This window comes from Sulfitobacter sp. TMED3, from assembly GCF_002167505.1.
In the GTDB taxonomy this organism is placed as follows: Bacteria; Pseudomonadota; Alphaproteobacteria; order Rhodobacterales; family Rhodobacteraceae; genus Sulfitobacter; species Sulfitobacter pontiacus.
In genome coordinates this window covers 1-49,029 of sequence record NZ_NHBI01000032.1, presented here as the reverse complement: position 1 = coordinate 49,029, position 49,029 = coordinate 1, and the positions used below count along the sequence as shown (strand labels likewise).

At 60.2% G+C, this 49,029-nt stretch carries 43 protein-coding genes and 1 pseudogene; 20 read left to right on the top strand and 24 right to left on the bottom strand.

Annotated elements, in window-relative coordinates; genetic code table 11:
• From CBB63_RS09025 to CBB63_RS09010, 4 genes are all read right to left on the bottom strand, one after another.
• A partial coding sequence (locus CBB63_RS09025; RefSeq protein ID WP_286698900.1) for a pyruvate dehydrogenase complex E1 component subunit beta occupies positions 1-966 on the bottom strand: 966 nt, incomplete at its 3' end.
• A 3-nt stretch (positions 967-969) separates the two neighbouring features.
• A complete protein-coding gene (gene pdhA, locus CBB63_RS09020) occupies positions 970-1,980 on the bottom strand; it encodes a pyruvate dehydrogenase (acetyl-transferring) E1 component subunit alpha (protein ID WP_286698899.1) in 1,011 nt (336 codons plus the stop codon).
• Positions 1,981-2,157: 177 nt separating this feature from the next.
• Positions 2,158-2,457 carry an FtsB family cell division protein gene (locus CBB63_RS09015; RefSeq protein ID WP_286698898.1) on the bottom strand — a complete coding sequence of 100 codons (300 nt, stop codon included), beginning with the start codon at positions 2,455-2,457 and terminating at the stop codon, positions 2,158-2,160.
• A gap of 181 nt (positions 2,458-2,638) precedes the next feature.
• Positions 2,639-3,832 carry a phosphoglycerate kinase gene (locus tag CBB63_RS09010; RefSeq protein WP_286698897.1) on the bottom strand — a complete coding sequence of 398 codons (1,194 nt, stop codon included), beginning with the start codon at positions 3,830-3,832 and terminating at the stop codon, positions 2,639-2,641.
• Positions 3,833-3,963: 131 nt separating this feature from the next.
• On the opposite strand from CBB63_RS09010, the gene CBB63_RS09005 reads away from it, so the two are divergent.
• Together CBB63_RS09005 and CBB63_RS09000 are read left to right on the top strand one after the other, a co-directional pair.
• Complete coding sequence (locus CBB63_RS09005) at positions 3,964-4,470, top strand: peptidylprolyl isomerase (protein WP_286698896.1); 507 nt, start codon at positions 3,964-3,966, stop codon at positions 4,468-4,470.
• Complete coding sequence (locus CBB63_RS09000; RefSeq protein WP_286698895.1) at positions 4,463-5,017, top strand: peptidylprolyl isomerase; 555 nt, start codon at positions 4,463-4,465, stop codon at positions 5,015-5,017. Before CBB63_RS09005 ends, CBB63_RS09000 begins: the two co-directional genes overlap by 8 nt.
• A gap of 139 nt (positions 5,018-5,156) precedes the next feature.
• Here CBB63_RS09000 and CBB63_RS08995 read toward each other — a convergent pair whose 3' ends face one another.
• From CBB63_RS08995 to CBB63_RS08980, 4 genes are all read right to left on the bottom strand, one after another.
• On the bottom strand, positions 5,157-5,657 hold the full coding sequence (locus CBB63_RS08995) for a bactofilin family protein (protein WP_286698894.1): 501 nt from the start codon (positions 5,655-5,657) through the stop codon (positions 5,157-5,159).
• On the bottom strand, positions 5,647-6,975 hold the full coding sequence (locus tag CBB63_RS08990; RefSeq protein ID WP_286698893.1) for a M23 family metallopeptidase: 1,329 nt from the start codon (positions 6,973-6,975) through the stop codon (positions 5,647-5,649). The genes CBB63_RS08995 and CBB63_RS08990 overlap by 11 nt, the downstream gene beginning before the upstream one ends.
• 189 nt (positions 6,976-7,164) lie before the next feature.
• Positions 7,165-7,974: a ferritin-like domain-containing protein gene (locus CBB63_RS08985; RefSeq protein ID WP_286698892.1), complete on the bottom strand. Its 810-nt coding sequence runs from the start codon at positions 7,972-7,974 to the stop codon at positions 7,165-7,167.
• Positions 7,971-8,432, bottom strand: a complete 462-nt coding sequence (locus CBB63_RS08980) for a peroxiredoxin (RefSeq protein WP_286698891.1) — start codon at positions 8,430-8,432, stop codon at positions 7,971-7,973. The genes CBB63_RS08985 and CBB63_RS08980 overlap by 4 nt, the downstream gene beginning before the upstream one ends.
• Positions 8,433-11,885: 3,453 nt before the next feature.
• Here CBB63_RS08980 and queA point away from each other — a divergent pair.
• From queA to uvrA, 5 genes are all read left to right on the top strand, one after another.
• Positions 11,886-12,950 carry a tRNA preQ1(34) S-adenosylmethionine ribosyltransferase-isomerase QueA gene (gene queA, locus CBB63_RS08970; protein WP_286698889.1) on the top strand — a complete coding sequence of 355 codons (1,065 nt, stop codon included), beginning with the start codon at positions 11,886-11,888 and terminating at the stop codon, positions 12,948-12,950.
• Positions 12,951-13,024: 74 nt separating this feature from the next.
• Positions 13,025-14,287, top strand: a complete 1,263-nt coding sequence (locus CBB63_RS08965; protein ID WP_005852959.1) for an MFS transporter — start codon at positions 13,025-13,027, stop codon at positions 14,285-14,287.
• A gap of 81 nt (positions 14,288-14,368) precedes the next feature.
• Positions 14,369-14,935 (top strand): DUF924 family protein, encoded by a 567-nt coding sequence (locus CBB63_RS08960; protein ID WP_286698888.1) that lies wholly within the window; start codon positions 14,369-14,371, stop codon positions 14,933-14,935.
• Between the two features lie 107 nt (positions 14,936-15,042).
• Complete coding sequence (gene lpdA / locus CBB63_RS08955; RefSeq protein ID WP_009826768.1) at positions 15,043-16,437, top strand: dihydrolipoyl dehydrogenase; 1,395 nt, start codon at positions 15,043-15,045, stop codon at positions 16,435-16,437.
• A gap of 189 nt (positions 16,438-16,626) precedes the next feature.
• Positions 16,627-19,509 carry an excinuclease ABC subunit UvrA gene (uvrA, locus tag CBB63_RS08950; protein WP_286698887.1) on the top strand — a complete coding sequence of 961 codons (2,883 nt, stop codon included), beginning with the start codon at positions 16,627-16,629 and terminating at the stop codon, positions 19,507-19,509.
• An 88-nt stretch (positions 19,510-19,597) separates the two neighbouring features.
• Here uvrA and CBB63_RS08945 read toward each other — a convergent pair whose 3' ends face one another.
• From CBB63_RS08945 to CBB63_RS08925, 5 genes are all read right to left on the bottom strand, one after another.
• On the bottom strand, positions 19,598-20,038 hold the full coding sequence (locus tag CBB63_RS08945) for a hypothetical protein (protein WP_286698886.1): 441 nt from the start codon (positions 20,036-20,038) through the stop codon (positions 19,598-19,600).
• Positions 20,039-20,135: 97 nt separating this feature from the next.
• Positions 20,136-21,011 (bottom strand): 3-hydroxyisobutyrate dehydrogenase, encoded by an 876-nt coding sequence (mmsB, locus tag CBB63_RS08940; protein WP_286698901.1) that lies wholly within the window; start codon positions 21,009-21,011, stop codon positions 20,136-20,138.
• 2 nt (positions 21,012-21,013) lie between these two features.
• Entirely contained in the window at positions 21,014-22,057 is a 1,044-nt protein-coding gene (locus CBB63_RS08935) for an enoyl-CoA hydratase/isomerase family protein (RefSeq protein ID WP_286698885.1), read from the bottom strand.
• Positions 22,054-23,196, bottom strand: coding sequence for an acyl-CoA dehydrogenase family protein (locus CBB63_RS08930; protein ID WP_286698884.1), 1,143 nt, complete (start codon positions 23,194-23,196; stop codon positions 22,054-22,056). Before CBB63_RS08930 ends, CBB63_RS08935 begins: the two co-directional genes overlap by 4 nt.
• Positions 23,197-23,313: 117 nt before the next feature.
• The gene (locus CBB63_RS08925) at positions 23,314-24,813 is read right to left on the bottom strand and encodes a CoA-acylating methylmalonate-semialdehyde dehydrogenase (RefSeq protein WP_132996742.1); all 1,500 of its coding nucleotides are present in this window, start codon (positions 24,811-24,813) and stop codon (positions 23,314-23,316) included.
• A gap of 212 nt (positions 24,814-25,025) precedes the next feature.
• Here CBB63_RS08925 and CBB63_RS08920 point away from each other — a divergent pair, with 212 nt between their 5' ends.
• From CBB63_RS08920 to coaD, 3 genes are all read left to right on the top strand, one after another.
• Positions 25,026-25,922 (top strand): LysR family transcriptional regulator, encoded by an 897-nt coding sequence (locus tag CBB63_RS08920; protein ID WP_009826775.1) that lies wholly within the window; start codon positions 25,026-25,028, stop codon positions 25,920-25,922.
• Between the two features lie 60 nt (positions 25,923-25,982).
• Complete coding sequence (locus CBB63_RS08915; protein ID WP_009826776.1) at positions 25,983-26,417, top strand: CBS domain-containing protein; 435 nt, start codon at positions 25,983-25,985, stop codon at positions 26,415-26,417.
• Between the two features lie 83 nt (positions 26,418-26,500).
• Complete coding sequence (gene coaD, locus CBB63_RS08910) at positions 26,501-26,995, top strand: pantetheine-phosphate adenylyltransferase (protein WP_009826777.1); 495 nt, start codon at positions 26,501-26,503, stop codon at positions 26,993-26,995.
• Between the two features lie 3 nt (positions 26,996-26,998).
• Here the strand turns inward: coaD and gap (CBB63_RS08905) are convergent, their stop codons facing one another.
• On the bottom strand, positions 26,999-28,000 hold the full coding sequence (gene gap, locus CBB63_RS08905) for a type I glyceraldehyde-3-phosphate dehydrogenase (protein ID WP_286698883.1): 1,002 nt from the start codon (positions 27,998-28,000) through the stop codon (positions 26,999-27,001).
• Between the two features lie 321 nt (positions 28,001-28,321).
• Positions 28,322-29,323 carry a type I glyceraldehyde-3-phosphate dehydrogenase gene (gap, locus tag CBB63_RS08895; protein ID WP_286698881.1) on the bottom strand — a complete coding sequence of 334 codons (1,002 nt, stop codon included), beginning with the start codon at positions 29,321-29,323 and terminating at the stop codon, positions 28,322-28,324.
• A gap of 192 nt (positions 29,324-29,515) precedes the next feature.
• Between gap (CBB63_RS08895) and CBB63_RS08890 the strand changes: the two genes are divergently transcribed.
• Positions 29,516-30,511 carry a DUF808 domain-containing protein gene (locus CBB63_RS08890; protein ID WP_286698880.1) on the top strand — a complete coding sequence of 332 codons (996 nt, stop codon included), beginning with the start codon at positions 29,516-29,518 and terminating at the stop codon, positions 30,509-30,511.
• A gap of 1,482 nt (positions 30,512-31,993) precedes the next feature.
• On the opposite strand, the gene tkt is transcribed toward CBB63_RS08890, so the two are convergent.
• Entirely contained in the window at positions 31,994-34,009 is a 2,016-nt protein-coding gene (gene tkt, locus CBB63_RS08880; RefSeq protein WP_286698878.1) for a transketolase, read from the bottom strand.
• A 247-nt stretch (positions 34,010-34,256) separates the two neighbouring features.
• Here tkt and CBB63_RS08875 point away from each other — a divergent pair, with 247 nt between their 5' ends.
• From CBB63_RS08875 to CBB63_RS08865, 3 genes are read left to right on the top strand one after another with little or no spacing between them, the layout of a single operon-like run.
• Positions 34,257-34,757: a hypothetical protein gene (locus CBB63_RS08875; RefSeq protein WP_009826783.1), complete on the top strand. Its 501-nt coding sequence runs from the start codon at positions 34,257-34,259 to the stop codon at positions 34,755-34,757.
• The gene (locus CBB63_RS08870; RefSeq protein ID WP_286698877.1) at positions 34,757-35,170 is read left to right on the top strand and encodes a cell division protein ZapA; all 414 of its coding nucleotides are present in this window, start codon (positions 34,757-34,759) and stop codon (positions 35,168-35,170) included. The genes CBB63_RS08875 and CBB63_RS08870 overlap by 1 nt, the downstream gene beginning before the upstream one ends.
• Positions 35,167-35,523, top strand: coding sequence for an MliC family protein (locus tag CBB63_RS08865; RefSeq protein WP_286698876.1), 357 nt, complete (start codon positions 35,167-35,169; stop codon positions 35,521-35,523). Before CBB63_RS08870 ends, CBB63_RS08865 begins: the two co-directional genes overlap by 4 nt.
• Before the next feature lie 89 nt (positions 35,524-35,612).
• Here CBB63_RS08865 and grxD read toward each other — a convergent pair whose 3' ends face one another.
• Genes grxD through CBB63_RS08850 form a run of 3 tightly spaced genes read right to left on the bottom strand, consistent with a single transcriptional unit; the run spans position 35,613 to position 36,458 of the window.
• Entirely contained in the window at positions 35,613-35,975 is a 363-nt protein-coding gene (gene grxD / locus CBB63_RS08860; RefSeq protein ID WP_009826786.1) for a Grx4 family monothiol glutaredoxin, read from the bottom strand.
• Positions 35,972-36,217, bottom strand: coding sequence for a hypothetical protein (locus tag CBB63_RS08855; protein WP_009826787.1), 246 nt, complete (start codon positions 36,215-36,217; stop codon positions 35,972-35,974). The genes grxD and CBB63_RS08855 overlap by 4 nt, the downstream gene beginning before the upstream one ends.
• Before the next feature lie 4 nt (positions 36,218-36,221).
• Entirely contained in the window at positions 36,222-36,458 is a 237-nt protein-coding gene (locus CBB63_RS08850; RefSeq protein ID WP_005853000.1) for a BolA/IbaG family iron-sulfur metabolism protein, read from the bottom strand.
• A 154-nt stretch (positions 36,459-36,612) separates the two neighbouring features.
• Between CBB63_RS08850 and CBB63_RS08845 the strand changes: the two genes are divergently transcribed.
• The 6 genes from CBB63_RS08845 to CBB63_RS08820 all read left to right on the top strand — a co-directional run bounded on the left by CBB63_RS08845 (position 36,613) and on the right by CBB63_RS08820 (position 44,843).
• Positions 36,613-37,581, top strand: a complete 969-nt coding sequence (locus CBB63_RS08845) for an XdhC family protein (RefSeq protein ID WP_286698875.1) — start codon at positions 36,613-36,615, stop codon at positions 37,579-37,581.
• Positions 37,578-38,561 (top strand): molybdopterin-binding protein, encoded by a 984-nt coding sequence (locus CBB63_RS08840; RefSeq protein ID WP_286698874.1) that lies wholly within the window; start codon positions 37,578-37,580, stop codon positions 38,559-38,561. The genes CBB63_RS08845 and CBB63_RS08840 overlap by 4 nt, the downstream gene beginning before the upstream one ends.
• A gap of 131 nt (positions 38,562-38,692) precedes the next feature.
• Complete coding sequence (locus CBB63_RS08835; protein WP_286698873.1) at positions 38,693-39,178, top strand: (2Fe-2S)-binding protein; 486 nt, start codon at positions 38,693-38,695, stop codon at positions 39,176-39,178.
• A 193-nt stretch (positions 39,179-39,371) separates the two neighbouring features.
• Complete coding sequence (locus tag CBB63_RS08830; RefSeq protein WP_286698872.1) at positions 39,372-41,735, top strand: xanthine dehydrogenase family protein molybdopterin-binding subunit; 2,364 nt, start codon at positions 39,372-39,374, stop codon at positions 41,733-41,735.
• Between the two features lie 156 nt (positions 41,736-41,891).
• Positions 41,892-42,683: an FAD binding domain-containing protein gene (locus tag CBB63_RS08825; RefSeq protein ID WP_286698871.1), complete on the top strand. Its 792-nt coding sequence runs from the start codon at positions 41,892-41,894 to the stop codon at positions 42,681-42,683.
• A gap of 162 nt (positions 42,684-42,845) precedes the next feature.
• Entirely contained in the window at positions 42,846-44,843 is a 1,998-nt protein-coding gene (locus CBB63_RS08820; protein ID WP_286698870.1) for an OmpA family protein, read from the top strand.
• Between the two features lie 79 nt (positions 44,844-44,922).
• Here the strand turns inward: CBB63_RS08820 and infC are convergent, their stop codons facing one another.
• The 5 genes and pseudogenes from infC to CBB63_RS08790 all read right to left on the bottom strand — a co-directional run.
• Positions 44,923-45,528: a translation initiation factor IF-3 gene (gene infC / locus CBB63_RS08815; RefSeq protein WP_005853012.1), complete on the bottom strand. Its 606-nt coding sequence runs from the start codon at positions 45,526-45,528 to the stop codon at positions 44,923-44,925.
• 1,054 nt (positions 45,529-46,582) lie between these two features.
• The gene (locus tag CBB63_RS08805; RefSeq protein ID WP_005853016.1) at positions 46,583-47,419 is read right to left on the bottom strand and encodes a ferredoxin--NADP reductase; all 837 of its coding nucleotides are present in this window, start codon (positions 47,417-47,419) and stop codon (positions 46,583-46,585) included.
• A gap of 88 nt (positions 47,420-47,507) precedes the next feature.
• Positions 47,508-47,921 (bottom strand): DUF934 domain-containing protein, encoded by a 414-nt coding sequence (locus CBB63_RS08800; protein WP_286698868.1) that lies wholly within the window; start codon positions 47,919-47,921, stop codon positions 47,508-47,510.
• Positions 47,918-48,706 carry a phosphoadenylyl-sulfate reductase gene (locus CBB63_RS08795; protein WP_286698867.1) on the bottom strand — a complete coding sequence of 263 codons (789 nt, stop codon included), beginning with the start codon at positions 48,704-48,706 and terminating at the stop codon, positions 47,918-47,920. The genes CBB63_RS08800 and CBB63_RS08795 overlap by 4 nt, the downstream gene beginning before the upstream one ends.
• Positions 48,696-49,029 (bottom strand): annotated as a pseudogene (locus CBB63_RS08790) (nitrite/sulfite reductase); the annotation flags it as partial. The gene CBB63_RS08795 and the pseudogene CBB63_RS08790, both read right to left, overlap by 11 nt.

Genomic DNA, 49,029 nt, shown 5'->3' with positions numbered 1-49,029 from the left:
CACATCGAAGGATTTGCCGTACATGATTTCATTTTCAAGGAAAACGACGGGGTTGGGGTCGCGGATCGCGGTTTTCATCAAACCTTTGGCATCGGAGGCAGAATAGGGCATCGCCACCTTGAGGCCGGGGATCTGCATGTACCACGCGGCGTAATCCTGGCTGTGCTGCGCGCCGACGCGGGCAGCGGCACCGTTCGGTCCGCGGAAGACCATCGGTGCGCCCATCTGACCGCCAGACATATACAGCGTTTTCGCGGCGGAGTTCAGGATGTGGTCGATCGCCTGCATGGCAAAGTTCCAGGTCATGAATTCGACGATGGGGCGCAGCCCGCCAAAGGCAGCACCCACACCGATACCGGCAAACCCGTGTTCGGTAATCGGCGTGTCGATGATCCGCTTGGCCCCGAATTCGTCCAGCAAGCCTTGGGAAATTTTATAGGCACCTTCGTATTCGGCGACTTCCTCGCCCATCAGGAACACNTCNTCGTCNCGGCGCATTTCTTCGGCCATGGCNTCGCGCAGGGCCTCGCGNACNGTCTGCTGTTTCAGCTTGGTNCCTTCGGGCCAGTCGGGGGTGGTGTCNGTTTCCGGTGCNTTCGGGGCCTCGGCGTCGGGCTTGGCGGCGGCGGGTGCCTTGTCGGATTTGGCGTCGTCGCTNTCGTCGGCNTTGGNCTGTNNNGCCGGTGCGGCGCTGGANGCGCTGTCGATGTCAGAGGCGTCTTCGCCTTCTTCCAGCAGCACGGCAATAGGGGTGTTGACCTTGACGCCTTCGGTGCCGGCGTCGATCAGGATCTTGCCGATGGTGCCTTCGTCGACGGCTTCGAATTCCATCGTGGCCTTGTCGGTTTCGATCTCGGCCATGATGTCACCCGAGGATACGGTGTCGCCCTCTTTGACCAGCCATTTGGCAAGCGTGCCTTCTTCCATTGTGGGGCTCAGTGCGGGCATGAGAATTTCGATTGCCATGGTTCAAGCCTCCTGTGGGACTTCGGTTGCGTAGATATCTGTCCAAAGCTCTTCCGCCGCGGGTTCGGGGCTTTCTTTGGCAAACTCCGCGCTTGCGTTAACGATTTCCTTGATCTCTTTGTCGATCGCTTTCAGATCGTCCTCGCTGGCGTGTTTATGTTCCAGCAGAATGTTGCGCACTTGTTCGATGGGGTCGCGTTCGTCGCGCATTTTCTGCACTTCTTCGCGGGTCCGGTATTTGGCCGGNTCCGACATGGANTGCCCGCGGTAGCGGTATGTCTTGATTTCCAGAATATAGGGGCCGTCGCCNGAGCGGCAGTGTTTCACCGCGCGTTCGCCCGCGTCCTTGACNGCNAGCACATCCATNCCATCCACCGCTTCGCCGGGGATGCCGAAAGCCTTGCCGCGTTCCCAGATTTCAGCGCTGGAGGTAGAGCGCTGCTGCGAGGTGCCCATGGCNTATTGGTTGTTNTCGATGATGAAAATCACCGGCAGTTTCCACAGGGCGGCCATGTTGAACGTCTCGTAGACCTGACCCTGGTTCGCGGCACCGTCCCCGAAATAGGTAAAGGTAACGTTGTCGTTGCCCTTATACTTGTCCGCAAAGGCGATGCCCGCGCCAAGGGGNACGTTCGCGCCCACGATNCCGTGGCCGCCNTAGAATTTCTTTTCCTTAGAGAACATATGCATGGACCCGCCCTTGCCGCGGGAATAGCCGCCTTCGCGGCCGGTGAGTTCGGCCATCACCCCGTCGGGGTTCATGCCGCAGGCCAGCATATGCCCGTGGTCGCGGTAGGTGGTGATGCGGCTGTCGCCGTCCTTGGNCGTGGCTTCAAGCCCGACAACCACCGCTTCTTGTCCGATATACAGGTGGCAAAAACCACCGATCANNCCCATGCCGTAAAGCTGGCCCGCTTTTTCCTCGAACCGCCGGATCAGCAGCATATCGCGGTAATAGGCCTTGAGCTCTTCNGCGCTGGCGTTTGTCTTTTTCGTCGGTTTCTGGGCAGCCATGGGGCAATTCCTCCGTAGTTTGTCCCGCGCACGCGCAAAATAGTTTAGCGTTAAACTATCTCTTATCGGATTCGAGCAATNATGGCGAGAGGCATTTACAAGTCACGCAATACCCTGCTGGCGGGGCGTGAATTTTTTATGACGCTGCGGGGGATTATGCCGGATGATGCGCGGGTATCAGCGGATCACGATTTCGTCGGCGCGGATCATCCCCAGCACCTTGCGGGTCTGTTCGTCCAGCAGGTCGAGATCAAGATATTCGTCAGACAGACGATGGGTCAGGTTCTCCATCCGCGCCACATCGATCTGCACCTGTGCAAGCTGTACCCGCAGATCCTGCGCTTCGGCCACNATCTCGGCGCGGCGGAACAGGCCGTAGTTNCCCTGAATCGCCGCGAAGGCGAAATAGAGGCTCAGCGCGAAGGCGATCGCGAAAAACAAGAGAGTGCCAAAAGCGGGTTTGCTGCTGCGGTTCATGTATCTGCCTTTAATCGTCTCTTAGTGGACGTTCCCCCAGTATGACACAGGTGATTCGCGAAGGGAATCCCCCGTCTTNCGATTGGCAAGAAAATGTTCATCTTTTTAGGGGGTTGGGCAAGGATGTCGCATATNTTTCCCGCCAGTCGCATCGCTGTGCCACGACTGGCGGGGGATAAGGTCAGGCATCCAGGGCGGCGACGCCGGGGAGGGTCTTGCCTTCCATCCATTCAAGGAAGGCACCGCCCGCGGTGGAGATATAGGTGAAATCCTCCGCNGCACCNGCCTGGTTCAACGCGGCCACGGTGTCGCCNCCGCCCGCCACCGAGATCAGCGCGCCGTTGCGTGTCAGCGCAGCCGCTGCCTTGGCCGCGGCGACGGTTGCGGTGTCGAAGGGGGTGATCTCGAACGCGCCCATGGGGCCGTTCCAGATCAGGGTTTTCAGGCCGTCAAACGCGTCTTTGACCAGTTCAACNGTCTTNGGGCCTGCGTCCAGTACCATCTGGTCNGCNGCCAGCACGGTATCGGCCCCAAGGGCTGCGACCTCATGCGCGGCATGGGCGGCGAATTCCCGCGCGACAAGCCCATCTACGGGCAGCANNACGCGGCAGCCGGCCTTTTCNGCCTGTGCCAGAATATCCTTGGCGGTGTCGTAAAAATCGGGNTCAGACAGGGACTTGCCCAGATCTGCGCCNTGNGCGCCCAGAAACGTATTGGCCATGCCGCCCCCGATCACCAACAGATCCAGCCGGTTCACGAGGTTTTCCAACAGCTCGATCTTGGTCGATACTTTGGCACCGCCCACCACCGCGCCCACGGGGCGTTTCGGAGTGGCCAGCGCGGCCTCAAGCGCCGAAAGTTCGGCCTGCATCAAACGACCCGCACAAGAGGGCAAGAGCCGCGCGACCCCTTCGGTCGACGCATGGGCGCGGTGCGCGGCAGAGAAGGCATCGTTGCAATAGATATCGCCCAAACCGGCCAGACGTTTGGCAAAATCGGGGTCGTTCTCGGTCTCGCCNGGATAGAAACGGATGTTNTCAAGCAGCAATACATCGGCGGCGTTGATCTCTTCGGTGCCCGCCTCGGCGGCCTCGAGCGTTTCGGCCAGCACGACTTTGCGGCCCAAGGCATCCTCCAGCGCGGGGAGGACGACACGCAGGCTCAGATCCTGCACGCGTTTGCCCTTGGGGCGGCCAAAATGCGCCAGCAACACAGGGGTGCCACCTTGTTCCAGAATGTCGCGCAGGGTGGGGATGATCCGCTGGATGCGGGTGTCGTCCGTTACCTTGCCGTTTTCAACCGGCACGTTGATATCCACGCGCACCAGAACCCGCTTGCCGCGCAGGTCCATGTCATCCAATGCTTTCCAGCCCATCTTGTCCCTCGTGTAAAACCACAATTCCCGTCGTGTTTTGCCGTTATTGCCGTCAGGGTCAATGGACCCGCTTGGCAATTGCGCTTGCACGTCCTAGGTAATTGCCAACGAAATTCTTAAAGGAGACCGGCATGGCCGAGATCAAAGACCCCGAAAACACGATCCTGATGGAACTGAAGGGCGGCACTGTCACCATCCAGCTGTTGCCTGATGTGGCCCCCAAACANGTAGAGCGTATGAANGAACTGGCCCGCGCCGGTAAATACGACAACGTGGCCTTTCACCGCGTGATCGAAGGGTTCATGGCGCAGACAGGCGACGTGGCCAACGGCAACATGGAAGACAATTTCAACCTGCGCGCCGCGGGGACCGGTGGGTCGGACATGCCGAACCTGCCAGCCGAATTCTCCAAAGTGCCACACGCCCGTGGCAGCATCGGTGCCGCGCGTTCCGCCAACCCCGATAGCGCGAACAGCCAGTTCTTCATCAACTTCAAAGACAANGACTTCNTGAACGGTCANTACACCGTTTACGGTCAGGTCATCTCGGGGATGGAGCATGTCGACGCGATCACCCGTGGCGAGCCGCCAGCGAACCCTGATCGCATGATCAGCGTCAAGGTTGCCGCTGATGCGTAATCTGATTGCAGCAGGCGTTGCTTCTGCCGNGATGGCAGGGGCGGCTTTCGCGGATGGTCTGGCGATCACCGTGGATGGNGAAGCGCAAGGCACCATCAAGATCGATCTGGCCGAAGACGTGGCCCCCGCGCATGTGGCNCGGCTGAAAGAGCTGGCCGAAGCAGGGGCATACGATGGCGTGGTGTTTCACCGCGTGATCGACGGTTTCATGGCGCAAACCGGTGACGTCGAATTTGGCAAGGCCGGTGGGGACACAGGCCGCGCGGGCATGGGCGGTTCCGACCTGCCTGACCTGCCTGCCGAATTCTCGGACATCCCCTTTGACCGCGGTGTCGTCGGCATGGCCCGCAGCCAGAGCCCGGATTCCGCGAACTCGCAGTTCTTTATCATGTTTGACCANGGGCACTTCCTGAACGGGCAATANACCGTTGTGGGCAAAGTGACCGAAGGGCTGGACGTGCTGGACGCGATCAAGCGCGGGACCGGCGGCAACGGCGCTGTCACCGGCACACCCGACCGTATGGTCGAGGTCAAGGTGACCNAATAATCATCGCGTANGGCAGGGGCGCTTGCGCCTTTGCCCCGCTTTGGTCGCGCAGCACTTCGCAGCCGACGATTTTGATATCTCAACGAAAAAGGGCGTCGCAACAGTGCGACGCCCTTTCACATTCATCACCCTTGTCCGATCAGGACGCGGGGTTCGGCTTTTGCGCAGGGGCGGATTTCGCGCCGGGGTTCAGCGGGTCGTCCTGACGCTGAACGGAGCCTTCGAAATGCGCACCGGATTCGATGGCGATGGTCTTGTGGATGATGTCGCCTTCGACGCGGGCGGTCGATGTCAGGCGGACTTTCAGACCGCGCACGCGGCCCACAATACGACCGTTGATCACAACGTCATCGGCGATCACTTCGCCTTTGATGGTCGCGGTTTCGCCGATGGTCANCAGGTGGGCGCGAATGTCGCCTTCCACGGTGCCTTCAACCTGGATGTCGCCGGTTGTTTTCAGGTTGCCGGTGATGTGCAGATCGGAGGACAGCACGGAGGCAGGTGGTTTTGCCTTGGGCGCGCTGGCCTTGAATTCGCTTTGCTTGGGCGCGGCCGGTGCAGAGGATGACGGTGCAGCGGTGCTGGACGTGTCTGCGTCGGACTTAGGAGCGGGATCATTGATTTTGCTTTTAGAAAACATCGTTTGCAGCCTTGATAAAGATCATTGGATTTACAGCCTTGCCACCGACACGGACTTCGTAATGCAGGTGGACACCAGTAGACCGTCCTGATGTTCCCATATCACCTATCCGCTGTCCGCGCGATACCCTTTGGCCGACTTTTACGCGCAATTTAGACATGTGTGCGTAACGTGTCTCGACCCCGAATTCATGTTGGATTTTAACCAGTCGCCCGTAGCCAGAGCTCCAGCCCGCGTGGGTCACAACCCCTTCGGCGGTGGAGTGGATGGGCGTGCCCATACCGGCGGCGAAATCTGTCCCGCTGTGCATCCGGCGGCCCCCCGTCTTGGGATCGCGGCGGTAGCCGAACGGGCTGCTGAAGCGGAAGGAGGATTTCANNGGGTTCGCAAAGGGCGCTTTTTGCGCGGCAATGCGGTACATGTTCAGCTTGTCCATCTGGCCAAGCAGACGGTTGGCNCGCAGGGTGTCNGGGGAAGGAGCCTCCCCCCGTGTGGAAAAGCTTAACGGCATCAGCGGGCCACCCTGACCGGAATAACCGCGGCGCACTGTGGCCAGCATCCGGTCGGTCGGCATGCCCGCGCTGCGGAACATTTTNTCAAGCGGNGCAACAGANACGGTCATCGCCTCTTCAAGCTGGCGGAAAATCGCGTCGTTCTGTTCGCGCATCAAGGCCAGCTTCTGGTTCAGTTCATCCGCCTGGATNAGCGCGTCTTGCGCATCAATCACCACCTGATCGCGTTCGGCGGCGGTACGCTCAAGCGCCTCTGCCAGCAGGGAAATCGGGGCGGAGGATCCGTTGGCGGCGCGTGTCGCTTTACCTTCNCCGGCGGCNGCNCCTTCCAGTTCGGCGACCTGGGTGCGCGCAGCTTCGCGGTCTTTCATCGTGTCGCGCAGGGTNCTTTGAATGACNTCGATGCCGGTCTCAAGCTCGCGGCGGCGCGTCTCGGATTGCAGCAGCTCGGACTGCATGACCGAAATCTGCTTCAGCGCGGCGTTAAACCGTTCCTGCGCGGCAACGGCCTCTTCCGCGCGCCCATTGCGCTGCGCTGAAAGATCGCTCAACCGGGCCTGATAGGTACGTTGGTCGCGTTTGGCTTGTTCGCGAAAATTGCCCGACCCGATGCTGTCCATCAGGATCACGGCGGTGGCGACGATCGACCAGGCCACAAACANNGANGCCCCGGTGAANACNAAAAGCTGGGTAACGGGGCGCAGGCGGATAAAGCGTGTGTCGGTATCGGATTTCAGAAAAACGCGGCGTTCGGGAAAAAACCGTTCAAGCGCCGAATGAATTTTGATTGCAAACCTTGTCCGCACGCGTGGTATCCTTGTTCCGTCCCTGTCACAGCACGCAAGGCCCCCACCGCGCGCTGATTGTCACCCGCCGTGCTTAGCCAGTGGGGGTCCGTCGGGCAACCCTTCAGACTTTCCCACCGGCGGTTAATGAAAGTTTAACGACAAATTTGGCAATAAATNGCCGATTCAACGGTTTGGAGGGCGAATATTTTAAACACTCTCGGTCAANGGCCAGTANAAATCCGGTGGAATCCCGGCCTCTGCCCGCTTCTCTTCGTTGAACGGGGGCTTGAGAACACCGTGGAAATAGGTGCGCACCAGATCGTGGAACGCCTCTTTCGGGTCAAGCTCGTGACGCCCGCACAAGAAGTGAAACCACTTNGACCCATAGGCCACATGCGAGACCTCTTCGGCGTAAATCACCTCAAGCGCGTCGACGGCCTGCGTGGCTTTGGCNCTTTTGAACACCTGAATCATATTGGGCGTCACATCNAGCCCGCGCGCCTCAAGCACCATAGGCACAACGGCGAGACGCCCCATGAAATCATCCACCGTATCCTCGGCTGCGCGCCACATACCGGCATGGGCGGGCAAGGCCCCGTAGTGGCTGCCCAAAGCTTCAAGGCAATCGCACATCAGATTGAAATGTTTGGATTCATCGTCNGCGGCGCTGACCCAATCATCGTAAAATCCCATGGGCATTTTGATATCGGTAAAGCGCGCGATAATGTCCCAGTGCAGATCAACCGCGTTCAATTCGATATGNGCCACGGCGTGCAGNAAGGCGATGCGCCCTTCGGGCGATCCGGGCTTGCGGTGGGGNACATCGCGGGGCGACAAGAGTTCTGGCTNGTCGGGGCGGGCGGGGCGCAACGGCGGGTTTGACGTGCCGATTTCCGGTGCCTCGCCTGCGGCGCGGGCAGCCCGCCACTCGGCCGCGTACTTGTGAGAAAGCGCGGTTTTCTCACGGCCATCCGAAGTGCGCAGCACGTTTTCCGCCATTTGGGCCAGCGCGATCATAGGGCGCGCACCGCGTCCAGTACCTCTTCCACGTGACCGGCGACTTTCACCTTGCGCCAGATGCGGGCGATATTGCCGCTCGCATCAATCAGATAGGTGGCGCGTTCGATCCCCATGGANTTNTTGCCGTACATATTCTTTTCGACCCAGACGCCATAGGCTTCGGTCACGGCCCCATCGATATCNGCCAGCAGGGGAACCGTCAGGGNATGTTTGGCCGCAAAACGGTCGTGTTTTGCCATCGTGTCACGGGATACGCCAAAAACCACGGCACCGGCGTCGGCAAATGCTTCAAGATGTTCGGAGAAGCCTACGGCCTCCTTGGTGCAGCCCGGCGTGTCGTCACGGGGGTAGAAATACAAAACCACAGCCTTGCCCCGCAGATCGGAGAGCGAAATTTCGCCACCCCCCGTCACAGGAAGCTTAAAGTCTGGTGCAGGTTGGGAAATCTCTGGCATGGGTCACTTTCTTATGTATTGGAAGCCGTTGTCTGCACTGTCATACTAGTCGGGCTTGGCGAAACTTAAACCCCAAGCCGCCCTAAAAACCGGACGCCCATGCCCAACACCAGCGCAGCCCCCCGNANCCCCAAGCGGAGACGACTTTGGCAAGCCACCAAATGGTCGCTGCTGGTTATTTCGCTGATTGTTGCCACCATCGCNGGGGCTGCCATCTATATGATCCGCAGNCCNATTGTCGTGCCGGAATGGCTNGAGACGCGCATCGAAGAGCGGTTTGCCAAAGATATGCCGCTTGCGCGGATNGGCTTTGGAGAGATGGTGCTGATCGTGGACGAAGGGTGGCGGCCGCGCGTTCGGCTGCGCGACGTGAATATCACCAACCCCCAAGGGGTTAGCTTTGCCGCCTTCCGTGAAGTGCGGGCCAGNTTTTCCATTCAGGGCCTGCTGGCNGGNGATGTGCAGCCGCGCGATATTGCNATGTCCGGGGTNGTGGCCAANCTGCGNCGCGANNAGGATGGCCGCGTCGCGCTGAGCGCGGCNAGCGGGACTGCCCCGGCAGAGCGGCGGGCGGCCACGATGCCGCAGTTGATCGGCCAGCTTGATACGGTGTTCGAGACGAAGGCGCTGTCGCGGCTGCGGTCGATAGAGCTGCGCGCCCTGACCTTGCGCTACACCGATCTGCAGTCCGNCAGGATGTGGACGGTGGATGGCGGGCGGCTGTTGCTGGACCGNGAAGGCGNTAACCTGCGGATGACGGCCGAGCTCGCCGTTTTGGGTGGCGGGGCGGATGCGGCCACGCTTTCTGCCAACTACAGCAGCAAAATCGGCGATACCGCGTCGCAGTTCGGCGTGAATTTCGATGGCGTGAGCGCGGGTGACATCGCGGTGCAGAACCCNGCNTTNGCTTGGTTGAAAGTGCTGCGCGCGTCTATCTCCGGTTCGGTGCGCAGCAGCCTTGACGAGGACGGCACCTTCGAGCCGCTGAACGCGACGCTGCAGATCGGGGCCGGNGTGGTTCANCCNAATGAACGTGCTACGCCGATCCCCTTTGACGGNGCCCGCAGCTATTTCAGCTATGACCCAGATCAGCGTCTGCTGCGTTTTGACGAGCTTTCGGTCGAAAGCAAATGGGTGTCGGGCCGGATCGAGGGGGCCGCAAGTCTGGGTATTGATGACAGCGGTAAACTGGGCGANCTGGTCGCACAGGTCCGTCTGCGCGACCTGGTGGCTGACCCTGCCGATATTTATGACNCCCCTGTGTCGNTNGANGGTGCCGACCTGGANGCCAAAATCACTTTCAACCCGTTTCACATGTCCGTCGGCCGTATGGATATCGTCGACGGGGGGACGACGTTGAACCTGTCGGGGGATTTGCGGGCGGGGCCGCAGGGGTGGCAAGTTGCGCTGGATGCGGGGTTGAACGCGTTGAAACCAGCGCGCCTGCTTGAGCTTTGGCCAGAAAACGTCAAACCAAAGACCCGCAAGTGGGTGGACGAAAATATCTACGCCGGCGCGTTGAGCGANGTTGACCTTGCCTTTCGCTTGAAGCCAGGCGAGGCACCGCAAGCATACCTCGACTTTGATTTTCAGGGTGCCGAGGTTCGATTTTTGCGCACCATGCCGAATATCACCGACGGCAGCGGTCATGCGAGCCTTTCGCGCAATCGCTTTGTTGTCAGCGTGGATACCGGGGTGATCACACCGCCCAACGAGACGCCTGTGTCGGTGAACGGCTCTTCGTTCATCATGCCGGATGTCACGGTCAAGGACGGCCCTCCCGGCATCGTTCGGTTGCGCGCCGATGCGGACATCACATCGGTCCTGGCGCTGTTGAACCGGCCCCCGTTGCAGGCGATGGACAAGGCNAACCTGCCGGTTGACGTCGTCGATGCACGGGCCCAGTTGGCGGGCACTTTGTCCTTTCCGATGAAAAAAGGCTCTGACCCGAAGCTGACGATCTTCGACATNAACGGAACGCTGGCGGAATTCCAAAGCGACCGTCTGGTCAAAGATCGCGCGCTGCGTGCCGACCAGCTGACNTTGAACGCGTCCAANAGCGGCCTGACGATCAAGGGCGAGGGCGAGCTGGACGGCGTTCCCTTTGACGGCGAATGGTCCCAACCCTTCGGCAAGCCGGGTGCTGCGAGCAGTGTCAGGGCGGATATTGCGCTGAACGCCAAAACGCTCGAGACTTTCAAGATCGCGTTGCCCCCTGATACGATCGCAGGTGAAGGGCGGGCGTGGTTCGCGATGGATCTGGTCAAAGGCCAACCCCCTGATTTTTCCGTCACATCGGATCTGCGGGGTTTGCGCATCACCGTTCCACAGATCGGCTGGACCAAAGCGCGATCCCAGACGGGCACGTTGGAAATATCGGGGCGGCTTGGGCCGGTTCCAGACGTCGATACCTTGAAAATCAGCGCCGCGGGGTTGTCGGCGCATGGAGATGTCACATTGCACCCAAGTGGTGCGTTGGACAGATTGCAATTTCACCGATTGCAGGTCGGGAACTGGCTGGATGTGCCTGTGGATCTGATCGGGCAGGGGGCAGGTCGCCCGGTGCAGCTGGTGGTTAAAGGCGGGCGTCTTGATTTGCGCACGGCGGAGCTCGGAAAAAGCAAGCCCAGCGGGGTCGCGAGCCCGCCGATGTTGCTGTCGCTGGATCGATTGCAAGTCACGGATAAAATTGCCCTGACAGGAATGGAAGGCGAATTTAACGTCGCGCGTGGCCTTGATGGACGGTTCACGGCAGCCTTGAACGGGGGCGCGCCGGTTTCTGGTCGCGTCGTACCCAAGGATGGCCGTAGCGCGGTGCAATTGACGGCAACCGATGCTGGTGGCGTTTTGAGGTCTGCCAACATTGCGCAACAAGTCCACGGCGGCGCGCTTTCGTTGACCCTGGTACCCGCCGGATCGGGCGGGGCTTTCGACGGTCACGCAGAGATTAAAGACGTTCGTATCAAGGACGCCCCGACGATTGCAGCGCTGGTGAACGCAGTGTCCGTGGTCGGGCTGATCAACGAGTTGAACGGGGACGGGATATATTTTGACACGGTCGAAGCTGATTTTCGCCTGTCTTCCAATCGCGTCAACCTGACCCAAGCCAGCGCGACGGGGGCGTCGCTTGGGATTTCTATGGATGGGGTTTTTGCCACTGACACCGGCCAGATGGCGCTGCAGGGTGTGATCTCTCCTGTATATATGTTGAACGGAATAGCCAGTTTTCTGACCCGCAAGGGCGAGGGGCTTTTGGGTTTCAACTACTCTATCGGCGGGACGGTGCAGAGCCCGTCTGTCTCGGTGAACCCGTTGTCGGGGTTTGTGCCCGGTGCGATGCGGGATATTTTTCGCAGCACTCCACGCACGACGCCCGCTCAGGATGGGGGGGCTGCCACCCCCGCGCCGCAAAAACCTGTTGCTCAACGCTTTGAGGGGCGCTAACGGGCGCGTATGAAACTCAGTGACTTCGATTTTGAACTGCCCGAGCGTTTGATCGCGACGCGCCCTGCGGTCCCCCGTACGTCGGCTAAGATGCTCGTTGCGCAGGGGGATCATATTACTGACACGACTGTCGCCAATATGAGCGATTGGTTGCGTCCCGGGGATCGGCTGGTGCTGAATGACACAAGGGTCATTCCGGCGCGGTTGTCGGGGCTTCGCCACCGGGACAGCGCACAGGGTCCGGTACAAGCGCGTATCGAAGTAACCTTGCTGGAGCCACGGGGCGATGCGGATTGGACTGCACTGATCAAGCCGTTGAAAAAGCTCAAGATTGACGAGACTGTCGTCTTCAGCGCCGATCTTTCTGCCCGTTTGGTTGGCGTCGAGGATGGCCAGGGTCGACTGCGGTTCAACTGCAGCGGCGACGATTTTGACGCCGCGCTGAATGATGCCGGTGCGATGCCATTGCCGCCCTATATTGCGGGCAAGCGTCCGGCAGACGCGCAGGACATGACGGATTACCAAACCGTTTTTGCCAAGAATGCGGGCGCAGTGGCCGCGCCTACGGCGTCGCTCCACTTTGATCAGTTGCTGCTGGATCAGCTCGCCGAGATGGGGGTGCGCTTTAGCCACGTCACCTTGCATGTGGGCGCGGGGACGTTTCTGCCCGTGAAGGTCGATGACATTGCTGACCATAAAATGCACAGCGAGTGGGGGCAGGTGAGCGCGCAGGCTGCTGCCGAAATCTCCGCCACCAAGGCTGCTGGCGGGCGGGTCATACCCGTTGGGACCACTGCCTTGCGGCTGGTCGAGACCGCTGCGCGGTCCGGGAATATCCAACCCTGGGAAGGGGATACCGATATTTTCATTACCCCTGGTTTTGAATTCAATGTCGCAGACGCGTTGATGACGAATTTCCATCTTCCGAAGTCGACCCTTATGATGCTGGTTTCGGCATTGATGGGGCAGAAAACTATACAAAAGATTTACAATCACGCGATTGAATCGAATTATCGGTTTTTCTCCTATGGCGATGCGTCGCTGCTCTTTCCAAAGACGCAAATAAACGCCTGAATGTCGTTCGGGGGGGTGACACCTCTTGGGATCGCCGTCAGGGAGGGGGCTGATCGCGTTAAAGGATTCGTAAGATGTTTCAGGTACTGAGCAGCGCATGGGCGCTTTTGTTGGGCATGTGTTTGCTGATGGTGGGCAACGGCATGCAAGGTACGCTCTTGGGGATTCGCGGCGGGATCGAGGCATTTTCGACCTTCGAAATGTCGATCGTGATGTCGGCATATTTCGTGGGCTTTTTGGGCGGCTCGCGTATGGCACCGGGTATGATCCGGCGCGTCGGTCACGTGCGGGTCTTTGCGGCGCTGGCGTCGATGATCTCGGCTGTCATGATTCTGTATCCGACCTTCCCGAACGTCGCTGTCTGGTCGGTGGGCCGCGTGTTGATCGGCTTTTGTTTTTCTGCGGTTTACGTGACGGCGGAAAGCTGGCTCAACAACGCTGCGACGAACGAAAACCGGGGGCAGGCGCTGTCATTGTATATGATCGTGCAAACCTTTGGCATCGTTATTGCGCAAGCGCTTTTGCTCACCGCGGACCCTTCAGGCTTTGTCCTATTCGTTATTCCGTCGGTGCTGGTCAGCGTGGCGGTGACGCCAATTTTGCTGTCCATCAGCCCGACGCCCGCGTTTGACACCACCAAACCGATGAGCTTGCGCGAACTGGCCGGCTTCTCGCCCTTGGGGTGTGTGGGTATGTTCCTGTTGGGCGGGGTCTTTTCGGCGCAGTTCGGGATGGCCTCGGTTTACGGTGCCGAAGCCGGGCTGACCGTGGCGCAAATTTCGATCTTCGTTGCGACGTTTTTTGTGGGTTCGGTGGTTTTGCAATATCCAATCGGCTGGGTTTCGGACCGGATGGACCGTCGTCTTTTGATCGTTATCACCTCCATCATTGGGGGTATCGGGTCTGTCATCGGCATGCTGCTGGGGCATAACTTTAGCGTGTTGTTGCTGACCGCCTTTGTCGTAGGTGGCATGTCTAACCCATTGTATTCGCTTCTTATTGCGCACACGAACGACTTCCTCGAGCCCGAGGATATGGCCGCGGCCTCTGGCGGCATGATCTTTATTAACGGGTTGGGCGCTATTCTGGGTCCGGTGATCACCGGCTGGATGATGGGCACCGCGCTTGGGCCGGGCGGGTTCTACCTGTTCACGGCGGTTCTGTTCTTTGCTTTGGCGGTCTACGCGTCCTACCGCGCGACGGTACGTCCAGCCATTCCTGCGGATGAAACGGGTAACTACATCCCGATTTACCCCGCTGCGACGACCGTCGCGGTCGAATTGGCGCAGGAATATGCGATCGAGAGCGAACAAACCGCGGAAGCGGAGCCGACCTAGACGTTTTGCTAATTCGTTACATCTTGTGTCTAATGAAACTAGAAAAGTTTGATCTTTTCTGTGGTCAAAGGAGGCAAGGCTATGAAAACGCCTGAGGACGTACGTCGGTTCTGGCTGGAGGAAACTGGGCCTGCGGGATGGTATGCGGTGGATGATGACCTCGATTCCGCGATCCGGTCACAGTTTCTGGACACCTGGTCGCTCATCGGGACCCATCGGTTGGACCATTGGCTGACCGATGCGAAAGGCACTTTGGCCTATCTCATTCTAGCGGATCAGTTTCCGCGCAATATGTTTCGCGGGCAGGGGAAGGCGTTTTCGACCGATCTGCGGGCCTTGCGGGCGGCTCAAACCGCTGTGCGCAACGAATGGGATAGGCTCATTGCGCCGCCTGAACGGCAATTTTTTTACCTTCCGTTCATGCATTCAGAAAGTCTGACCGATCAGGATCACTGCGTTCGGCTGGTCTGTGACCGTATGCCCGAGGCCGAGGAGACGCTGCGGCATGCGCGCGCGCATCGAAAGGTGATCCGGCAATTCGGCAGATTTCCGTATCGCAACAACGCCTTGGGTCGGCGAAGCACCGCCGCTGAAACCGAATATCTTGACGACGGGGGGTATGCCTATACGCTGCGGACACTCACGTAAGTGCGGGTCAGGCAGTTTGATCCTAGATCGGAATTCTCCGAGTTGCTGACGCTCGCGAGATAGTTTACCACTAAACTAAATTTCAATACGTGCTGCGAGGTTGCATAATGGCTGCGAAATCCTTTGATCTGATCGTGATTGGTGCGGGGCCGGGGGGCTATGTTGCGGCCATCCGGGGCGCGCAACTGGGGCTTTCGGTCGCCATTGTAGAGCGTGAGCATCTAGGCGGCATTTGTCTTAACTGGGGCTGTATCCCGACGAAAGCGCTTTTGCGGTCGTCGGAAGTATTCCACCTGATGCAGCGCGCAAGCGAGTTTGGCCTGAAGGCAGACAATATCGGCTATGATCTGGAGGCAGTTGTCAAACGGTCGCGCAAAGTTGCGGGGCAGCTGTCCGGCGGTATCGGGCATTTGATGAAAAAGAACAAAGTCTCGGTCTTCATGGGCGCGGCGACATTAGCGGGCAAAGGTAAAGTGTCGGTTAAGTCGAAAGACGGGGAAGAGACGCTGACCGCCAAGAATATCGTACTGGCGACCGGTGCGCGGGCACGCAACCTGCCTGGGCTGGAAGCAGACGGAAAACGCGTGTGGATGTACAAGGATGCCTTGCAGCCGCCCCATATGCCGAAAAAGCTGCTGGTGATCGGGTCTGGCGCGATCGGTATCGAATTCGCAAGCTTTTACAATACCTTGGGCGCAGACACGACTGTTGTCGAGGTGATGGATCGAATCCTTCCCGTCGAGGATGAAGAGATCAGCAAATTCGCGAAAAAGCAGTTCGAAAAACAGGGCATGAAGATCATGCAGAAGGCCGTTGTCAAACAACTGGACCGCGCTGATGACAAGGTGACTGCGCATATCGAAACGGGCGGCAAGGTGACCAAGCATGAGTTTGACACGGTGATCTCCGCCGTGGGTATCGTTGGCAATGTCGAGGATCTTGGGCTGGAGGATCTAGGCGTGAAAATTGATCGGACCCATGTCGTGACCGATGAATATTGCCGGACCGGCGTCGAGGGGCTGTATGCCATCGGTGACATCGCCGGTGCCCCTTGGTTGGCGCATAAAGCCTCGCACGAAGGGGTGATGGTCGCCGAACTGATCGCGGGTCAACACGCGCACCCGGTCAAACCGGAATCCATCGCCGGCTGCACCTATTGTCACCCGCAGGTCGCGTCCGTCGGGTATACCGAAGCCAAGGCGAAAGAGCTTGGCTTTGACGTTAAGGTGGGTCGCTTCCCCTTCATCGGGAATGGCAAGGCGATTGCCCTTGGCGAGCCCGAGGGGATGATCAAAACCGTCTTTGACGCTAAAACAGGCGAATTGCTTGGCGCGCATATGGTGGGTGCCGAGGTGACCGAGCTGATCCAGGGCTATGTCGTGGGGCGTCAGCTTGAGACCACCGAAGAAGACCTGATGAACACCGTCTTCCCGCACCCGACCTTGTCAGAAATGATGCATGAATCCGTGCTGGATGCTTACGGACGCGTTATCCATATGTAGCCTTTGCCCGCGCATAGCGGGGTCCTGATCTTTGCAACGCCCGGTGACATATTCAATGTTGCCGGGCGTTTGCCGTCGTAATGGCAGCCCAAAATGCGTCGCGATAATGGCGTTCCCCTTGTGTTCTTATTTTTTCGTTGGAGAATCCGTAGCACGCACCTATGTACTAAGCGTTAACGGGGGTCCGATATGGCTGAGCTAAAGAACATCGAAGTGCGCGGCGCGCGCGAACACAATCTAAAGAACATCGACGTGGACATTCCGCGCGATAAGCTGGTTGTGATTACCGGGCTTTCCGGGTCGGGTAAATCGAGCCTCGCGTTCGACACGATCTATGCCGAAGGGCAGCGACGCTATGTGGAATCGCTCAGCGCCTATGCGCGGCAATTCCTTGATATGATGCAGAAACCCGATGTGGATCACATCAGCGGCCTGTCGCCAGCGATTTCGATTGAACAGAAGACCACGTCGAAAAACCCCCGCTCTACCGTGGGGACGGTCACCGAGATTTATGACTATATGCGCCTGCTTTTTGCGCGCGTCGGCACGCCCTATTCCCCCGCCACTGGCAAGCCGATCGAGGCGCAGCAGGTGCAGGATATGGTTGATCGCGTGATGACCATGCCCGAAGGCACGCGCGCTTACCTGTTGGCCCCGATCATTCGTGACCGGAAGGGCGAGTACCGCAAAGAGTTTCTTGAGCTGCGCAAGCAGGGCTTTCAGCGGGTAAAAGTGAACGGCGAATTTTACGAACTGGACGAGCCGCCCACGCTGGACAAGAAGTTCCGCCATGACATCGACGTGGTTGTCGACCGTATCGTGGTCCGCGAGGGGCTAGAGACACGCTTGGCGGATTCCCTGCGCACAGCGCTTGATCTGGCCGATGGGATCGCCGTGCTGGAAATCGCCCCGACCGAGGGCGAGCCCGAGCGCCATACCTTCAGCGAAAAATTCGCCTGTCCTGTCAGCGGCTTCACGATCCCCGAGATCGAGCCGCGTCTGTTTTCATTCAACGCTCCTTTCGGTGCCTGTCCGTCCTGTGATGGTCTGGGCAAAGAGTTGTTTTTTGATGAACGCCTTGTGGTGCCGGACCAGAACCTCAAGGTCTATGACGGTGCGCTGGCCCCGTGGCGCAAGGGTAAGTCCCCGTATTTCAAGCAAACGATTGAAGCCATCGCAAAACACTATCAATTTAGTGAAAATACGCGATGGAAAGACCTGCCCGAGAAGGTGCAGCAGGTGTTCCTGTATGGCTCCGGCAAGGAAGAGATCAAGTTCCGCTATGACGAAGGCGGCCGTGTGTACGAGGTCAGCCGCGTGTTCGAAGGGGTGATCCCCAATATGGAGCGCCGCTACCGCGAGACGGATAGCAACTGGATCCGCGAAGAATTCGAACGTTACCAGAACAACCGCCCCTGTGGCACTTGCAACGGCTACCGCCTGCGGCCCGAAGCGCTTGCTGTCAAGATCGGCCCGTCGGATGGCGATAGCGATACGCTGCTGCATGCCGGACAAGTCGTTGAAATGTCGATCCGCGAAGCTTTTGACTGGTGCACCAAAGTGCCCGATTATCTGACCGTTCAGAAGAACGAAATTGCGCGCGCGATCCTCAAGGAAATTCGCGAACGTCTGGGATTCCTCAACAATGTCGGGTTGGAATATCTGACGCTGGCACGCTCTAGCGGGACGCTCAGCGGGGGGGAAAGCCAACGTATTCGGCTTGCGTCGCAGATCGGGTCGGGGCTGACAGGGGTGCTTTACGTGCTTGACGAACCCTCGATCGGGTTGCACCAGCGCGACAATGACCGCTTGCTCCAGACGCTGAAAAACCTGCGGGATCAGGGCAATACGGTGATCGTCGTTGAACACGACGAAGAAGCGATCCGCGAGGCGGATTATGTGTTTGATATCGGGCCGGGGGCCGGTGTGCACGGCGGGCAGGTGGTCAGCCACGGGACATCGCAAGAGGTCGCCAATGATCCGAATTCGCTGACAGGCCAATACCTTACCGGCAAACGCGAGATCGCGGTGCCCGCCAAACGGCGCAAGGGCAACAAAAAGAAAATCCGCGTGGTCAAGGCGACGGGGAACAACCTCCAGAATGTCACGGTCGACTATCCTTTGGGCAAATTCGTCTGCGTGACGGGTGTGTCAGGCGGTGGCAAATCGACCCTGACGATCGAGACCTTGTTCAAGACCGCGTCGATGAACCTGAACGGGGCGCGCCAGACGCCTGCGCCGTGCGAGACCATCAAGGGGTTGGAGCATCTGGACAAGGTGATCGACATTGACCAGCGCGCCATCGGGCGCACGCCGCGGTCGAACCCGGCGACCTATACCGGTGCCTTCACCCCGATCCGCGACTGGTTCGCCGGTCTGCCCGAAGCCAAGGCGCGCGGGTACAAGCCCGGACGTTTCAGCTTTAACGTCAAGGGCGGACGCTGCGAGGCCTGTCAGGGCGACGGTATGATCAAGATCGAGATGCACTTCCTGCCGGATGTCTATGTCGAATGTGAAACCTGCAAAGGCCAGCGCTATAACCGCGAAACGCTTGAGGTGAAGTTCAAGGGCAAATCCATCGCTGACGTGCTGGATATGACTGTCGAGGACGCGCAGAGCTTCTTTCAGGCGGTCCCCAGCATCCGCGAAAAAATGGATGCGCTGATGCGTGTGGGCCTGGGCTACATCAAGGTGGGTCAGCAGGCGACAACGCTTTCTGGCGGGGAGGCGCAGCGCGTCAAACTGTCGAAAGAGCTCAGCAAACGCTCTACGGGGCGGACGCTGTATATCCTGGATGAACCGACCACGGGTTTGCACTTTGAAGACGTGCGCAAACTGCTAGAGGTGCTGCACGAACTGGTGGATCAGGGCAATACTGTGGTCGTCATTGAACACAACCTCGATGTCATCAAGACCGCGGACCATATCATCGACATTGGACCAGAAGGCGGCGATGGCGGCGGGCAGGTGGTCGCGACCGGCACGCCTGAACAGGTTGCCGAGGTCGAGGGGAGCTATACCGGCCATTATCTCAAGCCGATGCTCGCCGCGCGTAAGGTTGCTGCCGAATAGCATTTCCAACAAGGCGGTAGACATAAAAATGCCCCGTCCTATTCGGGCGGGGCATTTTTCATGAAATCTTAGGGTTTCGCGGCGCAGTTTAGTTTAGAAGGCGCGATGCCAGACCGATCAGCGCCAGTACGTCATTGGTTTGCGGGTCCACGGCATAGACATAGCCGTCGTCCTGAACGTAGCGGTTGTAGCGGGTCAGCCCATGCCGGTGGGGCTGTTCGATCACGACGTAGCGGGTCAGCTTGTCGCCTTTGGCGTGGCGGTGCTTGTCATGCCCTTTGGCAAGATGACGCCCGTTGTCGCTGTGCTGCTTCTCGTGTTTCTTGATCGCCTTTTTGTATTCTTTAACAGCTTTCTTGTGCTGCTTTTGATGCTTTTTGTCATCGTGCTTATCATGCTTGGCCAAGGTCACCTGTGGTGCCGCGACGTCGTAATGCCCCGACGCGCCATAGGAGGCAGAGGCCGCCTGTACGGCCGGGCTGAAGGCCAGCACGGCGAAGGCGCTTGCGGCGAGGGTAAGGGTTTTCATGCTCGTTCTCCGTTACAGTGTCGATACAGTAACAAACGAACGGCGCGCGGGTTTCTGTCGCTGGGACGAGACGGCGGAAACCCGCTTGCTTTTCCTGTCAGCCGTTGCGGCCGCGGGTTTCGAAACGGGGCAGCATAGCAGAGAAATCCTTGCCGTTTCCGTCTTCGTTCTCGACGAATTGGGCATAGAGCGCGCGGGCCAGCTCTCCCATCGGGGTGTCTGCATCTGCCATCTCTGCTGCCTGCTGTGACAGCCCAAGATCCTTGAGCATCAGCTCCGCCGCGAAGCCCGGCGTATAGCCATTGTCTGCGGGCGAGGTAGGGCCAACACCGGGGGCAGGGCAATAGGCGTTCATCGACCAGCTGTAGCCCGACGAGGTGCTGACCACGTCGAACATCTTCTGCCGGTCCAGCCCCAGTTTATCGGCCAGCGCAAAGGCCTCGCAGGTGGCGATCATGGTGACACCGAGGATCATGTTGTTGCAAATCTTTGCCGCTTGCCCCGCACCGGCATCGCCGCAATGCACGGCCTTTTGCCCCATGATGTCGAACAGGGGTTTGGCCTTTGCAAAGGCTTGCGTCGACCCGCCGGCCATAAAGGTTAGCGTGCCGCCAGATGCCCCGCCGATGCCGCCAGACACGGGGGCGTCAACGGGCATTATACCTGCCTCTTCAGCGGCTTGCGCGGTGTTCTTCGCGCTTTCCACATCCACGGTGGAACAGTCGATGAACAGCGTGCCCTGCGCCATATGGGGGATCGCCTGTGCCGCCACTTGCCGCAGGATCGACCCGTTGGGCAGCATTGTGATCACCGCGTCCATGCCCGCTACGGCGGCTTCAAGGCTGTCTGCAACGCGCACGCCCTCTGCCGTGGTGCCCGCGACGTCAAAGCCCGCCACGTCGTGACCCGACTTGGCGAGGTTGGTCGCCATAGGCGCGCCCATGTTGCCCAACCCGATAAATCCGATCTTCATGCTCATGTGGTTCTCTCCAGTGTCAGGGCGTCCCCGGCCAGCGGACGCAGCATCTTGGCTGTCGCGGCAAGGGGGACGTTCATATCGGCATATTGCCAGTTGGGACTGCGGTCCTTGTCGATGATCGCCGCGCGGATCCCTTCAAGGAAGTCGCCATGCTCCATCGCGCGGAAGGTAAAGCGGTATTCCATATCCAACGCCTTCTCGATGCTCAGCGAGGGGCCGCGCAGACGGTGGATGATCTCAACCGTACAGGCCATCGCCAACGGGCTGCTGCGCTGCATCTTCTTAAGCGTGTCTGCGGCAAATTCGCTATCGGAGGCGCGCAGGGCGTTGAGGATATCCGCCAGCGTTTCGCCGCCAAAGAAGCTGTCAATCTCGGCCGCCTGCGCCTCGAGCGCTGAGGCGGGCGGCGTGGTGCTTGCGGTTTCCAGAATGGCCACATCGCCTGAATTCTCAAGCGCGGCGATTACGTCGGGCCAGTTTAGCTCTGCGATGTAAGTGTCTGCGAAGCCGGCATAAATCGCATCTTCACCCTTCATGCGTGACGCGGTTGTGCCCAGATATTCGCCCACCCGACCGGGGGCCAGCGCCAGCATCAGGCTGCCGCCCACATCGGGCACCAGACCGATGCCACATTCCGGCATCGCGATCTGGCTGCTTTCCCCCACCACGCGGTGCGAGCCGTGACAGCCGATGCCAACACCGCCGCCCATGGTGAACCCCTGCAAGAAGGAGACGACGGGCTTGGTATAGGCGAAGATCTTGGCGTTCAGCCGGTATTCATCCGCCCAGAACTTGCGCCCGTAGGCGTAATTTCCCTTGGTGCCTGTGGCGTAAAGTTCGGCGATGTCACCGCCCGAGCAAAAGGCGCGATCCCCTTCGGCGTCAAGGATGATCAGATCGACCTTCGGGTCATGCTGCCAAGCGTCAAAGGCGTCTTCGATGGCCAGACACATGTCATAGGTCATGGCGTTCAGCGCTTGGGGGCGGGTGAGGGTGATCCGACCCGCGCGCCCTGAAATGCGGATGGAGATATCGGTCATCGGTTCTTCAGCATATCCCGCGCCACGATGACGCGCATGATTTCATTGGTGCCTTCAAGGATCTGGTGGACGCGCAGGTCACGCACCAGCTTTTCGATGCCGTAATCCGCCAGATAGCCATAGCCGCCGTGCAGTTGCAGACATTGATCGACGGCCTTGCTGCCTGCCTCTGTCACGAACTTCTTGGCCATGGCGCAGAACTTGGTGGCATCCGGCGCGCCCGTGTCCAGCTTCCATGCGGCTTGGCGCAGGAAGACGCGGGCGGCTTGCAGTTCGATCTCCATCTCGGCTAGGCGGAATTGCAGACCCTGAAACTGGTCGATGGGTTTGCCGAATGCTTTACGTTCGCCCATATAGTTGAGCGTGGCGTTCAGCGCGGTCTGTGCAGCACCCAAGGAACAGGCGGCGATGTTCAAGCGGCCGCCATCCAGCCCCATCATCGCATATTTGAAACCTTTTCCCTCTTCACCCACCAGATTTCCGGCAGGAATGTTGCAATCGTCAAACTGCACTTGGGACGTGGGTTGGCTGCGCCAGCCCATTTTATCCTCTAGCCCGCCAAAGGAAAGCCCCGCGGTCCCGTCTTCGACATAGACGGTGGACACGCCCGCGGCGCCATCGTCCGAGGTGCGCACCATCGCGACATAGGCGTCGGAATAGCCGCCGCCCGAGATGAACGCCTTGGTGCCGTTCAGGGTATAGCCTTCGTTCGTGCGGGTACATTTCGTCTTGAGCGCCGCCGCGTCAGAGCCCGATCCGGGCTCCGTCAGGCAATAGCTGAGCACCGTGTTCATGCTCAGGATGTCGGGCATGATCCGCGACTTGAGGTCGTCACTGGCAAAGCTGTCCAGCATCTTGGCGCACATGTTATGGATCGACAGAAAGGCCGCGACCGACGGGCAAGCCATGCTGAGCGCTTCGAACACCAGCGTCGCATCAAGCCGCGTCAGGCCGGATCCGCCTGCATCCTCGGACACGTAAAGCCCGCCAAAGCCCAGCTCTGCAATCTTGGGCCAAAGGTCTTTGGGGATTGTTTCGTCTTTCTCCCACTTCTGGGCGAAAGGGGCGATATGTTCCTGGCCAAAGCCATAGGCCATGTCGAAAATCGCGGTTTGCTCTTCTGAAAGTGCGAAATCCATAAACGGTGATCCCTCCCAAGACCGATCGAATTGAACGTGTGTTTAATTGTAAGCATGCACGTGGGCGTCGCGCAAGCACCCTCCGGCGGGGGAACCGCCGAAGGGCAAGGATGGGGCTTATTCCATCGGCTTGAAGTTGAACTCGCCGCCTTCTTTGATGCCCGAGGGCCAGCGCGAGGTCACGGTTTTGGTGCGTGTGTAGAATTTGAACGCATCCGGCCCGTGCTGGTTCAGGTCGCCAAAGACCGATTTCTTCCAGCCGCCAAAGGTGTGATAGGCGAGCGGCACGGGAATCGGCACGTTGATCCCGATCATGCCGACGTTGACGCGCGCCGCAAAGTCACGCGCGGCGTCGCCGTCACGGGTAAAGATCGCGGTGCCGTTGCCCATTTCGTGATCCATCGCAAGACCAAGCGCCTCTTCATAGGTTTTGGCGCGGACGGTGGACAGAACCGGCCCGAAGATCTCGTGCTTGTAGATGTCCATATCGGGGGTGACGTTGTCAAAGAGGTGCGGGCCGACAAAGAAGCCTTCCTCGTAGCCTTGCAGCTTAAAGTCGCGCCCATCGACAACCAGCGTGGCCCCCTGATCGACGCCAGTTTGTACCAGCCGTTCGATGTTTGCCTTCGCGGCTGCGGTGACCACGGGGCCGTAATCGACGTCATTGCCCGAAGTATACGGCCCGACTTTCAGCTTCTCGATGCGCGGCACCAGCTTTTCGATCAGACGGTCGGCGGTTTCCTCGCCCACAGGCACAGCGACCGAGATCGCCATGCAGCGTTCGCCCGCCGCGCCATAGCCCGCGCCGATCAGCGCGTCCGCGGCCTGGTCCAGATCGGCGTCCGGCATGATGATCATGTGGTTCTTGGCACCGCCAAAGCATTGGACGCGTTTGCCATTCGCGCAGCCCGTGCCGTAGATATATTCGGCGATGGGGGTTGAGCCGACAAAGCCCACCGATTGAATGACAGGGTGATGCAGGATCGCGTCAACCGCTTCCTTGTCGCCATTGACGACCTGAATGATACCTTTGGGCAGGCCCGCTTCTTCCAGCAGTTCGGCCAGCATCAGGGGTACGGATGGATCACGCTCGGACGGTTTGAGGATGAAGGCGTTGCCGCAGACGATGGCGGGGGCGAACATCCACATCGGGATCATGGCGGGGAAGTTGAACGGCGTGATGCCTGCGGAGACGCCCAGAGGCTGACGCATGGAATACATGTCGATGCCGGGGCCCGCGCTGTCGGTGAAATCGCCTTTCAGCAACTCGGGCGCGCCGATGCAGTATTCCACCACTTCCAGACCGCGCTGCACGTCACCGGCGGCGTCGGGCAGGGTCTTGCCGTGTTCGCGGCTCAGCGCTTCGGCGAGCTTGTCCATATCGCGGTTCAGCAGGTCCACGAACTTCATCATCACCCGCGCCCGACGTTGGGGGTTCACCGCGGCCCATGCGGGTTGCGCGGCCATGGCGTATTTCACGGCTTGATCCAGCTCTGCCTCGCCAGCCAGCGGGACTTTCGCCTGCACTTCGCCGGTTGCGGGGTTGTACACGTCGGCAAAGCGGCCTGACGTGCCTTTGACGTGGGCACCGTTCAGGTAATGGGTCAACTCTTGCATGGAATGCTCCTTCTGTGCGTTTGGCGGCAGGTTAGGCTTGCAAAAAACAAAGCAAAAGAGGCATGGCGTCAAAATCGTTTTGCATTATTGCAAAGCCTCGCGCGGGCTGAAAGGGTAGGGTGGGGCGCTGCCCCCGTCCTTCGGACGTCCCCGGAGTTTACGGGCAAAATGAAGTCTGTGCAGAAATCGAAGCGTGAAAGGAGCCGTGGCCGATGATGGGAAACTGGGACGACCTGCGGCTGTTTCTGGCCGTCGCGCGCGAGCAGAGCCTATCGGGCGCGGGGAAGCTGTTGCGGTTGGACCCCGCGACCTTGGGGCGGCGCATGGCGCGGCTGGAAAAGACCATGCAAGCGGTATTATTCGTGAAATCGCCCTCGGGCTACGCGCTGACCGAGGCGGGCGTGCAGTTGCTGTCGCGCGCCGAAGCCGCAGAGCAGGCGATGCGGCAGGCCACGGCGGATGTGGTCGTGCCGTCGGACCAACTGGCAGGGCAGATCAGGATCGGGGCACCGGACGGCTGCGCCAATTATCTGCTGCCACAGGTCTGCGCCCGTTTGGTGGCGGATAATCCGGGGCTCGATATCCAGATTGTCGCCCTGCCGCGGGTGTTCAACCTGTCGCGGCGCGAGGCGGATATGGCGATCGGGGTCAGCGCGCCCACGGCGGGGCGGCTGGTTGTGCAGAAAATCGCCGACTACCAGCTGCATCTTGCCGCCGCTGACAGCTATCTTGCCGCGCGCCCCGCGATCCGGACCGTTGCAGACCTGCAGGGGCACCGGTTGGTGGGGTATATCCCCGACATGATCTTTGATCGCGAGCTTGATTATCTGGCGGAGCTTGGCATGACGCGGGTGCCTCTGGCCTCTAATTCCGTGTCCGTTCAGGTGAATATGATCCGGCAAGGGGGCGGCGTCGGGATTGTGCATGATTTCTCGCTTCCTGCGACGCCGGGGGTGACGCGCATCCTGACCGGTGACGTGCATCTGAGCCGCGCCTTTTATTTGATTCGCCACGAAGACGACCGGCGCAATCTGCGTCTGAGCCGCTTTGCGGAAGCTCTGGCGCAGGGCGTCCGCGCCGAAGTGGCGAAACTGGAGGCAATTGCTTGACACGCAACAGTATTAAAGGGAACCTGACCTATAGGTAATATTCTTGCGAAGGGGCCGACCATGCTAGTTTCCCAAATCCTGAAAACCAAAGCGGATGACAGTGTTACGACGGTAAAACCGGGCACGCGTATCTCGCAGGCGGCGGCGATGTTGTCGGAAAAGCGGATCGGGACCCTGGTCGTGTCAGCGGACGGCAAAACGCCCGATGGTATCCTGTCGGAGCGTGACATCGTGCGCACCCTAGGCCGCGAGGGCGGCGGCTGTCTGGACGACACCGTAGAGGCGCTGATGACGCGCGATCTGATCACCTGCGCCAAAGATGAAACCGCTGATGATATCCTTGCCAAGATGACCCAGGGCCGCTTTCGCCACATGCCTGTTTTGCAGGATGGGGTTCTGATCGGCCTCATCTCTTTGGGGGATGTGGTCAAGGCCCGCCTGATGGAACTTTCGATGGAGAAAGACGCCCTGGAGGGGATGATCAGGGGCCACTAGCCCGCCGAAATTGGCGTTGCATCTTCGCGGTGTAAATGCTTGCTTGCACTTCGAATAACGACTTGAAATGACTGGACTCTCCCATGCGCGTAGGCCTTTACCCCGGCACCTTCGACCCTATCACTTTGGGTCACATCGACATCATCCGGCGGGCGGCGACGCTTGTTGATAAACTGGTGATCGGGGTCGCGATCAACCGCGACAAGGGGCCATTGTTCGAGCTGGAAGAACGTGTCGCCCAGATCGAAGAGGAATGCGGCAAGCTGAACCAGGAGACCGGGACAGAGATCGTGGTGCATCCCTTCGAGAACCTGCTGATCGATTGCGCCCATGATGTGGGGGCACAGATGATCATCCGCGGGCTGCGGGCCGTGGCGGATTTCGAGTACGAGTATCAGATGGTGGGGATGAACCGTAAACTAGATGACAGCGTCGAGACGGTCTTCTTGATGGCAGAGGCCGAACATCAGGCGATTGCCAGCCGGTTGGTCAAGGAAATCGCCCGGCTTGGCGGGGACGTCAGCAAGTTTGTGACGCCCGCCGTCAATGCCGAGCTGTTAAAGCGTTTCTCGCAATAACGATCAGAGGGTTTTCGCAACCTCGCGCGAGGTGTCGAGCATACGGTTCGAGAACCCCCACTCGTTGTCATACCAGCCCAGAACCCGCAGCTGTGTCCCGCTTTGGACAGAGGTCTGATCAAGGGCCACGACACAGGAATGTGAATCGTGGTTCAGGTCGATCGACACCAGAGGACGGTCAACCAGACCAAGGATGCCTTTCAGCGGGCCTTCGGCGGCGGTGCGCAGGGTGGCGTTGACCTCCTCCACCGTGGCTTCTTTCGACAGTTCGACCACCAGATCGACACAGGATACATTCGGTGTGGGCACGCGGATCGCGGTGCCGCCGATCAGCCCGTCAAGCTCGGGCAGCACTTTACCCAGTGTCTTGGCCGCACCGGTGGTGGTGGGGATCATCGACAGCGCCGCGGCGCGGGCACGGTACAGGTCGCTGTGCGCGGTGTCATGCACCGGCTGGTCGCCGGTATAGCTGTGGATTGTGGTCATATGGCCGTGCTTGATACCGAAGGTGTCATGCAGGGTCTTGGCCAGCGGTGCCATGCAGTTGGTGGTGCAGGAGGCGTTGCTCAGCACCGTGTCTTCGGCGGTGATCAGATCGTGGTTCACACCGTAGACGATTGTTTTCATGGCGTCTTTACCGGGGGCAGAGATGACGACCCGTTTCGATCCATTCGCCAGATGTTTGGCCGCCGCCTCGCGCGTGGTGAAGATGCCGGTGCATTCCAGCACGATGTCCACATCGCCCCAGGGCAGGGCAGCGGGGTCGCGTTCTGCTGTCACGCGGATCGGGCCTTGGCCCACATCCATCGTGTTGTCGCCCAGGGTGACCGGACGGCCAAAGCGCCCGTGGACCGAGTCGAATTCGAACAGATGTGCGTTGGTTTCCAGCGGGGCGAGATCGTTGATCGCCACCACCTGCAAATCATCGTCGCCACGCTCCATCAGCGCGCGCAANACNTTACGACCGATACGGCCAAAGCCATTGATTGCCAATTTGGTAGCCATGGGGCGTCCTCCTGAATGTGATAGCGCTAACATCGACATTTATGACAAAGAGTCAACCTGTGCAGGGCAATATTGCGCCGGAAGCGATCGGAGGGAAGGGGCCGACTGTCGGATCAGCGCCAGAACGCCACCCATTCGATCAGGTCGACAAATTTCTTGGTCAGGAAAATCAGATGTTCGCTGCCATAGATCANCGCATCAATCCCCAGTGCGGTCAGCAATACAGCAGCGAGAGAGACAGCGATGGGGGTGTCCATGGGGGCGGTGGTCCTTGCCTGCGGGTGGCCCAGATATGACAGGGCAACCCGCGCGTCGCAAGTCTTAGCCCAGTTTNCCCATGGCAACGGCGACATCGGCCATACGGACAGAGAAGGCCCANTCGTTGTCATACCACGCCAGGACACGCACCAGACGGTTGCCNACGACCTTGGTCTGNTCGGGCGCGAAGATCGACGAATGTTCGGTGTGGTTGAAATCNACCGANACTTTCTGTTCCGCNTCATAGGCAAAGACCCGCGACATCGGGCCGTTTGCAGCNGCGCGCATGGCCTCGTTGACCTCTTCNACCGTGACATCACGGCCTGCCATAAAGGTCAGGTCAACCGCGCTGACGTTTGGNGTTGGAACGCGCATGGCGGTGCCATCCAGCTTGCCTTTGAGCGCGGGCAGCACTTCGCCCAAGGCTTTCGCCGCACCGGTAGAGGTCGGGATGATCGCCATCGCAGCGGCNCGCGCGCGGTAAAGGTCTTCGTGGCGGCGGTCNAGCGTCGGCTGGTCGCCGGTATAGCTGTGCACGGTGGTCATGATGCCGCTTTCGATGCCGAACGCATCATGCAGNGCCTTGGCCATCGGGGCCAGACAGTTGGTGGTGCACGACCCGTTCGATACCATCGTGTCCGAGGCCTGCAATTCGCCGTCGTTCACGCCGTAGACCACAGTACGGTCGACGTTCTTGCCCGGTGCCGACAGCAACACGCGTTTCGCGCCCTGATCCAGATGCACNTTTGCCAGCAGCCCGTCGTTGAACTTGCCCGTGCATTCCAGNACGACGTCGCACCCTTCCCAGTTCAGCTCGTTCATCTGGTAGGTCGACATGACCTCCATCTCTCCGCGCCCCAGATCCAGCGTGCCGTTGCCGACCTTGACTTCATTGGGAAAACGCCCGTGGACGGAATCGTATTTGATCAGATGTGCCGCAGTCTCCAGCGGGCCGGTCGCGTTGATGCGCACCACNTCGATGTCNTCCCGGCCCGACGCCGCGATATGAGACAGGGTGCAGCGGCCGATGCGGCCAAATCCGTTGATACCGACTTTGATGGTCATGGGGGCGTCCTTTGGCAAAGATCTGGAACTTTGCCGGTTCTATATCTGGTGGTCGTGAACAGGGGAAAGGGCTAAAACNCCCTAATTTCCGTATGTTAGCGATAAATATTCGTGTTAGCGATAACCCTCAGATCGNCTTTGCCTTCTGCCTGCGCTGCGCTACCCTTACNCCAACAAATATGGAGAGACTGAATGAGCGGCCTATTAGCCCTGTTGGATGATGTAGCAGCGATTGCAAAAGTGGCCGCGGCCAGCGTGGATGATGTGTTCGGCCAGGCNGCCAAGGCCAGNGCCAAGGCCGCGGGNGCTGTCATCGACGACGCCGCCGTGACCCCGAAATACGTCAGCGGNTTCGAGGCCAACCGCGAACTGCCGATCATCTGGCGCATCACCAANGGNTCGNTGAAGAACAAGCTGGTCTTCTTGTTGCCCGCCGGTTTGCTNCTGTCGAATTTCGCGCCATGGNTGATCGCGCCCTTGTTGATGTTGGGTGGGGCCTANNTNTGTTTTGAAGGCGCTGAGAAGATCGCACACGCGCTTGGGGTAGGGGGAAAAGGCCACGAGGATCATCCCCCCGGTGCCGATGAAAAGGTGATCAAGGATCCCGCCAAGCTGGAAGAGCAAAAAGCCAAAGGTGCGATCAAGACCGACTTTATCCTCTCGGCCGAGATCATGACCATCGTGCTGTCAAACCTCGAGGTGNCNAATTTCTGGATGGANGCAGGCGCTTTGGCCGCCGCCGCCGTAATCATCACGCTCGCAGTTTATGGCTCTGTCGCGCTGATCGTAAAGATGGATGATGTGGGGCTTTATATGGCCAAGAACGGCAATCTCGGCCTGACCCGTGGTCTGGGCCGCGGGATCGTGCGCGGCATGCCGTGGTTCCTCAAGGCGCTGACCATTATCGGGACGGCGGCCATGCTCTGGGTCGGCGGATCGATCATCGTGCACGGNATGGAAGAGCTTGGCTTCGGCGCGCTTGGCCACCTGATCCACGACTATGCCGTCGCTTTCGGCCATATGGTGCCNGTCGCGTATGAAGGTGCCGCCGAATGGNTCGCCAAAGCCGCGATGGACGGTGTGTTTGGTCTGGCCCTTGGGCTGGTGCTGATCCCCGTCGGTGAAAAGATCATCACCCCGCTGTGGCGCGCGGTCTTCAACCGCAAGGATGCCGGCGCACACGCGTAAACGGGGCGNATATNNGGGAGAGGAAGGGGCGCAGGTTGCGCCCCTTTTTTNATGGCTGGNCGGGGTTAATCGTTGGCGCACCTATGAACCCTGCCTATGAAGACAATCCCTAGGTTCGAATGCGGGCTGCGGAAGGAAAAGCCCTTGAGGCTGTCATGCGGTGGAACATTTGCCGCGCCTTGTCGGTTGAGCGGTAAGGCATGGGACNCCATAACGTTCACCCCGACATGTCCATTTTTGAAACTCGGTGCTGGATGCTTGATCCGCCACTNTGATATGGAGGTCTTTTCGTGAAATTCACCCCCCTNGCATGNGCNACCATTNTGGCTTGCGCCGTAGCGCCCGTTCTAAACGCAGGGGTCGCGTTGCCCAGTGCGACAATGTCTTCCCTGACCGTGCCTATGGGGCAGGACTCCCAGATCGTGAAGATCAAAAACGACAAGGAAAAAGGCCCCAAGAAGGCGAAGAAGGAAAAGCATAAGAAGGACAAGCACGGGAAGAAAGAGAAGAAACACAAGAAGAAACACGAGAAACAGGCCAAGAAGNTAGAGAAGAAGCTTGAAAAGCACGAAAAGGTAAAAGTGAAAGTCAAACGGTCGAAGGAGGATCGTTCGCGTATTTCAAACGAGGTTCTCGAAGTGCGCGCACCTGAAGGTCGTGACATGAGCGTGCTACTTGGTGCCGTGCCACTCGCGCTCTTGGGCTCTCAAATCGCCTTTGCTGATGTCCCCGAAGATAAACGGCTGACCTATCGCAACTGCCCACCTGGTCTTGCAAAGATGGACCCACCNTGCGTGCCCCCTGGACTTGCCAAAAAAGGCGTGACCTATGAGGAATGGGTGGCATACGACGATAAGCAGCTTGACGCCATCTACCTTGATCAGCGTACGGAATTCTTGGATCGGGACATTGTCATTGGTGACGAAAGGGTGCCGGATCGGGACNTGGTTGTCGAAGAAGATGCAAATCAAGACGTCGTCCTTGACGACGATACCCTGTTGCTCAGTTCCGAACAGATTGCATCGCTTTACGATCTTCGCCCCGCACCGGCAGGCAAGCGCTATGCTTTGATCGATGGCCAGCCTGTGTTGCTCACCCAAAAAGATTACACATCGCTGCTGCGGATCAATGAATTGGCGCGGGTTGAAAACCTACCAGACGGCGTGCGCATAGCACCTACAGCGGCGTTGACGCAGAACGAATTGCGCCAAACCTACAAATTGCCACAGCTTGAGACCGGCAATAACTATGCTGTTGTGAATGGTGAACTGGTGACGTTGCAGGACAGCGCATTCGAAACATTGCAACTTATCCGGATCGCGCGCGCCATTTTTTGAGGCCACGCTGAAGTTAGACCGAGGGGCATGCGCCACGCCTCTCGCAGCTTTTGCCAGCGTCAGACGGCCCGCAACATTGTGGTACAAAAATAGAAAGGGGGAGCAAAATGCTCCCCCTTTTTCGTTGTGACTGTATCCGTTCAGATCACAGCAGCGCTTTGGCCTTGTCGGCGACGTTCTGCGGGGTGATGTCGAACTTTTCGAACAGCTCTTCNGCGGGGGCGGAGGCACCGAANCGGTCCATGCCGACGAAATCGGCCTTGTTCCACTTGCCACGCTCGCCGGTGAGCCAGCGNTCCCAGCCTTGGCGTACGGCGGCTTCGACGCCGACGCGGACGGGGCCGGCGGGGAGGACGCGGCGGCGGTAGGCTTCGTCTTGGGCGGCGAACAGCTCCATGCAGGGCATGGANACGACGCGGGTGCCGATGCCTTCGGCTTGCAGCAGGTCACGGGCTTTCAGCGCGATCTCNACTTCAGAGCCGGTGGCGATCAGGATNACCTGACGTTTGCCTTCGGCGTCCGCNAGAACATAGGCNCCCTGTTCGGTGAGGTTCTTGTTCTTGTGCTCAAGNCGCACGGTGGGCAGGCCCTGACGGGTCAGCGACAGCACCGACGGCGTCTTTTTGCTGCTCAGCGCGATTTCCCAGGCCTCTGCGGTTTCAACCGTGTCAGCGGGGCGGAACACATAGGTGTTGGGTGTCGCGCGGCTGATCGCCAGATGCTCGACGGGTTGGTGCGTCGGGCCGTCTTCGCCCAGACCGATGCTGTCNTGNGTCATNACAAACACGCTTGGCACCTGCATCAGCGCGGCNAGGCGCATGGCGGGGCGGGCGTAGTCGGTGAAACACATGAANGTGCCGCCGTAGGGGCGGATACCGCCGTGCAGCGCCATGCCGTTCATCGCGGCGGCCATGCCGTGTTCNCGGATCCCCCAGTAGACATAACGCCCACCACGGTTGTCCACNTCAAACACGCCCAAATCAGCGGTCTTGGTGTTGTTCGAACCGGTCAGGTCAGCCGAGCCGCCCACGGTTTCTGTATAAAGCGGGTTCAATACCTCAAGCGTCTTTTCGCTGCTGGCGCGGGTGGCCAGTTTCGGCGCGTTTTCCGACGTCTGCTTTTTGAACGCCTTGATCGTCGCGCTCAGCTTCTTGGGGGCGTCACCGGCCAGTGCGCGGTTGAACTCTTCACGCTTTGTGCGCGACATGGCGTCGAAACGCTCTTCCCAGGCGCGGCGGTCGTCTGCGCCGCGTTTGCCGATCTCTTCCCAGGCGGTTTTCACATCGGCGGGGACTTCGAATGGGCCGGTTGTCCAACCATAGGCGGCTTTGGCGGCGGCCATCTGGTCGGCGTCTGTCAGCGCGCCGTGACCTTTCGAGGTATCCTGCGCGGCGTGGCCTAGGGCGATATGCGTTTTGCAGGCGATCATCGTGGGCAGATCGGATTTGCGCGCCTCGGTCAGGGCGGCGTCGATCTCGTCGGGGTTGTGGCCGTCGATTTCGATGACGTGCCAGTCTGCGGCTTTGAAACGCGCAACCTGATCCACTTTGTCGGACAGCGAGACGGGCCCGTCGATGGTGATGTCGTTGTTGTCCCACAGCACGATCAGCTTGCTCAGCTTGTGGCGGCCGGCAAGGGCAATCGCTTCGTGGCTGATGCCCTCCATCAGGCAGCCGTCACCTGCGATCACATAGGTGAAGTGGTCGACGATCTTCTTGCCGTATTGCGCGCGCTGGATTTCCTCGGCCATTGCAAACCCGACCGAATTCGCGATCCCCTGACCCAGCGGGCCGGTGGTGGTTTCAATCGCATCGGCCAGGAAGTTTTCAGGGTGGCCCGCGGTGCGTGCGCCCATCTGGCGGAAGTTCTTGATCTCTTCGAGGGGGAATTGCTCGTAGCCGGTCAGGTGCAGCAGCGAATAGATCAGCATGGACCAGTGGCCGGCCGACAGGATAAACCGGTCGCGATCAGGCCACAGCGGGTTGGACGCGTCGAACTTCAGGTGCTTTTCAAACAAGACAGTGGCGACATCCGCCATGCCCATCGGCATGCCCGAGTGGCCGGAATTGGCGGCGGCGACAGCGTCCAGCGTCAGGGCGCGAATGGCGGTCGCTTTGGACCAATGGGCGGGATGGGCTTTGGCGAGGGCGTTCAGATCCACGGTGCAAGCTTCCTTATAAGGGGGAAAGGGATTGCGCGGATCAATACCAGCCACCCCGCAAAGATCAAGGCCCAGAGGGCATCGCCCGCAGCAGAGCTTTTGCGCCGGGCCAAGGCATTGTTCTTAAAGGGGCAGTATTCCGCCTTTGGTTTCGGTAGGATCAACCGAAACCACGTTGACCAGCGATTCGATGGTTGGCAAACTGCATTTTACGACTGACATACGACGTTTTACGAGGAACCCTGCGATGAGCGACATAGAACACTTGCAAGGCCGTATTCTGGCGGCGCTTGAAAGGGCATCGCGCGGAGCTGACAAACTGGCCGTCGCCAAGGCTGAGGTCCCCGATCTTTCGGAAGAACTGGCGCAGGAACGCGCTGTCAACGCAGAGCTTTCTGAACAGGTCACTGCCCTGAAAAAGCGGCTGGAGGATGAAACCGCCCATCTGCGGGCTGAACTGGCCACAGCACAGGCGCGCAACAACAGTGCGGCCGCGGCACAGGCCCAGACCGAAAAGCTTGATCTGGAAATCCAGCGGGTGCGCCGCGCCAATGCGCAACTGGCCGATGCCTGCGCTGCGCTGCGCGAAGCCAATGCCGAAGGGGTGGGGGACGCCGATCTGATCAATGCCGCGTTGCAGGCAGAGCTTGACGCGCTGCATGCCGCCCGTCGCGCCGATGTGGCAGAGGCGGACGCGATCCTCTCTGTTCTTACCCCGCTTGTTCCCACTGCCGAGGAGTCTGCCTGATGCCCGAAGTTTCCATCTCTATCGGCGGTCGCCAATTCGAAGTTTCCTGCCAGGAGGGCGAGGAAGACTACCTGCACGCCGCAGCCAAGATGCTCGACGATGAAGCGCAGGTGTTGTCGGATCAGGTGGGCCGGATGCCCGAAGCGCGGATGTTGTTGATGGCGGGCCTGCTGCTTGCCGATAAAACCGCCAGCGTCGAGGATAAGATCAAGGAAGCCCGCGCCGAACTGGCAGAGCGTGACGCAGAACTTGCAAGCCTGCGCAATGTCGTGGTGGAGCCCGAGCGGATCGAGGTGCCTGTCATCCCGCAAAGCGTCACCGACAGCCTTGCCGAAATGGCCGCCCGCGCCGAAGCCTTGGCGAGCGAGATCGAAGACAAAGCTCAAGACAGGGCCCGAGACGGGGCCCAGTGACCCTGCCGAACGCCATCGCATTCGGGGCCGCGACGGCGTGGTGGCTCGGGGTAGGGGGCAGCGCTTTGGCGCAGGCCATGCCGGTCACCGCCACCTATATCTGCGAGCGCGGGGTCGAGGTGCCGGTTTCCTATACCACCCCCGAACAGGGGGAGGCGACGGCTGTTCTTTATGTGGAAAACCGCATGGTCGCGCTGGTCCGGACCCGCGCGGCATCAGGGGCGCGCTATGCATGGCCCTCGGACGGTTCTGGCTATGTCTGGTGGACCAAGGGGGACGCCGCGACGCTATTCTGGCATGATGCGGCGGCGGATGAAGATGTCACGCTCTACGCGGCGTGTCAGGCACAGTAACACGATCTATGCAGGGCGTGCGCCGGTGTGCGTGGCGCGGTTCGGGTGCCCCTTGATCCAAGGCGCACCCGTTTCTTATCAGCCGATCGTTAGCCGTTGGCTTCGCGGATCTTGTCAGCGGCTTCTTTGTCAAAGGCGACGCCGTTGTCTTCCAGCAGCGTGTCCAGCTCGCCCGACAGCATCATTTCGGTGATGATGTCACAGCCGCCAACGAATTCGCCCTTGACGTAAAGCTGCGGGATCGTGGGCCAGTCAGAGAAATCCTTGATCCCCTGACGCAGCTCTTCGTCGGCCAATACGTTCACGTCGGTGTAGTCGACATTCATATAGTTCAACACGCCCGCCACACGGGACGAGAACCCGCACTGCGGCATCGTCTTGTTGCCCTTCATGAACAGCACAACGTGGTTGGCGGTGATGGTTTCCTGAATTTGCGTCTTTGCGTCGGTCATTTCGATTTGTCCTTTGGTATAAAGCGTTTCGCGTATTCTTGAGGGTCGCGGGGGATGCGGTAGTTGGTCTGATGTCCGCCGCCGCCGCCACCCGAATGATAGGTCGCGTCAATTTCGTGATAGCCCTTGCCCGGCTTTGACCCGCGTTCGGTATCGCGTGTGTGTTTCAGCGCCTGTAGGCCGCGCAGAACCGCCACGATCAGCACCAAGACGCTGAGGATCAGGACCAGGATCGGGTCCACCGGATCAATCCGGCGCTTTGGTTGTCAGCGCCAGCGCGTGCAAATCGCCGTTCGATCCATCCATCCGGCCCTTGAGCGCGGCATAGACGGCACGTTGCTGTTGCACACGGTTCTGGCCACGGAAACTTTCGTCGATGATCATCGCGGCCATATGCACGCCGTCATTGCCTTCGACGGTGATCTTGGCGTTTGGAAAGGTCTCGCGCAGCAGGTCTTCGATTTCGCGGGCTTGCATGGGCATGTGTGGGGCGCTCCGTCTGGCATGTCATTGCCCAAGATGTAGTAGTGTGCAGGGCGGCGTGCAAGTTATCTCCCCGTTATCTGATTGAGCGGGGGCATGGGACGCCCTACATAAGAACAGTCGCCGCCGCGACAAGGTAAGGAGACCACCCGCCATGGAGATTTTCGAGAACGCACCGGAACGCGCCTATGCTTGGGCACAAGCGGGTCGAGGGGCCGCGCTGGCCACGGTGGTGGAGACATGGGGCTCTGCCCCGCGACGGGTGGGTGCGCAGCTGGCCATCGCCGCGGATGGCGAGATGCAGGGCTCTGTCTCGGGCGGTTGTGTCGAGGGGGCCGTGGTGGTCGAAGCGCTCGAGGCGATCGAGGACGGCACGCCGCGTTTGCTGGAATATGGCGTCAGCGATGGCGACGCCTTTGCTGTGGGGCTGGCCTGCGGCGGAAAGATTCGCGTGTTGGTCGAACCTGTGGGCGCAAAGGCGATGCCGTTTGACGTTCTGGGCGACCTCGTCCGCGCCCGCGCCGCGCGCCAGCCCGTGGCCTATCAGGTGCCGCTGTCGGGCGGGGTGGGGCGCTTGGTCACGGGCGGCTATGCAGACCGCTTTCGCATGGACCGTTCCGGCGTTGAAGATGATGGCGATACATTTGTCGCGATCCACAACCCGCCGCTGCGGCTGGTTATCGTCGGGGCGGTCCACATCGCGCAGGCCTTGGTGCCCATGGCGCAGGTCGCGGGCTTTGACGCCGTGGTCATCGATCCGCGCGAGGCCTTTGGATCGCAAGCGCGTTTCCCAGATGCACAGGTCATCAACGACTGGCCGGACGCGGCGATGGACACCGTCGGCGTCGACACCCGCAGCGCCGTTGTGCTGCTGACCCACGACCCCAAACTGGACGATCCCGCGCTGCATATCGCACTCCGGTCCGACGCCTTCTATGTCGGGGCGCTCGGATCGAAACGCACCCATGCCTCCCGCGTGGCACGGCTGGAAGAGGCGGGCTTTACCGCCGCCGACATCGCGCGCATCAACGGCCCCGTCGGGCTGGACATCGGGGCCGCCAGCCCGCCCGAGATCGCGGTGTCAATCCTGTCGCAGATGATCCAAGCCCTGAGAAAACCGTGAAGTTCGGCCCCATCGACACGGCGCAGGCCGAGGGTGCGGTGCTGGCCCATTCCATCGCACTGCCCTCGGGCCGTTTGCGCAAGGGGTTACGGCTAGAGCCCGCCCATCTGGCCGAGCTTCGGGCAGAGGGCATCGATAGCATCATCGTGGCGCAGCTCGCGTCAGGGGATGTGGATGAAAACACCGCCGCGGCACAGGTGGCGCAGGCCGTGCTGGCGGCGCATCCCCATCTGACAATGTCTCGCGCCTTTACCGGTCGCGTGAACCTGCTGGCCGATGGGCCGGGGGTGGCGCAGCTGGATGTGAGCGCGCTTGAAGCGTTGAACGCCGTGCACCCGATGATCACGCTGGCCACGGTCCCGCCGTTCCAGCAGATGGCCGCGGGGGGCATGGTGGCGACGATCAAGATTATCTCTTACGCCGTTGCGCAAAGCGATCTTACCGCCGCCTGTGATGCCGGACGCGACGCGATCCGGCTGGTGCCGCCGCAAATCAAGGACGCGACGCTGATCATCACAGAGATTGACGGCGGGGCGGGCGACAAGGGGAAAAAGGCNATCGCAGACCGGCTNTCTGCGCTGNATGTGGATCTGAAAAAAGTCGTCATGGTCCCGCATGAGGTCANNGCCCTGCGCGATGCNATTGCCGCGGCGGATACGGCGCTGACGCTGATCCTCACCGGCTCTGCCACCTCTGACATTGATGACGTGGCCCCGCAGGCCCTGCGCGCCGCGGGCGGAGAGGTCTCGCNCTTTGGCATGCCGGTTGANCCGGGNAATCTGCTGTTTCTGGGGCAGATGGGCGATANGCCGGTGATCGGCCTGCCGGGCTGCGCGCGCTCTCCTGCGTTGAATGGGGCGGATTGGGTGCTGTCGCGGGTGATCTGCGGCATAGAGGTATCCCCGCGCGATATCGCCCGCATGGGGGTGGGCGGCTTGCTGAAAGAGATCGCCACCCGTCCGCAACCAAGACGCGGTTGACCGACCCTGACGCAAGGCCCGTCGCCGCGCCGCACCCGCGAAGTTCAACCCCTGCGAAAAATTTCTGTTCTCAACGCCGCTTTGGCGTGCTTAACTCGACCCAACACATGACATAAAACGGGAGGAACATCATGACCGAGGTCAAAATGACCGTGAACGGCAAACCTGCATCCGGTGCCGTCGAAGGGCGCACGTTGCTGGCGTCATTCCTGCGCGAAAACCTGAGCCTGACCGGCACGCATATCGGCTGNGACACCAGCCAGTGCGGGGCCTGCGTGGTTCATGTCAACGGAGAGGCGGTCAAGGCCTGCACCATGCTCGCGGTCGAAGCGGACGGGGCCGAGGTCAAGACGATCGAATCCATGGCCAACCCCGATGGATCGCTGACAGTGATCCAACAGGCGTTTCAGGACCACCACGGGCTGCAATGCGGCTTTTGTACACCGGGCATGATCATGTCNGCCTCGGCGCTGCTGAAAGACAACCCCAAGCCGACCGAGGCAGAGGTCCGGCACTATCTGGACGGCAATATCTGCCGCTGCACCGGTTACCATAACATCGTCAAGGCGATCATGGCCGCATCCGGTCAGGACGTCAGCNCGCTGGCTGCCGAATAACCACCGTGCGACGTGCGGCCCTGTTGATGCAGGGGCGGGAGGACACGGCGCACCCATCCTGAAAACCGCGCTTTCCCATGNGAAACGGGGAACCGCAGCAACCCATAGATTGACGACATAAGAATAAAGCCAAACGCAAAAGCCACATACGACGGTNCGGACCCGATCCGTNCCCCATANGGAGGAATTGACCATGCCAAAGGACGGCGGAATTGGTGCCAGCAGCAAGCGGCGCGAGGATATCCGGTTTTTAACCGGTGAGGGGAATTATACCGACGATATCAACCTGCACGGACAGGCGCATGTGTTCTTTCTGCGCTCGGATATCGCCCATGGGGTGCTGAATTCGGTCGATACCTCCGCGGCAGAGGGGATGCCGGGGGTCGTGAAGATCTTTACCGGTGCCGATTTCGCCGAGGTCGGGTCGATCCCCTGCGGCTGGCAGGTCACGGATAAGCATGGCGCGCCCATGCAAGAGCCGCGTCACCCCGTGCTGGCCGAAGGCAAGGTCCGCCACGTNGGCGAACCGATTGCGGCTGTCGTGGCGGAAACCCTGTCGCAGGCCCGNGANGCGGCAGAGGCGATCGTCGTCGATATCACCGATCTGCCCGCCGTCGTCGATATGAAGCAGGCCGTGCAGGAAGGCGCGCCCAAGGTTCATGACGATCTGACCTCGAACCTCTGCTACGATTGGGGCTTTGTCGAAGAGAATAAGGCAGCCGTGGACAAGGCNTTNGANGACGCGGCCCATGTCACNACGCTGGAACTGGTCAACAACCGTCTGGTCGCCAATCCGATGGAGCCGCGCGTCGCCGTNGGCGACTATGCACGCGGGACAGGCGATCATACGCTTTACACCACCAGCCAGAACCCNCATGTGATCCGCCTGCTGATGGGGGCCTTTGTTCTGGGCATCCCCGAACACAAGCTGCGCGTNGTGGCCCCCGATGTGGGCGGCGGNTTNGGCACCAAGATTTTCCACTATCAGGAAGAGGCGTTCTGCACCTTTGCCGCCAAAGCCTGTAACCGTCCGGTNAAATGGACCTCCAGCCGGTCCGAGGCCTTTATGTCCGACGCCCACGGGCGCGACCATGTGACCAAGATCCAGATGGCGCTGGACGCAGAGAATAACTTTACCGCGCTGCGCACGGACACTTACGCGAATATGGGGGCTTATCTGTCGACCTTCGCGCCGTCGGTGCCCACATGGCTGCACGGCACCTTGATGGCGGGCAACTACAAGACGCCGCTGATCTATGTGAACGTAAAGGCCGTGTTTACCAATACCGTGCCCGTCGATGCCTATCGCGGCGCGGGCCGGCCGGAGGCAACCTATCAGCTGGAACGGTTGGTNGATAAATGCGCCCATGAGCTTGGGGTCGACCCGATTGCGCTGCGGCGGCAGAATTTCATCACCGAATTCCCCTATGCCACGCCGGTCGCGGTGGAATATGACACNGGCGATTATGTGGCCACGATGGACAAGCTTGAAGAGATCGCCGATTTCGCCGGTTTCGACGCGCGCCGCAAGGAAAGCGAGGCCAAGGGCAAGCTGCGTGGGTTCGGCGTGAACTGCTATATCGAGGCGTGCGGCATCGCGCCCTCGAACCTTGTGGGGCAGCTTGGCGCGCGGGCGGGTCTGTATGAATCCGCCACCGTGCGGGTCAATGCCACGGGCGGTCTGGTCGTGATGACCGGCAGCCACAGCCACGGGCAGGGGCATGAAACCGCCTTCCCGCAGGTGATCGCCGAGATGATCGGTATCCCCGAAGAGATGGTCGAGATCGTGCATGGCGACACGGCCAACACCCCGATGGGGATGGGCACNTACGGNTCNCGCTCCCTNGCGGTTGGCGGGTCGGCCATGGTCCGCGCAACAGAAAAGATCATCGCCAAGGCGACCAAGATCGCGTCGCACCTGCTGGAAGCCTCGGAAGGGGATATCGAGCTGAAAGACGGGGCCTTTACCGTGGCAGGAACGGATAAATCCGTTGCTTGGGGGGATGTGACGCTGGCCGCCTATGTGCCGCATAACTACCCGCTGGAGGATATCGAGCCCGGTCTAGAGGAAACGGCTTTCTACGATCCGTCGAACTTTACCTATCCGTCCGGNGCCTATGCCTGCGAGGTCGAGTTGGACCCCGAAACCGGCCATGTCACCATTGACCGTTTTGCGGCGGCGGATGACTTTGGCAATATCGTCAACCCGATGATCGTGAGCGGTCAGGTCCACGGCGGGATTGCACAGGGCATCGGGCAAGCGCTGATGGAGAATTGCGCCTACGACAGTGACGGTCAGTTGCTCAGCGCGTCCTACATGGATTACGCGATGCCACGGGCCAGCGATCTGCCGTTCTATACCGTTGACCATTCGTGCCAGACGCCCTGTACGCACAACCCCTTGGGCGTGAAAGGCTGCGGTGAGGCAGGGGCCATTGGGTCGCCGCCTGCGGTGGTGAATGCGGTGTTGGACGCCATGCGATCGGGCGGTAAGGATGTCGGGCATATCGACATGCCTGTCACACCGGCGCGGGTTTGGGCGGCGATGAACGGTTAAGACGGTTGGGGCAGGTGCGGGGTTCAGCCCCCTATATGCCTCTGGCGCAGAAAATAAGGGAAAGCGGGGGCCAGCCCCCGCGCCCCCGGAGTTTATTGGCAAAATGAAGAGAGGCGTTTGGGGCCGCGGCCCGCTCTCTGACTGGAAGGACGCAAGATGTATGATTTTGATGTAGTGAAACCCGCGACAGTGGCCGAGGCGGTCTCGGCATTGGGGCAGGACGAGGCGCAACCGCTGAGCGGCGGGCAAACGCTGATCCCCACACTGAAGGCGCGCTTGGCGATGCCGTCGGTTCTGGTGTCGCTGAGCGGGATCGAGGACATGCGCGGTGTGCGTATGGGCGACGACGGTCGTCTGTGTATCGGTGGGGGCACCGTACATGCGACCGTCGCCAAAGAGGCAGAGGCGCATTACCCCGGGCTGGCAAGTCTGGCCGCGCGGATCGGTGATCCGGCCGTGCGCAACCGTGGCACCATCGGCGGATCGGTCGCGAATAACGACCCCTCGGCCTGTTATCCGGCAGGGGTGCTTGCCAGCGGTGCGACGATCGTGACCAACGCGCGCGAGATCNCGGCGGATGATTTCTTTGAGGGGATGTTCGCCACCGCNCTGGACGAGGGNGAGATCATCACCGAAGTGCGTTTCCCGATCCCCGAGAAGGCGCATTACGAGAAATTCATCCAACCTGCCTCGCGCTTCCCGCTGGTGGCNGTGTTTGTGGCAAAATTCGCGGACGGTGTGCGGGTCGCGGTGACGGGGGCGTCGGAGGATGGCGTCTTCCGGTGGAGCGATGCAGAAGCCGCGCTGAGCGGGAGTTTTGCCGTGGATGCCCTGTCGGGNTTGAGCNTGCCCGGTGACGGCATGATCAGCGATCTNCACGGCAGTGGTGACTACCGTGCGCATCTGGTTGCTGTGATGACAAAACGGGCAGTTGCCGCGCTGNCCTAANCCACTCGATACTTNNATGAAAACCGNCCCNTGGGAAACCTTNGGGCGGTTTTTTGCTGTCTGGATGATTATCACTTGCGCAGGGTTGGGAACGATTTTGCAGCACCGGTGTTGTGCCGTAACGCTGCCCGAACGGCGTCCATAACCCCGTGAGGATTAGGAATGTATAAACTTTTGAAATCGACGACCTCTTTGACCATGTGTTTGGCGCTGGCNTTGCCCACAGGTGGTTTTGCCCAGACAACAGAAAGCTGCGTGGCCGAAGGGGAGCAAACCGTGTTCCCATGNGTGCTGCCTGACGGCAGTGTCGTGGCGGATGCGGATCAGATGATGACTTTGCGTGCCGACGGTGATCTGGCGCAGGCCCTTGGTCTTGNGGCGGAAGCCCAGACCGAAGCGCAAGCCGNGCCCNATGCANAAGCCGCCGCTGAAACCGTAGACGCNGCGGAAGAGCANGCTGCCGCCGCCGCCGAGGCCGAAGCCGCTGCCACCGCGCAAGCCCAAGCCGCCGCGGAAGAGCAAGCCGCCGCCGACGCAGAGGCCGCTGCCGCCGCAGCTGAAGCAGAAGCTGCTGAGGCGCAAGCTGCAGCCGATGCAGAAGCCGCCGCCGCCGCGCAGGCCGCTGAACAAGAGGCCGCCGAAGCTCAGGCCGCTGCAGACGCACAAGCCGCCGAGGCCGAGNAAGCTGCTGCCGCCGAAGCGCAGGCCGAAGCAGAGCGTGAGGATGCGGTCGCTGCACAGATCGCCGCAGACGCTGAAGCCAAGGCTGCAGCCGAGGCAGAGGCAGAGCAAGACGCCACTGCGGCTGCCGAAACCTCGGAAAGCCCTGAAGCGCAGTCTGCCGAGACACAGGCAGATGCCCCTGCNGCTGAAAGCGATGCTGGCGTAGANGCNGAGGCGCAAGCTCAGGCCGAGCCGNCAGAGGCTGAAACGNCCGAAGAAACCCAAGCCCAGACCGATGTGCCGGCAGACAGCTCTTCCGACACTGAAACNCAGGCNGAGGCCGAAACCCAGCAGCAAACGGAAGAGCAGATCGCCGCTGATCTGGCTGCCGAACAGGCTGCGGAAGAAGCCCGTCAGGAACAGCGCGCCGCTGATGCAGCCGCTGCTGCCGAAGCCGCCGCCGCTGCTGACAGCGGTGAAGCCAAGGCCGACGTTGTGGTAGAAGAGATCACNGAAGAAGACACGCGCGCNTCGANNGAAGAATTTTCGACGGCCGTCACCGGTGACANCTCTGCCGAAGCCAANACNNAAGCCAAAAAGGATGACGACGACGGGCTGAGCAAGTTCGAGAANGCCCTGCTTGTCGGCATCGGCGCAGTGGCTGTCGGGTCGATCCTGAANAANGGCTCGAAGGTCGTGAGCAACTCGGGTGACCGTCTGGTTGTTGAAGATCCGAATGGGGATCTGCGCGTTTTGAAAGACGATGATGCGCTTGTGCGTCANGCCGGTGACGAAGTNCGCCGCGAGACGTTCAACGACGGTTCTTCGCGCACCACTGTGATCAAGCCTAACGGCAGCAAGATCGTGACCATTCTGGGTCGGGACGGCACCGTATTGCGCCGGATCAACGTCGATCCACAGGGCAATGAATATGTNCTGTTCGATGACACCCAAGTCGAAGAACGTATCGTNGTGAACGAGCTGCCTCAGGTCCGTCCGCAGGCCAATACGCTGGCCAGCCAGCAAAACGAGGAAGCGCTGCGTGCTGCGTTGCAAACACAGTTGCGTGGCGATCAGGCCCAGCGGTATTCGCTGCGTCAGGTGCGTGANGTNCGTCAGGTCCGTGCCCTAGCNCCNGAGATCGAGCTGGACGCTGTGCGTTTTGCCACAGGGTCGGCTGCNATCCAGCCTGAACAGGCCCGNGCGCTGTCCAAGATCGGGACCGCGATCAGCAATGCCATCAAGGATGATCCACGCACTGTGATCCTTGTGGAAGGGCACACCGATGCGGTTGGCAATGCGGGCTACAACCTTGCGCTGTCTGACCGTCGTGCCGAGACCGTTGCATTGGCCCTGACCGAGTATTTTGACGTGCCGCCAGCCAACCTGATCACCCAAGGCTACGGTGAAAGCGCGTTGAAAGTACCGACCGAGACCGCCGAACCCGCCAACCGTCGTGCGGTTGTGCGCAACATCACAGGTCTGCTGCGTCAGTAACCGCGACCTTCATGACATAGAAAAGCCCCCGCAGGAAACTGCGGGGGCTTTTTGCGTCTCGGGGCTGTAAGACCCGGAATTATTTGCTTGGCAGCGGCCCGATGAGCATGACCATCTGGCGGCCTTCCATCTTCGGGAAGTTTTCAACGCGGCCAACTTCTTTGGTGTCTTCGGCAACNCGTTCAAGCAGCTCGCGGCCAAGGTTCTGGTGGGCCATCTCACGGCCGCGGAACCGCAGCGTGATCTTTACCTTGTCCCCATTGTCGAGGAACTTGAACACGTTACGCATCTTGACGTCATAGTCATTGGTATCGGTGTTCGGGCGGAACTTGACCTCTTTGATCTCGATGATCTTTTGCTTCTTGCGCGCTTCGGCTTCACGCTTTTGCGTCTCATACTTGAATTTGCCAAAGTCCATGATCTTGCACACGGGCGGGTTGGCATTGGGCGAAATCTCGACCAGATCAAGTCCGGCATCAACAGCCATTTCCATGGCGCGATCCGGTGTCACGACGCCGACGTTTTCCCCATCCGCACCGATCAGGCGGATTTCGTTGGCGCGGATGTTTTCGTTGATGCGCGGGCCGGTGTCTCTTTGCGGCGGCGCGTTATGCGGTCTGCGAGCGATGATGGTCGTCCTTTGATTGTTGTACTGATGTCGAGCACGGAAGGTAAACCTGCTCATGGTCTTCTTCAAGTCGCAAAATGGCGCATATACAGGGTAAAACCGCGTATTTTTGGGGGATTTACCCAAGGGGAAGCAGCGTATCGCGCATTTGACGCCATGTGTTGGCATATAGTATGTGCAGCAGGGGATTAACAAAGTTCAAAGGAACCACAGCATCATGAAAAACCTCATCTGGATTGTCATCGCAGGGGTGATCGCGCTTGGCGCGTACATGTTGTATTCGGGCCGTTCGGTCCAGGAGATTGCGACCGATGCGTCGGATGCCGTCAATGCTCCCGCCGCGCTGGAAAGTGCGACCGAAGCTGTGGGCGACGCTGTCGAGGCGACAGAGGGCGCNGTGACCGAGGCGGTAGAAGCCACCACAGAGGCCGCGAATACCGCAGCCGACGCGCTGTCGGAAGCGGCCGAGGATGTGGCCGANGCCGCGGCAGAGGCGGGCGANGATGCCATGAACGCGGGCAAGCAGATCGCCGAGNATGCAACGCAAGCGGCGAATGATACCGCAGAAGGCAACGCGGAGGTTTCCACCAGCGCAGAGGCCGATGCCATGGCTGCCAGCGTTTCAGAGGCAAGCGATGCCGCCAGCACCACACAAGCGGGCACGGCACCCGCCGCTGACCCGCAAGCCGAGGCAAACGCCGCAGCGGTTCAAGCGGAAGAAGCCGCCGCCGTCGCCGCGATTGACTCACGGGCCAGCACAGATGCGGGGGCTGCTGCCGATACAGAAGTTCAGGCCGACGTCACCGCCGATGCCAATACGCCAGAGCAGCTGACCACCGTCGATGGCTTTGATCTGGAGAAGGTGCAAACCATGATCGACACTTCTGATCTGCCCGCCACGCAAAAAGCGCTGCTGAAGCAAGGGCTGGTCACCGCCGGTGAAAATCCCGATGCCCTGCGCGCGATCCTCGCACGGATCCGCGAGGCGCTGGCGCTTTAAGCGCGGCCCACGCAAAACCGATCCGCCAGACATGAAAAAGCCGCGCCTCGAAAGAGAGCGCGGCTTTTGTTTTATTTATGGTGCCCCTTGCAAGGGCACCGCTGCGTCGGATCAGCCGACAAAGGCCTTTTCAACGACGTAGTGTTTGGGGTCAGAGTTCGCCCCTTCCTCTAGCCCGAAACCTTCAAGCACGTCCTTGATATCCTTGTTGAATTCAAGGCTGCCACAGACCATGCCGCGATCGGTGTCGGCGCTGATACCGTCGATGCCGAGGTCTTTGAACACCGTTCCGTCCTGCAGCAGATTGGTGATGCGTCCCATCTTGGGGCTTTGTTCACGGGTGGTGGTGGGGTAGTAGACCAGCTTGTCGCCGATCATCTCGCCGATCAGTGGATCATCGGCAAGGCTCTCGACCAGCGTGCGGCCATAGTCCAGCTCGGCCACATCGCGGGTGGTGTGGGTCATGATGATCTGGTCGAATTTCTCGTAGGTCTCCGGTTCGCGCAGCAGCGAGGCAAAGGGCGCAAAGCCCGTGCCGGTGGCGAAAAGCCACAGACGTTTGCCGGGCAGCAGCGCGTCATGCACCAGCGTGCCGACGGGCTTGGGCCGCAGGATGATCTGGTCGCCGGGCTGGATGTGTTGCAGCTTCGAGGTCAGCGGGCCGTCCTGCACCTTGATCGAATAGAACTCCAGCTCTTCGTCCCAGGAGGGCGAGGCGATGGAATAGGCGCGCAGCAACGGCTTTTGCTTGCCGGTCTCGGGGTGCGGGTCGCCCATCAGGCCGATCATCACAAACTCGCCCGAGCGAAAGCGCAAGGACGCAGGGCGGGTCACGCGGAAGGAAAACAGCCGGTCCGTCCAGTGTTTGACAGAAGTCACGGTCTGCGCGTCAGGCAACGTGGGTACGGGTTTGGCGTCGGTTTGGGTCACTACATTCTGCTCGGTCATAATTTCATCTACGCGCGGATCGCGGCACGCAGCCTTTCTCTAGGGGAAGGGAGGGGGCAGGGAAAGCATCTTGGGGCGAAAACCCCGATCAGCCGCGCAGGCGCGCCTGATAATTATGCTCTTGCCAGTTTGCGCGGGCCAGCCATTGGTCCTGCGGTTGACGCGCGGCCAGATCATCGGGGATCTCGACCTCGTCAAAGCCCGACCGGCGCGCCATGGCGTATTGGTCCGCAATCACATGCCCATGTGCGCGCAGCCGCCCGGTGTAGCCACGCAGACGCAGCTGGCGCGCGATGGTAAAGCCACGCCCGTCGGCCGAACTGGGGAAGGCCACGCGGATCATCGAGATCGCACCATCAACAGGGATCGTTTCCGGTTGCACGTCAGAGGGGACGTCAAGGGCGGTCGCACCCGCCTCTACGCCTTCAGCAGCATCGAAGGGGGCGTAGGGCGTGGCGAAATCATCCGGCACAAACCCCTGATCATTGATCAACTGTGTCATGTCTTTGCTCCTGTACGGACCATCTTGCCATCGACAAAATGGATGCCGCATTCTTCTTTTTCAATGTTTCTCCAGCGACCGGCGCGGGGGTCTTCGCCCGGTTTCACCTTGGTGGTGCAGGGGGCGCAACCGATGCTGGGGTAGCCTTGGGCCACCAGCGGGTGCCGGGGCAGGCGGTTCTCGTCGATATAGTCCGACACGTCTGAGGCCTGCCAATGGGCCAGCGGGTTCACCTTGATCCGCGCAGGCGCATCGGCGGGGGTTTCAACCTCGAAGAAGGGCAGGCTGGCGCGGGTGCCGGACTGGAACCGCTTGCGCCCCGTGATCCAACCGTCGAACCCCTCTAGTGCGTGCTGCAGGGGCACGGTCTTGCGGAAGGCACAGCAGGCGTCCGGGTCGCGCAGATGCAGCGTCCCGTCGGGGTCTTTCTCTGCCACGTCCTGCGCCCGGATCGTCTGCACATTGCGCAGCCCCAACCGTTCGCTCAGCTCTTGCTGATAGACCAGCGTTTCGGCGAACAGCATCTCTGTGTCGATGAACAACACCGGCAGATCACGTTTCACCATAGAGGCAAGGTGCAACAGGGCGACGGATTCCGCCCCGAAGCTTGAGACAAGCGCCAGATTGGGCACATTGTCGATCGCGGCACGCAGCACGTCGGTGGCGCTGTGATGGCGTAGGCCATCGTTCAGCTTTTCCACCTGACGGGTCAGCGCTGCGACGCGGTCCGGCCCTTCGGGGAGGATTTTTTCCCCATTTGGAACAGTCAGCTGATCACGCGGCATTGGCTTGTGCTTCCGGGTAGAGGACGGCCTTGAACGGGGCAAGACCGAGGCGACGATAGGTTTGCAAGAAGGTCTCGCCCGCGTCGCTGCGCAGGTCGAGGTAGCCTTTTACCAACCGTTCAATCGCCGGAATAATGTCGTCGGCGGAAAAACCCGGACCGGCGCGCTCTCCGATGGCGGCGTTTTCGGTGCCGTCACCGCCCAGAGTGATCTGGTAGTTTTCGACACCGGCGCGGTCGAGCCCGAGAATCCCGATGTGGCCCACGTGGTGGTGGCCGCAGGCATTGATGCAGCCCGAGATCTTGATCTTGAGCGGACCGACG

Excerpts from the sequence above, each read along its gene's own strand:
- CBB63_RS08965 (WP_005852959.1), top strand. The coding sequence starts at position 13,025 with ATGTTTCAGGTACTGAGCAGCGCATGGGCGCTTTTGTTGGGCATGTGT.
- CBB63_RS08875 (WP_009826783.1), top strand. The coding sequence starts at position 34,257 with ATGAGCGACATAGAACACTTGCAAGGCCGTATTCTGGCGGCGCTTGAA.
- CBB63_RS08805 (WP_005853016.1), bottom strand. The coding sequence starts at position 47,419 with ATGACCGAGCAGAATGTAGTGACCCAAACCGACGCCAAACCCGTACCC.
- CBB63_RS08850 (WP_005853000.1), bottom strand. The coding sequence starts at position 36,458 with ATGCCCATGCAAGCCCGCGAAATCGAAGACCTGCTGCGCGAGACCTTT.
- queA (WP_286698889.1), top strand. The coding sequence starts at position 11,886 with ATGAAACTCAGTGACTTCGATTTTGAACTGCCCGAGCGTTTGATCGCG.
- CBB63_RS08870 (WP_286698877.1), top strand. The coding sequence starts at position 34,757 with ATGCCCGAAGTTTCCATCTCTATCGGCGGTCGCCAATTCGAAGTTTCC.
- CBB63_RS08945 (WP_286698886.1), bottom strand. The coding sequence starts at position 20,038 with ATGAAAACCCTTACCCTCGCCGCAAGCGCCTTCGCCGTGCTGGCCTTC.
- grxD (WP_009826786.1), bottom strand. The coding sequence starts at position 35,975 with ATGACCGACGCAAAGACGCAAATTCAGGAAACCATCACCGCCAACCAC.
- CBB63_RS08915 (WP_009826776.1), top strand. The coding sequence starts at position 25,983 with ATGCTAGTTTCCCAAATCCTGAAAACCAAAGCGGATGACAGTGTTACG.
- CBB63_RS08930 (WP_286698884.1), bottom strand. The coding sequence starts at position 23,196 with ATGGATTTCGCACTTTCAGAAGAGCAAACCGCGATTTTCGACATGGCC.
- coaD (WP_009826777.1), top strand. The coding sequence starts at position 26,501 with ATGCGCGTAGGCCTTTACCCCGGCACCTTCGACCCTATCACTTTGGGT.
- CBB63_RS08925 (WP_132996742.1), bottom strand. The coding sequence starts at position 24,813 with ATGCAAGAGTTGACCCATTACCTGAACGGTGCCCACGTCAAAGGCACG.
- mmsB (WP_286698901.1), bottom strand. The coding sequence starts at position 21,011 with ATGAAGATCGGATTTATCGGGTTGGGCAACATGGGCGCGCCTATGGCG.
- lpdA (WP_009826768.1), top strand. The coding sequence starts at position 15,043 with ATGGCTGCGAAATCCTTTGATCTGATCGTGATTGGTGCGGGGCCGGGG.
- CBB63_RS08845 (WP_286698875.1), top strand. The coding sequence starts at position 36,613 with ATGGAGATTTTCGAGAACGCACCGGAACGCGCCTATGCTTGGGCACAA.
- CBB63_RS08800 (WP_286698868.1), bottom strand. The coding sequence starts at position 47,921 with ATGACACAGTTGATCAATGATCAGGGGTTTGTGCCGGATGATTTCGCC.
- CBB63_RS08935 (WP_286698885.1), bottom strand. The coding sequence starts at position 22,057 with ATGACCGATATCTCCATCCGCATTTCAGGGCGCGCGGGTCGGATCACC.
- CBB63_RS08960 (WP_286698888.1), top strand. The coding sequence starts at position 14,369 with ATGAAAACGCCTGAGGACGTACGTCGGTTCTGGCTGGAGGAAACTGGG.
- CBB63_RS08795 (WP_286698867.1), bottom strand. The coding sequence starts at position 48,706 with ATGCCGCGTGATCAGCTGACTGTTCCAAATGGGGAAAAAATCCTCCCC.
- uvrA (WP_286698887.1), top strand. The coding sequence starts at position 16,627 with ATGGCTGAGCTAAAGAACATCGAAGTGCGCGGCGCGCGCGAACACAAT.
- CBB63_RS08920 (WP_009826775.1), top strand. The coding sequence starts at position 25,026 with ATGATGGGAAACTGGGACGACCTGCGGCTGTTTCTGGCCGTCGCGCGC.